Raw genomic sequence first — 57,671 nt, 5'->3', positions numbered from 1 at the left:
CCATTCTCGCCACGACAGGCGACGACGCCACCGTGCGGTTGTGGGACATGACGATTGACCGTCCTATTCGCACTCTCACCGGTCATTCCGGCGTGGTCAGCTCCGTGGCGTTCCGTAAGGACAGCACAATGATGGCCTCTGGCAGCGACGATGACACGGTCCGGGTCTGGGACACGGCGACCTACCGGCAACTCGATGCCATCACCGACCACGCCGCCGACGTCAGGGGCGTGGTGTTCGCCCCACACGACGGGCGAATCATGGCGACGGGAAGCTGGGATCGTACAGTGCGACTGTGGGACGCGGCCACGCGCCGTCCGCTGGGGCCACCTCTGTCAGGCCATACGGGGAAGATCAACTCAGTGGCGCTGAGCTCTGACGGGACGGTCCTGGCCAGCGCCTCAGACGACAAGACCGTCCGCCTGTGGGACGTGCAGACTGGTCGCACGCTCGCCGTGCTCGAAGGCCACACTGCCGAGGTTAAGCAGGTCGCGTTCAGTCCAGACGGCAAAACGCTCGTCTCTGGAAGCTGGGACTGGACGGTCCGACTGTGGGATGTGGCCACGCACCGGCAGGTGGGCGACGCCCTTACCGATCATCATGGCTATGTCAACTCGGTGGCGTTCAGCCCCGATGGCACACTGCTGGCCAGCGCCTCCGACGACCAGACGGTCCGCCTCTGGGACACCGCGACTCGTCGCGCCCTGGGGGCTCCCCTCGCCGGGCACAGTGGTCCCGTTACCCAGGTGGCGTTCAGTGCGGATGGCAGGCTGCTCGCCAGTGCCAGCCAGGACACGACGCTGCGGCTATGGGATGTGGGAACACGCAGAGCGATCGGACAGCCGCTACGCGGGCATACGGACGTGGTTTACACGGTGGCCTTCAGTTCGGACGGCAAGACCTTGGCAAGCGGCTCGAAGGATCAGACGGTGCGGCTGTGGAACGTTGCATTGCCTGAGGATGACCACATCCTCGCCAGCGTGTGCCCCATCGCCGACGGCTCCCTCACTCCAGAGCAATGGGAGTCCTACGCCCCCGAAGAGGACTACCGTCAAGCCTGCCCGCCCAGGCCGATCCGGTCACCATGATCGCGGAATACGTGGCAGCACCTGCACGGTCAGCGAGAAGCATGGTGACGGCAGTGGGTTCCGAAAACGTGACCGGTTCGCGACCCAACATCCTTCGGCGCCTCGGCGGATCGTCGCTGCATTGGTCCCCCGTCTGCACGGTCATGTCGACCGTACACGCAGTCTCTGAGCAGTTCGGCCTCTTCACAGGCTGGTGCGCCCGCCCAACGTGAACACGCCTTTTGGACTCCCACCCTTCACTTGAGCGGCCGCTCGGTACGCACTTTGCTCCCTAAGGTTTGCCTGTCGAGCCTGTGGTGAATCAGAAGAATTGTCGGGGCTCTCCGACAGAATCAGCATAGAGAGGAGAGGCGATGTCTCAGGATGTCCATGGCTCTGACCAGCACATACCTGCGCCCAACGGATGTCGGTGGTGTGGCGTCGAAGAGCGAAACCATTTTCAGCGTTGGAAACCTCCAGTGGGCTGGCATCAATGGGAGGCACCGACGTCAGAGCAGCGCAAGGAACGCATGCGCGCCCGCCGGCAACGCAATCAAGAAACCGGCGGACAAGCCCGTCTGACAGAGTTCAGGCCGCTCGTTGCCTGAGCTCGGCGAACATCTCCCGGAGTTGAGTCGGCACCTCGGAGGGTTGCGTCAGGGCCAATGCCAGCTGAAACATCATCTCGGGCTTGCCGCCTGGCCCCTGCTCACTCTGCTCGTGGAGCATGCTCTGCACCCTCGAACTGAATTTTCCACCACCCCGGAGCGCCTTGAAGTCTTCCGCGCTCCATAGAGAATCGTTTCTGGGCCACACCTTGTTGGCCACCACGGCCCACATATCGTCGCCGAACAGCTCTTCGAACTCATTGAAGCCTTCTGGCTCACCGATCATCTTTACGATCTCGCGGGTCTTTTCACCGAATGTGCGCCGCAACCGCTCTTCCTTGAACATGCCCTTGCCCGCGTTTCGGCTGTCAGCGTCGACCGCGACCACGACGGTACGACCGTGCTCGAACAGGTAGCGAGCGAGATGTAGCGCGCCTTCGTTGTTACAGCAGGCCCAAAGAGCTATGCCAGCCGATTGGAGAGACATCCCCTCGGACAACCGGAACAACAACGGAAACGCGCGCTGCTCCGACGGCCCCTCCACCGCAAGAAAACAGCGCTCATGCAGCAAGACAGAATTGCGAAGCCCCAAGGCGGCGGCAAGCTGTTGCAGGTGCAGGTCGATACTGTCGTGATCCTCCGCGCCGAGCCGCTCCATCACGGTACGGCCCTCGTAGAGTTTCAGGTTGACCACGTCGGAGATATCGACACCATCGATGAGGTTCATCGAGTGTGTGGCGACGATGACGCTTACGTGCGAGATGGCCGACTGCTCGCGGATGAGCTGCATGATCTTGCGCTGGTGACTGTAGTCAAGGTGCGTGTCCGGCTCATCGTAGACAATGATCGTCTGGCACCGAGTCGGCTGCAACGCGTCACCTTCCTCCAGCGGAGCCTCGGGCTCCACGTCCTCCTCGGAAGAGAGAAGTCGGCTCGTCCATTCCCAGATGGCCAGCCCGATGCGCCGCGTGCTGCCTTGACCGGACTGGTCCAGCCCGACGTGCTCCCCCGAAGTCCGAGCGAGCCGCAAGCGAGCTCCACGAAATGCCTGTGTGAAGGAGATCTCAGGCTCAACGAACACGTCGGCGAAGTCCGGGCAACGACTTCGAATGTGATCGCACAGAGACTTGGCGTCCGCGCGAAGCCGCTCCTTGACATCGGCTTCGATTGTCTGCAATCGCTCCTGCAGGACTTCATCGGCCATATGCGCCTGGAAGCGGCCATGCAGGACCGACCTCATAGAGTCTTCGATCGCTGACGCGCGACCGCCGAACGCCAGCACCTGAGGCAGTCGCCCGGCGAGGCTGGCCGGGGCAGCGACCCATCCGGGAGGCCCAGAGCGTTCGGATGCGTATGCCCGAAGAAGGTCCTCGATCTCGGCCCTTCGCTGAGGAACAGGGGAAATCCCCAACTCCTTCGCCAGCTCCTTGAGTTCCGGCACCCGATACATGGACAAGTCGCGCAGTCGATCGTCATCCGGGATCGGCAGCCAGCACTCAAGGGAGTCGACCAGATCTTCTCCAGCACAACGCCTGATTCGGAGCTGAGGTGGGAGGCGGAATGTATCCTGCTCCCATTCGTCAAGCGTAAAGACGCCCTCCACCACGCTCAGTTCGTACCGACGCGAGGCCTCGCCTTGGGTGTCCACGCCACCAGTCGGCATGTACGTACGGTCATCCCCGTCCAGGCTGTAACTACCGACGAGGAATTGCAGAGAGGCGAGCACGGCACTCTTGCCACCGTCGTTATGCCCCGCGAGGATCGTTGGCCTGCTAACGGGAATGTCAGTCACGTTCACGAGCGAGCGGAAACCGCTGACCGAGAAGCTGCTGAGATACACGGTGCTCGGACGCTCCGTTCATTCAAGCGAGGGCCCGGGCACAGACCCTCAAGAAGTTCCGGCCCCTTAGCAACACTAGCCGCCAAGAGGCTCATGAGTCTCATAGAGCATCGTAGAACCCCTCCGCTGCCCCCTAGGCCAAGTTCCCCTCCAGTCAGACCCCAAGAGCCTCACTGTCAAGGATCCGACGCTTCTGATCAGGCGAAACTCCTATGGCATGCTGGCCGACACTTCACTTGCTTCGCCTCCCAGTCAGGTTCTCGATAGGCATCATCACGCCTGGCAGGTCAATCTCAACGAGGCGATACCGGGCGACACTGCGCAAACCCTACAGGCGTCGCCCAAGATGGCGCATAACCTGCTAAGGCTGGTTTGGCACCGCCCGGCCTGCTCTCACCCAATCGAGTTTTGGCTTTGACTGTAAAATTACGGAGAATAGATATCGGGAACGCCCTCCTCAGGAGAGTGTCCAGTAAATGGCTCTGGCCCGTAATCGGTGGGGGCGCTGAGTGATCTTCATTGCAGCAGGATGCGGTGGCGCAGGAGGTCGAACCCGGCGCGGCCGTGCATCTGCCGCATGATCCTCTTACAAGTTACGTGGAATCAGCCGTTGGGGGTGATCATGTCCCCTTCGGTCTTGTCACGTACTTGAGGGGCAGTGGTGAGCGCGGTGGTGCTGAAGGGTGAGGGCGGCGTTCACGGCGTCGCGGTCGAGTTCGAGGCCGTTGGCGAAGCCGTGCAGGTGGGGCAGGTCAGCGGCTCGGACGGTGGTGATCGAGGTGGTGAGCTTGGTGTCGTTGCCTGCAGTTGGGGTGAGGAGTTCGGCGAAGTCGCGGACATGGCGGGCGAGTTCGGCCAGTTCGGGGCAGGCGGCCGTGAGGTCCTGCACCAGTTGGGTGTCGCTTTCGCGCAGCCGGTCGGGATGGGCGAGCAGGAGACGGGCCAGGCGGCGTGGGGTGATGACGGGCCGCTGGGGCCGGAAGCGCGGAGCGCGGCGTAAGGCCTCGGGTTCGCGGGTGCGGGCGTAGCGCTTGACGGTGTTGAGGGACAAGTTCAGGCGGCGGGCGCACTCCATGAGGCCGACACCCTTATTGAGCAGGTCGTGGATCTGCTGCCAACGCTCGCGGGTGCTCTGTTCGCGCACGCCGGCGGGCCGGGGCGGGTTGACCGTGGCCCAGCAGGCGCTGTGGGAACGAACCTCAGCGAGGACCTTGTCACAGAGGATCCGCCCCCAGGTGCCATCGGTCGCCGACCTGCACAGCATCCGGCAGGGCACGTCGAACCGCCTCGCCGTAGGCGCCCGACCCGTCGCGGCAGACGATCTCGACCCCAGGGTGGGATCGCAGCCAGGCCTCCAGGACGTCGATCCGCTCGCCAGTCTCGGCGTCGGTGAGGATGGTGGCATACCGGTGGCGGCGCTTGAGAGCGAAGTCATCGACACCCAGCACTCGCGGGACTCATAACGCTGGCAGCGGTAGCCGCATGAGCAAGCGCAGTGCCGTGGACCTTGAGACCGCGACGGCCAGGACCACCGAGAGCCGAGCCCCCGCCCGGTCGGCCAGCTCTTTGACCACTGCCCCCTGTTGGCCGGTGAGCCTGCTGGTTCGACGCTGGTAGCGCTCGAGCAGCCCGGGCACCTGCTCACGAAACGTCTGCCGAGAGCATCCCCACGCCGGGCAGAGCAGACGCCGTACCTGTACCGACACCACCACCCGCCGCCCATCGACCAGGACATCGGCCACCGTCCGGCTGTAGTAGCCGTGCACCCGACCGGTCAGCGTCCCGCACACCGGGCACGGTATCGGTGCACCGCGAGTACGGGCCATGACAGGAATGAGGTCGTCCTCGTCCTTCACTCCTTCGATGACCAGGGCAGACAGACCCGCAAACGCCACACCCATAAGATCGTCGATCTTCAGCACGGGCTAGCCTGGCAGGTGATCACTCAGCGCCACCACCGATTACGGGCCAGAGCCGAAAACCGTACAGTCCCCCCAGACCGCCGCTGCGGAAGCCGACAGACCGCCTCGGTCTTCGCCTGCCGACTCGGAACTGACCTCTGACCTGCAAAAAAAGGCCCTGCTCAGAGGGCACATCAACGCGTCCCCTAGTGGGTCCCGCGCAGGGAGCACTTGAAAGTTCAGGGTCTTCTGTGTGCCGCCCCAGGGATTCGAACCCTGAACCTCCGCCTCCTGAGGGCGGCGCCTCTGCCAGTTGGGCCAGAGCGGCTTGTTAGCCCCGGGCTCGGCTGGCGTGGGCCGAGCCCGGGGCTGGGGCTGTATCCGGCTGGGGGGCGCCATTCCCGTCGGCCAGACCGAGGCCCGCGGCCCCTTGTTCCATGGGCCGTCGTCCGTGAGATGAAAAAAGCCGCCTCGGCAGGTTTCCGGGCGGCGTCGTCTCTTTACGAGGGATCACCCGGAATCCGGTCCGAGGAACTCAGGAAGCAGTTCGAGGGACTTCGCGTAGGTCACTGCACTGCCTTCCTGTCGTGGTGGACGTGCTCCACGGTAGCCGGATGATCGCGGCGAATGCCACGTATTTACCGCAGGGGGATGTCGAGGGCACGAGGGCGGCTTCGACATATTGGTTACCGGCATCGTCGAGACCGTATGGAGGCCACCGGTGAAGTACCTCATTCTGATCTACAGCAACCCGACGAGCCGGGCGGTCTGGGAGACGCTGAACGACGAGCAGCGCATGGAGTTCGGGCGCGGCCATCTGTCCTTCACCGAAGAGCTGGCCGCCTCTGGCGAGCTGATCGTGTCGGAGGGGCTGGCCGACCAGTCGACGGCCAAGCGGGTCGCGGTACGCGAGGGCATGACGATGACAAGCGATGGGCCGTTCGCCGAGGTCAAGGAGCATCTGGCCGGGTTCTACCTGATCGAGTGCGACAGCATGGAGCGGGCGGTGGAGCTGGCCGCCAAGGTGCCCGACGCGGCCTTCAACGAGGTGGAGGTACGGCCGATCTTCGACATGAAGGGGCTGGAGCTATAGGGGAACGACCGGCGTGGGCGGCGGCGGGCTGGGATGATGCCGAAGGTGACCAAGGAATCTCCGGTGGCGCGGCGCCGGGTGCTGCTCGGCTCGCTGGCCGGGGCCGCGGTGGTGGCCGTGCTGGCGGTCGCCGCGCTGAACCAGGGCGAAACCCCCGAACAAGCCGCCGCGACCGCTGCGGAGACTGCCGCGCCGGGCACGACGGCCTCCGCGAACCCGCGTGCGTCCGCGAACGTGACCGACCCCCCTCCGGCGACCCCAACCGGCTCCACCCCCGCGAACGCGACCAGCCCGGCCGACCCCACTCCGGCGACTCCGGCCGGCTCCCCAACGCCGACGAGTTCGGTGAAGGTCTGGGAGGGGCCGCCCCCGCCGCCCGTCGACGCGAACCTGTCGAAGGGCTCGGCGCAGGCGCCGGTCACGATCGTCGAGTTCGGTGACTTCAAGTGTCCCAACTGCCGCCGCTTCGCCCAGCGGATAGAGCCCGAGCTGAAGAGCCGCTACCTCGACACCGGCATCGTGCGGATGTTCTGGCGCGACTACCCGATCAGGGGCCGCGACTCCGTACGGGCCGCCGTGGCCGCCCGCGCCGCCTCCCGGCAGGGCCGGTTCTGGGAGTTCCACGACGCCCTCTACGCGGGCGAGCAGCCGCGTCTCACCGACGCGAACCTGCGCTCCGTGGCCGCCCGGATCGGGCTCGACCTGGGCAGGTTCGACGCCGACCGGCGCGACGAGTCCGTACGGCAGGTCGTGGACGGCGACCTCGAGTTCGCGCTCGAACTCGGCCTGTCCGGCACCCCCGCGTTCCTGATCAACGGTGAGCTGCTGTTCGGCGCCCAGCCGTTGGCCGCGTTCGAGAAGGCGATCGAGAAGGCCCGCCGCGCCGGATGAGCGGCATCGGCTATGCCGCCGCGTTCCTGGGCGGCCTGTTCTCGCTGGTCAGCCCGTGCGGGGCACTGCTGATCCCGGCGTTCTTCGCCTACGCGTTCCCGGGTCGGCGACGGCTGGTGGGCCGGACGCTGCTGTTCTACGTGGGGCTGTGCGCGGTGCTGGTGCCGTTGGGGATGGGGTCGGCGCAGGTCAGCCGCCTGTTCTACGGCCGGCAGGAGCTGCTGGTCACGGTCGCGGGCTGGGCGCTGATCGGGCTGGGTGTGCTGCAGGTGGCCGGTCAGGGCTGGACGATCGGGCCGCTGGAGCGGCTGAAGGGGCACGTTCGAGGGGATTCGGCGGGGGCCGTCCTGGTTCTGGGGGCGGTGTCCGGGCTGGCGGGGTTCTGCGCGGGGCCGGTGCTCGGCGCGGTGCTCACGGTCGCGGCGGCCTCCGGTGACGGCCTGCGCGGGGCGGTGCTGCTGGCCGTCTACGCGGCGGGCATGGCGGCCCCGCTGCTGCTGCTCGCGGGCCTGTGGCAGCGCTACGACCTGGGCGGGCGGCGCTGGCTGCGCGGTCGCGGGTTACGGCTGGGGCGGCTGCGGCTGCACACCACCTCGCTGCTGTCCGGACTGGTCTTCGGCGGGCTCGGGGTGCTGTTCCTGCTCTCCGACGGCACCCGCGGGCTGGCCCTGCCGATCCCCGACTCCTGGGAAGCCCGGCTGGAGGAGCTCGCGGCGTCCGTCCAGGACGTACTGCCCGACCTGCTCGTCGTCGGGATCGCCGCGCTGACGGTGACCGCCGTCACCGCGTGGCGCCTCAGACGCCGCTGACGGACCGGCCCCTTAAAGCGGTGCGCGCCGGCGGGCGCGGAAGCCTGCCGCCTTGGCGCGGTTGCCGCACTCGTGCATGTCGCACCAGCGCCGCGACGACCCGCGCGAGGCGTCGACGTACAGGCGGGTGCACACCTCTCCCCCGCATTCCTTGATCTGTACGGCCCGCGGCCCGCCGAGCAACTGGACCGCCTCCCTGGCCACCGTCGAGAGGGCGGCGTCGAGATCCCCGTCACGCTCGACCCGCCCGGCGCCGTTCAACCGCACGGACGCGGGCGGCCCGGCGGCGATCCGGTTGACCAGCCGGCGATCCTCCTCCGACGGCAGAGCCCCGCCCGGCACCACCCCGGTGGCCAGCCGGTAGATGGCCTCCCGCACCGTCTTCCCCGCCGCGAGCTCGGCGTCGCCGACCGCGGGCGGTACGTCGAGGATGCCTGCCTCGACCGTCCACCGCGCCAGCTCCGCCGGATCGCGCAGCAGGTCGGTCCGGTCCGAGCGGCGGTGCTGCACGGTGCCCGCCAGGTCGAGGCCCAGATTGCCGCTGATGAAGGTGAAACCCGTCACACTCTCATAGTAACCACGTTGACAGGTTATGCGAAGCACGGAACAGTGAAATAACCATTTTAAGGGGTTATGGAGGCTTCGCCGTGGCGATCAGCGTGATGGAGACCAGGGACAAGACGTCGTCGGCGGTGATGCCGCCCCTGTTCGTGGTGATGTGGAGCAGCGCCTTCATCGCGGGGGTGATCGGCGTCGGGTCGGCGCCGCCGCTGCTGCTGACGTTCGCCAGGTTCGCGCTGGCGGGACTGTTGCTGGGCGGGTTCGCGCTGGCCGTACGGGCGCCGTGGCCGCGTGGGCGGCGGCTGGCGCACGTGGTGGGGTCCGGGATCTTGGTCCAGGCGGTGCAGTTCAGCGCGTTCTACTCGGCGATCGGCCTGCACGTGCCCGCCGCGGTGGTGGCGCTGGTGCAGGGCCTGAACCCGGTGCTGATCGCGCTGGTGGCGGGGCGGCTGCTGGGCGAGCGGGTGAGCCCGCGCCAGTGGCTGGGCTTCGGGCTCGGCGCGGCCGGGGTGGGGCTGGCGGTGGCGGATCGGTTGAGCTTCTCCTTGGCCGGGGTGGCGTTCTGTGTGGTCGGGCTGCTGGCGTTGAGCCTGGGCACGGTTTACCAGAAGCGGTTCGCCGGGGACATGGACGTGCGGACGGGCACCGCGACGCAGTTCCTCGTCAGCGCGCCGCTGGTGGGGCTGGCCTCGCTGGTGTTCGAGACGCCGCGGGTGACGGACTGGGGCGCGTTCTCCGGCGCCGTGGGCTGGCTGGTGCTGGTCAACTCGATCGGCGCGTTCCTGCTGCTCAACACCATGCTGAAGAACGCGCCCGCGAGCCGGGTGAGCACGATGTTCTTCCTCACCCCGTCGGTCACCGCGGTGATGGCGTGGCTGTTCGTCGGGCAGTCGCTGCACCCGCTGGCGGTCGCGGGCCTGGTGGTCGGCGGCGCCGGAGTGCTGCTGGCGAACCGGCGCTGAGCCTCAGGCCCACACGGCGCCGGTCCTCAGAACGGCTTGGCGCCGGTCCACGGCACCCCGGCGCGGGTCTCCGGCGTCTCGATGCGGAAGCGGGGCAGAGCCTCGGGGAAGTTCTCTCTCACGTACGTCACGAGATGTTCGCGTACGTCGCACTTGAGGTCCCAGGCGGAGGGCGAGTCGGCGGCGCTCATCAGCGCCCGCAGCTCGACCAGCCCGTTCGGCAGCACGTCGGTGACCTGGAGCGTCCAGTCCTTCTGGTCCCACAGCGGGTTTTCCTGGATGTAGCGGTAGAGCTCCTCGCGCAGCTTGTCGACCGGCACCGACCAGTCGACGCGCAGGAACACCACGGCGAGGACCCGGCTGCCGTGCCTGGTCCAGTTCTCGAACGGGTTCTGGGTGAAGTAGGAGACGGGCAGGACCATGCGGCGCTCGTCCCACAGGCGCACCACGACGTAGGTGAGCGTGAGCTCCTCGATCCTGCCCCACTCGTCGTTGACCACGACCACGTCGTCGAGACGGAGTGCGTCGCTGAAGGCGAGCTGGAGCCCGGCCAGCATGTTGCCGATGGTCGGCTGGGCGGCGATGCCGACGATGGCGCCCGCGATGCCCGCCGAGGCGAGCAGCCCGGCGCCCAGCGCCCGGACCTGCGGGAAGGAGAAGAGCATGGCGCCGACCGCCAGCACGACGATGGTCACGGCGGCGACGCGGCGGACCAGCCCGATCTGGGTCATGATCCGCCGTGCCCGGCGGTTGCGCTCTCCTTGGACGAGGACCAGCCGGTCCAGGACGACGTCGGTGAGGGCGTAGTTGGCCTGGACGATCAGCCAGGTGACGCAGGCGATGGTGACCAGGCCGAGCACCCGGTCGACCGTGCCGCCGAGCTCGCGTTGGCGGACGGCCTCGCCGAGCATCCCCGGCGAGAACACCAGGTTGGCCGCCACCACGACCCCCACCGCGTACGCCGGCCAGGTGCAGTGCTCCACCAGGTGCCGGGCGAGCCGCCATTTTCGGCCCACCCTGACCAGCAGCCGCCTGACCACCTCCACCACGAGAATGGCGCCCGCCACTGAAATGGCGAGGATGAGCCAGTCGGTCGGCGACTGCACGTTCATGCCCCCAATGTCTTAGAAAGCCTCATCAAAGGTCACATTGCCCTCAACAGCCACTTGGTATGCGGACACCCGCCGTTCGAAGAAGTTGGCCAGCTCCTGCACGTCCTGCAGTTCCATGAAACCGAACGGGTTGGCCGTGCCGTACCTCTGGGGCAGCCCGAGCCGGGCCAGCCGCTGATCGGCGACGTATTGGAGGTATTCGCGCATCTGCTCGACGCTCATGCCGGGCATGCCATCGCCGCACAGGTCGCGGGCGAAGGCCAGCTCGGCGGCGACGGCCTCCTCTATCATGCGGATGACCTGCTCCCCCAGCTTGTCATCGAACAACTCGGGCTCCTCGGCCCGCACGGTGTCGACCACGCTGAAAGCGAACTCCATGTGCATGGACTCGTCGCGGAAAACCCAGTTGGTGCCGGTGGCCAGCCCGCTGAGCAGGCCCCTCGACCGGAACCAGTATACGTAGGCGAACGCGCCGTAAAAGAAGAGCCCCTCGATGCAGGCGGCGAAGCAGATCAGGTTGAGCAGGAACTGCCGCCGCTCGTCCGCGGTCTCCAGCCGCCGGAGCCCGTTGATCGAGTCGATCCACTGGAAGCAGAACTCCGCCTTGTCCCTGATGGACGGAATGTGCTCGACGGCGCCGAACGCCTTGACCCGCTCCTCCAGGTCGGGCAGGTACGTGTCGAGCAGCGTCAGGTAGAACTGCACGTGCACGGCCTCCTCGAACAGCTGCCTGCTGAGATACAGGCGGGCTTCGGGAGCGTTGACGTGCTGATAGAGGTTGAGCACGAGGTTGTTGGCCACGATGGAGTCGCCGGTGGCGAAGAAGGCGACCAGCCGGTGGATCAGGTGGCGCTCCTGCGGCGTCATCTTGGCCAGGTCGGCGAGGTCGGAGTGCAGGTCCACCTCCTCGACGGTCCAGGTGTTGCGGATGGCGGCGCGGTAGCGCTCATAGAAGTCCGGATAGCGCATGGGACGCAGGGTCAGGTCCATGCCGGGATCGAGCAGCATTGCGGAGGTCTCCGTTCGAGGGGGCTACTGGCAGGCTTCGCAGGTTTCCGGGTTCTCCAAGGAGCAGGCGACGGCGTTGACCGCGACCGTCGTCTGGGCGATCCGGGTGGCCGGGCGCGAGCGCAGGTAGTAGGTCGTCTTCAGGCCTTGCTTCCAGGCATAGGCGTACATCGAGGACAGCTTCCCGATCGTCGGGCTGGCCATGAACAGGTTGAGCGACTGCGACTGGTCGATGTACGGCTGCCGGGCCGCGGCCAGGTCGATGAGCGCCTTCTGCGGCAGCTCCCAGGCCGTGCGGTAGAGAACCTTGAGGTCACTGGGGATGCCGGGGATGTCCTGGATCGAGCCGTCCGCCCGCTTGAGGTCGTCGCGCATCCGCTGCGTCCACAGCCCGCGAGCCTGCAGATCGGCCACCAGATAGCGGTTGACCTGGAGAAACTCACCCGACAGCGTCTCGCGCTTGAACACGTTGGACACCTGCGGCTCGATGCACTCGTAGCAACCGGCGATGGAGGCGATCGTCGCGGTCGGCGCGATGGCGACCATCAGCGAGTTACGCAGCCCGGTCGTGGCGATCTTCGCGCGCAGCGCGTCCCAGCGCGGCGACCCGGCGGCGTCGTAGTGGTCGGGGTGCAGGACGCCGGCCGCCGCCCTGGTGTCGGCGTACGACGGGTGCCGGCCGCGCTCGACGGCCAGGTCGGCGGAGGTGTCGTAGGCGGCCAGGGCGATCTCCTCGGCGACGCGCGTGGACAGGCCCAGTGCCTCGGGCGAGTCGAACGGCAGCCTGAGCGTGAAGAACACGTCGGCCAGGCCCATCACGCCGAGCCCGATCGGCCGCCAGCGCTTGTTGGCCGCCTCGGCCTCGGGCGTCGGGTAGAAGCCCAGGTCGATGGTCCGGTCCAGGAAGCGCACGGCCGTACGGACGGTCTGGCGGAGCCGGGCCCAGTCGACGCCGTCGGCGGTCAGGTGGGCGGCGAGGTTGATCGAGCCGAGGTTGCACACCGCCGTCTCGCCGTCGCTGGTGACCTCGAGGATCTCGGTGCACAGGTTGGACAGGTGGATGACGTTCTCGGGCCTGGCCGTCTGGTTGGAGGTGCGGTTGGCGGCGTCCTTGAACGTCATCCAGCCGTTGCCGGTCTGGGCGAGGGTACGCATCATCCGGCCGTAGAGGGTCCGGGCGGGCAGTTGCCGGGTGTAGCGGCCCTCGGCCTCGTAGGCGCGGTAGGCGCGGGTGAACGCCTCGCCGTACAGGTCGGTGAGGTCGGGGACCTCCTTGGGGTCGAACAGCGACCAGACCTCGTCGGCCTCCACCCGGCGCATGAACTCGTCCGGCACCCAGTTGGCCAGGTTCAGGTTGTGCGTACGGCGGGCGTCCTCGCCCGTGTTGTCGCGCAGCTCCAGGAACTCCTCGACGTCGGCGTGCCAGGTCTCCAGGTAGACGCAGGCCGCGCCCTTGCGCCGGCCGCCCTGGTTGACCGCGGCGACGGAGGAGTCGAGCGTGCGCAGCCAGGGCACGATGCCGTTGGAATGCCCGTTGGTGCCCCTGATAAGGGATCCGCGCGAGCGCACCCGGGTCCACGCGATGCCGATGCCTCCGGCGTACTTCGACAGCCTGGCCACCTGCCCGTAGCGGTCGTAGATCGACTCCAGCTCGTCGCGCGGCGAGTCGAGCAGGAAGCACGACGACAGCTGCGGCCGGCGCGAACCCGAGTTGAACAGCGTCGGCGAGCTCGGCAGGTACGACAGCGTGGACATGAGGGCATAGAGCTCGGCGGCCTCGGCGACCGTCTCCGACAGCCCGCAGGCCACACGCAGCAGGAAGTGCTGGGGCCGTTCGAGCACTGCCCGCGACTCCGGGTGACGCAGCAGGTAGCGGTCGTAGACCGTACGCAGGCCGAAGTACTCGAAGCGCTCGTCCGCCTCGCCGGAGACGAGCGCGTCGAGCTCGGCGGCGTGGGCGCCGACGAAGGCGGCGAGCGAGTCCTGGATCAGCCCGGCGGCGTGGCTGGCGGCGATGGACTCGGAGAAGGTCCGTACGCCGTGCCCGGCCGCCTCGTCGGCGATCTCCTCGGCCAGGAGCCGGGCGGCGACCCGGGAGTTCGCCGGGTCGGTGATCACCCGGGCGGCGGCCTCCTCGATGGCCAGCCGCCGGTCGGCAGCGGCCGGCCGCTGGTCCACGGTGGCCGGGTGCCGGTCGGCCTCAATGATCTGCGTCACGTGCTCTCTCCTCGCGAGCTCATCCTCGTGAGTGCGCGCGAGAGCACGGCGGCGCTGGGTTCCCCGGCCGCGACGCCCCCGGCCCTCCCTCGAGGCCCTGGACACTTCGATGGGCGGAGCCGGGTGGCTCCCCCAACGTCACCGGCAGGTCTTCGGGCTCGCGGGCGTGGTCCCTATGGGGCCTCCTACTGGCCGTCGCTTCCCGGATCTCTCCAGTGCTCGTGACGGCGGTTGTTCCCGCTCACCGCTGCGGGGCAGCCCCGGAATCGCACCGGGTTCCCTTTTGCTCCGCCCCGAGGGGCGAACCAGCGACGACCAGGATCCTACATCTAGTGGCCCTTCTCGCAACTACCCCAGCATGTTGTGTCAGCCGTATCGAGCATGCCGAGATCGCGGAGCACGGCCCTGGTCCTGCCGATCTCCGAGGCGAGCCACTGTTCGAAGTCGTCGCCGCTGAGCGGGATCGAGGTCCATCCCTCCGTACGGCAGGCCGCCCGCCAGGCGGCGGACTCCGTGACCTCGTCGCAGAGCCGGATGGCGAAGTCCTTTCTGTCGTCGGACATCCCCTCGGGCCCGACCGCCGCGCACCAGTCGGCGAAGTCGAGCCGCACCCCGCACTCCAGCAGGCTCGGCGCCTCGACACCGTCCACCCGGCGCGCGCTGGAGACGGCGAGCACCCGCACCCAGCCCTTGTCGATGGCCTTGCGCCAGTCCGCGAGCGTGCCGGTCGCCGCCGCGGCCTTGCCGCCGAGGAGCGCCGACGTGGCCTCCGCGCTGCCGGGGAAGCCGGTGTAGTCGACCTGCCGCGTGTCGGCGCCGAGTCCCTTGGCGATCAGCCCGAACAGCAGGTGGTCGGGCTCGCCCTGCGGCCCGCCCGTCAGCGGCGTCTGGTCGGGGTGGGCGAGCAGGTGCGCGCCGAACTGGTCGAAGGTGGCGAACTTGGAATTGGCGGGCACCACCACGACCTCGATCTGCCCGGTGAGCCTGGCCAGCGGGGTGGCGGTGTCGAGCAGCGACAGCCCGTTGTTGAGCTCGGTCGCGGCCAGCGCGGGCAGCCCGGTGACGGTGATCCTGGTGGCGGGCGGGGTGCCGGAGACGGGGAAACCCTCCCCGCGGGCGGCCTCGACGAGCGCCCGGGCGACGCGGGCCCAGCGTCCGCCGCCGGGCACGATCGCGAACCGGCCCAAGACGCGGGCCGCGTTGACGGCGCTGCTTCCGAGGTTGCTCTCCGTGCCACATCCTGCCGCGCAGGCCATCATCCCGAGGCCGAGCGCGAAGAACCCCCGTCGGCGCATGGCGTCCCTCCCCTCGCACCCCAATAACTACCCCACGTCACCGACACTTAACTCATCGTCACACATCGGGCACTCACTACCGGAGATCACGAAAAGTCACGAAAAGCTAGGAGTGCTTCTTGCCGACGCCGACGAGCAGGTACGAGGGCAGTGAGGGCTCGCTGACCAGCCTGGGCCGGTCGGGACGCCAGTCGGGGGCGTGCACCAGGCCCGGCTCGACCAGGTCGAAGTCCCCGAAGAACGCCCGGATCTCCCCCGGGGTCCGGTCGGTGCCGGCCCCGGCCGACGCGGTCCGGTGGAGCGCCGCCGCGCCCTCCCCGAAGCGCCCCCGTGAGGTCGCGTGGGTGAGCACCAGATGGCTGCCGGGCGCCACCGCCTCGCGCAGCCTGGTCACCATCTTGCCCGGGTCGCGAACGTCGGGGAGGAAGTGCAGGATTGACACCAGCAGCACGCCCACCGGCTCGTTCATGTCGAGGAAGCGGGCGGCCTGAGCCAGCACCTCGTCGGGGTCGAGCAGGTCGGCCTGGACGAAGACGGCCCGGCCCGCCTCCTCCAGCAGCGCTCTGGCGTGCGTGGCGACGACCGGGTCACGATCGACGTAGACGACTTTCGCCTCCGGCGCCACCTCATGCACGTTGCCCTGGGTCGGCAGCCCGCTGCCCAGGTCGAGGAACTGGCGGATGCCCGCGTCCACCAGGTAACGGACCGCACGCTGGAGGAAGGCCCGATTGGCCCGCGCGAGGGGGACGGCTTGCGGGATCAGCGCCGCAAGCCGGTCGATCGCCTCACGATCGATGGCGTAGTTGTCCGTGCCACCGAGCATGTAATCGTACATTCGTGCGAGATTTGGCGTGTGAGCATGGAACTCGGGCACAGTTTCGATCTTAAGTCCTGCCGGTCCACTTATCACGGGCTATGTGCCTATTGTTGCCGCCGTGTCGTAGCAGTTACTCGACTGTGACGCTCTTAGCCAAATTGCGTGGCTTATCTACATCGCGGCCGAGTGCCACGGCGGCGTGATACGCCAGCAGTTGCAGCGGGATCGTGAGCAGGATCGGGTCGAGCTCGATCTCGTTCTTCGGCACCACGATGACGTCGTCGGCCAGCTTGGCGTCGGGTTCGCGGTGGCCCACCATGAGCACCTTTCCGCCGCGGGCGCGAATCTCGCCGAGCGTGGTGAGGTTCTTGTCGAGCAGTTCGTCGTCGGGGACGATCGCCACCGTCGGCATTTCCGGCCCGATAAGGGCGAGCGGTCCGTGCTTGAGCTCGCTGGCCGGATAAGCCTCGGCGTGCACGTACGAGATCTCCTTGAGTTTCTGCGCGCCTTCGCGGGCCACGGGATAACCGCGGACCCGGCCGACGAACATCATGCTCGGATAATTCGCGTACTTCCGCGCGAGCTCGGCGATCTTGTCGCCCTGGGCCAGGATCTCCTCGATCTGGCCGGGCAGCCTGCGCAGGCCCTCGCAGACGCGGCGGCCGTCGGCGGGCGAGAGGTCGTGCACCCGGCCGAAGTGCAGCGCGAGCAGCGCGAACGCCAGTGACGTGGAGGTGAACGCCTTGGTCGAGGCGACCGAGACCTCGGGCCCGGCGTGCAGGTAGACGCCGCCGTCGACCTCGCGGGCGATGGCGCTGCCGACGGCGTTGACGATGCCGATGACCCGGCCGCCCTTGCGCTTGAGCTCCTGCACGGCCGCGAGCGTGTCGTACGTCTCGCCCGACTGGCTGATCGCCACGTAGAGCGTGTCGGGGTCGACGACCGGGTTGCGGTAGCGGAACTCGCTGGCGGGCTCGGCGTCGGCCGGGATGCGGGCCAGCTCCTCGATGAGCTGCGCACCGATCTGGCCGGAGTAGTAGGCGGAACCGCAGCCGATGATCTTCACTCGGCGGAAGGAGCGGGTCTCGCGGGCGTCCATGTTCAGGCCGCCCAGGTGGGCGATGTGGAAGCGCTCGTCGAGGCGGCCGCTCATGGTGCGCGAGACTGTGTCGGGCTGCTCGGAGATCTCCTTGAGCAGGTAGTGCTCGTAGCCGCCCGTGTCGTAGTGCCCGGCGTCCCAGTCGACGGTCAGCGGCTCCTTGGCGGTCTCGCGCGCGTCGCTTGCGAAGGTGTGGAACCCGTCGGCCTTGAGCACGGCCAGCTCGCCGTCCTCCAGGTGCACGACCTGGCGGGTGTAGCGGACGAGCGCGGCCACGTCGGAGGCGGCGAACATCTCCTTCTCGCCGATGCCGAGCACGATCGGGCTGCCGTTGCGGGCCACCACCACCTCGCCGGGCCGCTCGCTGTCGACCACCGCGATGCCGTACGTGCCGACGATGCTCTTGAGCGCCTTCCTGACGGCCTCCTCCAGCGTGTCGGTCTCCTCGGCGGTACGGGCGATCAGGTGCGCGAGCACCTCGGTGTCGGTCTCGGAGACGAACACCGCCCCGTCGGCGGTCAGCTTGGCGCGCAGCTCGTTGGCGTTCTCGATGATGCCGTTGTGCACGACCGCGATCCGCTCGTCGGTCGACAGGTGCGGGTGCGCGTTGACGTCACTGGGCACGCCGTGGGTGGCCCACCGCGTATGGCCGATGCCGAGACCGCCCTTGAACCTCGGGGGTACGACCTTCGCCAGGTCGGCGACCCTGCCCTTGACCTTGCGTACCTTGAGCCCCTTGTTGGACACGACGACGCCGGCCGAGTCGTAGCCTCGGTACTCCAACCGTTGCAGGCCCTCCAGCAGGATAGGCGCCGCGTCCTTCGAACCGACATAAGCCACGATTCCGCACATCCGACGCTCTCCTCTGTCCGCTGATACTAGCTTTTCTGCTGTTTTGTACGTTTTATCCGTACACGATCCGGCGCAGTTGCCGGAGCGACAGCTCCGGCGGTGCCACCCGGCGCCCGCGCAGCTCCGCGGCGACCCGGGGGAAGATCTCGTCGTTGGTGAGGCCGCGGGACTTCAGCTCGCCGTGCCGCCGCCGGACGAACTCCTCGACCGGCTCGGAGAAGTACGACAGCACGTCGGCGACCACGCGCGCCGCCTCACCGGGACCGAGACCGCTGGTCCTGACGAGATGGGCGACGAGGTCTTCGAAGGGATGCCGTGCCGGGGACACAGACGAGGACACTACGCAGCCGGGATACGACATGCCAATATCCTGCCCGAAATCGGGCAGGATATGCTCTTACCGCATGACCGAACGGCCCCATCCTCGGCCCAGGCGCCGGCAGGCGAAGGCTCCGGCCGCCGCGCCGAGGGCGACGAGCACGGCCGCGGGGCCCGCCGTGCCGGACACGTCGCCGCGTACCGCGGCCTGCAGCATGGTCGTCGCCCAGTAGCCCGGTGAGAACGGCGCGATGGCCTGCGCCCACGGCGGCATCAGCGCGAACGGCACCAGCGCCCCGCCCAGCGCGCTGACCGACAGCGCGCCGATGTTGCAGAGTGTGCTGAGCTCGCCGTGGCTGCGTACCACCGCGGCCAGTGCCGTACCCACGCCGAGCAGGGCGAAGCACCACGCGGCGACGGCCAGCCCGAGCGGCCATAGCGGCCCCGAGGGCCGCATGCCCACCACGAGGATCCCGTAGCCGAGCAGGACGACCTGCTGGATGGCCAGGATGGCGAAGACGGGCAGGGTCTTGCCGATGATCAGCTCGGGCACGCGCGCCCTGGTCGCCCTGATCCGGTCCCAGGTGTGCCAGACGCGCTCGGTCAGCACGGCTATCGCCACGTCGGCCATCGACAGCACCGAGAACATCACCAGCATCCCGGTGACCACCTGCGCGGGCCGGCCGAGCATCGACTTGAAGACCAGCATGAGCACCATCGGCATCACCAGGTAGCTGACCAGGTGGGCCGGGTCACGCCTGCGGAGCAGCACGTTGTGTCTGACCAGCACCGCGATGCGGTGGAGCGAGTCACGCGACATGGGACAGCTCCTTGTAGAGGTCGTCGAGCGACGGCTGGCGGATGTCGATGGCGCGCACCGGCCGGTCGAGGCCGCGCAGCAGTTCGGCGAGCGCGGCCGTGGGGTCGGCCGTGGTGACGGCGAGTTCCTCGTCGCCGTCGAGAGTCACCCGCACCTCGCCCGGCAGGCCCTTGAGCAGCTCTTCGCCGGTGCCTCTGGCGATCACCCGGCCACTCTTGGCGACCGCGATCGTGGCGTCCAGCTCGGACAGTTCGGGCAGGTAGTGGGTGGCGTAGACGACCGTGGCGCCGTTCTTCGCCCGGCGGCGGACGGCCGCCAGAAGGGCGGCTCGTGTCTCGGGGTCGGCGCCGACCGTCGGCTCGTCCAGCAGCAGGACGGCGGGGGCGGCGACCAGCGCGGTGGCGGCCTGGGTGCGGCGCTGCTGGCCGCCGGACAGGATGCCCACCCGCCGGTCGAGCTCGCCCGTCAGCAGCATCTCCTCGGCGATCCGGTCGATGGCCCGCTTGAGCGCCGTACGGCGCAGCCCGGCCAGGCCGCCGAAGAAGCGCAGCGTCTCGCGGACGGTGACGCTCGGGTAGAGCGCGAGCTGCTGCGGCGCCACCCCCATCTGACCCTTTATCACGATATTTCCGGACTCGGGGCTGATGAGACCCGAGGCGATCTCGAAGAAGGTCGTCTTGCCCGCGCCGTTGTGGCCGACCAGGCCCGCGATCTCCCCCGGCACGACTTCCAGGCAGAAGCCGTCCAGCGCGGTCACCTCCTGGAAGCGCTTGACGAGTCCCGTCGCCTTGAGCATGTCCCCTACCTCTCCCCGGTCTACGTTGTAGACTGCTCTACAGCGTAGACTGACACGGTGCGGAAACTCAAGACCGAACGGCAACCGGAAATTCTCGACGCCGCCCTCGCGATCGCCGACGAGCACGGGCTCGACGCCCTGACCATGCGAGCGGTCGCCGAACGCATCGGCGTGACACCCATGGCCATTTACGGATATTTCCGGAATAAGAATGAGTTGCTGGACGGGCTCGTCGGGCGGTTGCTGACGAGCCTCCCGCAGGCTCTGCCGGGTGAGTCGTGGGATCAGCGGCTCGGCGCGTTCGCCTGGGCCACCAGGCGGCTGGCCCGCGATCATCCCGGCGTCTTCCCGCTGCTGTTCGCCCGGCCCTCGGTCACGCCGGACGCGGTCGCGGTGGTGGACTTGATCTACCAGGCGCTGATCGACGCGGGCGTGCCCGACGCCGACGTGCCGAGGATCGAGCGCCTGATCACCACGTTCGTGCTCGGTTTCGCGACGTCCGAGGCCAATGGGCGGTTCTCGGCGTCCGGTGACGGCATCCGGTCACGCCGGGCCCGGGGCGACTTTCCCGCGCATCAGCGGCTGTTGGCCCATCTCGACTCGCCCGCCGACCTGGACGCCGAATTCGCCGCCGACCTCGCCGACCTCGTCCGTATCATCCGCCCCGTCTGACACACCCCTATCAGGGAATGGTTACGGTGTGTAGCGTCGCTGTGCCTTTCCGTGGGGGTCGCCATGTTGCTGTGGGTCGTCGTCGGTCTCACCGCGTCCGCCGTCGCCGTTCCCGGACTGCCGAGCCAAGGCGGTCGGGGGCCTCGGGCTGACGTGGGGCCTCAGGCTGACGTGGGGCAACGGGCTGACGTGAGACGTCAGGCCGACGTAGGGCATCAGGCCGATGGGGAGCGTCAGGCCGACTTGAGGCGTCAGGATGACTTCGCGGCGGCGGCGCGGGAGTTCAGGGTGCCGGAGAGCGTGCTGCTGGGCGTGTCGTACCTGGAGTCCCAGTGGGACGCGAACGCCGGGGCGCCCAGCGTGGCCGGAGGTTACGGGCCGATGCATCTCGTGGAGGCGCCGCTGCGGCTCGCGCAGCGGCTCACCGGGCTGCCGCCCGCACGACTGCGTACCGATCCCGCCGCGAACATCCGGGGCGGCGCCGCCGTCCTCGCCTCCTACCGGCGACGGCCCAGCGCGAACCCCGCCGACTGGTACGACGCGGTCGCCCGCTACTCGGGCGCACCCGGCCCGCAGGCGGCTCGCGCCTTCGCCGACGAGGTGTTCGCGGTGATCCGCACCGGAGCCGCCCGCCGCACGGACGACGGGCAGCCGGTACGACTGGCGGCCATCCCCGCCCTCTTCCCACCCGCACGCCCCAACCCTCTCCACCCCCACCCTCTCGGTCCCAGCCTTCTCGACCCCCACCCTCTCGGTCCCAGCCTTCTCGACCCCAGCCCGCTCGACCCAGACGCGAGCCACTCGGCAGCCGACGTAGCGGCCAGCGCTCCAACGTCACCCGACACCGATAGAGATCCCTCAGCTTCCCCCGAAACCGACGCGCACCACCCAGCGCTGCCCGCTTCCGACCAGACGCAGCCCGCAAGCAACCCGGCGCGGCCCCCGGCGGACGAGACGCAACCCGCAGTCGGCCCAGGGCGGCCCATGACCGACCAGACGCAACCCGCAGCCGACTCGGCGCGACCCACGACCGACCAGACACGGCCCACAGCCAGCACAGGGCGAACTACGACCGACCAGACACGGCCCACGACCAGCCTGGGGCGATCCACGGCCGACGAGACGCGGCCCACGGCCAGCTCAGGGCGACCCGCCAGTCTGACGCAGTTCTCCTCCCAGGGAGACCCGCTGCCGCCCCCCGAACCCGACGCGGACCGGCCGGCGGCACGTGACGGCCACGCGAGTTCCCCCACCCCGCCCAGAAACCCGAACATCGAATGCCCCGCCGAGCTGGCCTGCGAGTGGATGCCCGCCGCCTACAAACGCACCGACAAGGGCGGCTACGGCAACCACGACACCCTGAACCACCCCAGACGCATCGACTACATCGTGATCCACGACACCGAGGGCACCTACGCGGGCGTCCCGTCGATGGTGCACGATCCGGAGTACGTGAGCTGGCACTACACGATCCGCTCCAGCGACGGACATGTCGCCCAGCACGTACGCACAAAGGACATCGCCTGGCACTCCGGCAACTGGGACGTCAACGCCCGCTCCATCGGCATCGAACACGAGGGCTACCTGGCCAAAGGCGGCACCTGGTACACCGAGGCCATGTACATCGCGTCGGCCAAACTCGTGAAATATCTGGCCGCCAAACACCACATTCCACTCGACCGCGCACACATCCTCGGCCACGACAACGTACCGGGCTCGAACCCGACAACCGTCTCGTCCATGCACGAGGACCCGGGCCCGTACTGGGACTGGGCACACTACTTCGACCTGCTGGGCCACCCCCTCAAAGCAGCCAAGAAGGGCACGTCAGTCATCATCCACCCCAACTACGACGCCAATCAGCCGCAATTCACCGGCTGCACCGCCAAATCCGGCAAGTCCGGCAAGTCCTGTCCCCCGCACGGCGCCTCCACGGTGTGGCTGCGCACGGAGCCCCGTGAAGACGCCCCGCTCGTCGACGACATCGGCAAACGCGTCGGCAAGCCCAGCACGTACAGCGTCTACGACCACAGCGCCCGCGCCTCGACCGGCCAGCGATACGCCGTGGCGGGCAGGGCGGGCGACTGGACGGCCATCTGGTACCTGGGCAGCAAGGCCTGGTTCTACAACCCCGCCTCCGCCCCCACCGCCCTCCCGGCGAGAGGCCCGCTGGTCACTCCGCTCAGGAAGCACGTCAAGGTGTACGGCCTCGCCTACCCCGGACAACCCGCGTATCGCCGCAGGGGCGTCACCTACCAGGCCCCGATCCCGCTCAATTACGTCATCCAGCCCGGCCAGTACTACTCGCTCGGCCTCACGCTGCACGGCACGTACCAAGCGGCGGGCTCCTTCAACCCGGCCGGACACGTCATGGTCAAGGGCAAGGCCCGCTACCACCAGATCCAGTTCGGCCACCGGGTCATGTACGTCATGGCCAAGGACGTCCGTGTGACCCACTGAATCTCACCCGCACGCCCGCTCACCGCACACGTGCACTCTCCGAAGGCGATATGGTTTTCCCGTGGCCGGTCATCGCCGGAAACACGCGGAAGTGGCTCAGTGGTAGAGCATCACCTTGCCAAGGTGAGGGTCGCGGGTTCGAATCCCGTCTTCCGCTCGGAGTGCAATCTCCTGGTGGAGTGGCCGAGAGGCGAGGCAGCGGCCTGCAAAGCCGTCTACACGGGTTCAAATCCCGTCTCCACCTCGGTCGCCGGACAGCGGACCCTCGCGGGTCCGCTAAAGTTGACGTGTAGCACCACGCGGAAGTGGCTCAGTGGTAGAGCATCACCTTGCCAAGGTGAGGGTCGCGGGTTCGAATCCCGTCTTCCGCTCGGAGTTTCTCTAACTCGACAAGGACGATTAGCTCAGCGGGAGAGCGCTTCCCTGACACGGAAGAGGTCACTGGTTCAATCCCAGTATCGTCCACCACTACAGCCCCAGCTCATCTGAGCCTGGGGCTGTTGTCATACCGGACAGCTATTGCGACTCCAGCACAGAGTGCCGGCGGCCGTAAGCGAAGTACACGATCAGCCCGAGCACGAACCAGACGACGAACCGCAGCCACGTGACCGGGTCCAGAAAAGTGATCAGCCAGAGGCTGAAGAGCACCCCGACAGCCGGCACCACCGGCATTCCCGGTGTCCTGAACGAGCGGGGCAGGTCGGGCTGCCGATAGCGGAGCACGATCACCGCCACGCAGACGACCACGAACGCCAGCAGGATCCCGATGTTCGTCAGCTCGGCCGCCTCCCGGATAGGCAGGAACCCGGCGATCGCCGCCGAGGCGGCGCCCACGATCCAGGTGACCCGCGACGGCACCCGCCGCACCGGGTGCAGCTTGGCGAACCACTGCGGCAGCAGCCCGTCCCGGCTCATCGAGAACCAGACCCGGGTGACGCCGAGCATGAAGGTGAACATGACCGTGAGGATGCCCACGATCGCCCCCACCGCGATCACGGACGCCAGCCCGGACAGCCCGACCGAGGCGAACGCCGAGGAGAAACCGCTCTCCGGGTCGATCTGACGGTAGTTCTGCATGCCGGTGAGCACCAGCGTGGCCAGCACGTACAGCACCATGGAGATGGCCAGCGAGTAGATGATCGCCTTCGGCATGTGCCGCCGCGCGTCCCGCGACTCCTCGGCCGCGGTGCTCATCGCGTCGTAGCCGAACACCGCGAAGAACACGGTGGCGGCCCCGGTGATCGCCCCGCCGATCCCGAACGGGAAGAAGGGGTGGTAGTTGGCGGTGTTGATGTGGAAGAAGCCGACCACGATCACCAGCAGCACGACGGCGACCTTGATGCTCACCACGATCGTCTCGAACCTGGCCGCGGCGCGGATGCCGAGGTTCAGCAGGAAGGCGATGAGCAGGCACAAGAGCACCGCGAACAGGTCCACCACGTGTCCCGCGCCGGTGCCGGGCGCGCCGAGCATCCACGCGGGCAGCCGGAACCCGAGCTCCTGAACGAGGAAGCCGAAGTAGCCGGAGATGCCGATGGCCACCACCGCGACGATCGCGGTGTACTCCAGCAGCAGGTCCCAGCCGATGAACCAGCCGACGATCTCCCCCAGGACCGCGTACCCGTAGGTGTAGGCGGACCCCGCCTTCGGGATCATTCCGGCGAACTCGGCGTACGAGAGCGCCGCGGCGGCGCTGGCGACCCCGGCGATGAGGAACGACACGAGCACGGCCGGTCCGGCGGTCTGGTTGGCGACCGCGCCGGCCAGGGCGAAGATCCCCGCCCCGATGATGCCGCCCACGCCGATGGCGGTGAGCTGCCACAGACCGAGTGACCTGGACAGTTCGCCCTCGTGTTCGGTGGCGATCTGTTCCACCGGTTTGCGTCTGAAGACGCCTCGCGAAGTGACCATGACGACTCCAGTGACTGATTGTCAACCCCGTGCGTCCGGTCTTCCCGCCCAGAGCGTCCCTAAGCCCATGTGAATGCCGCCGGGCCGTACATGGTTGTCGATTCACGTACTGTCCGCGGGCGCTTGGTCAAATGGGCGCTACGCGGTCTAATGACGGGTGTGAGCTCTCGCGGAGTGGTGCCGCGGAGCTTGGTCGTTGGCGCCTTGTGGAGGAAAGATGACCGCATCGGCGGTGGACATCCTGGCGAACATCGATTTATTCGCCGACGACCAGCGCGAACATCTCCTCGCGGCGCTGGCCGTCGCGCGCAAGGAATGCCCGGTCGTGCACACGCACAGCGACGGTGGCTACTACCTGGTCACCCGCTACGAGGACGTCCGCGCGGTCTGCCTGCGACCGGCGATCTTCAGTTCGGCGCAGCCGGGGCTGCGCGGCGTACCGGTCCGCCTGATCCCGCTGGATGTCGACCCGCCGGAGCACCGTCAGTACCGCAGGCTCCTCGACCACTACTTCTCGCGCTCATCCCTGCTCCGCTACGAGGATCAGTTGCGCGAGATCGCCCGGGACGCCATAGCGGGCTTCATCGGCGACGGCCGCCTGGAGATGGCGCGTGACTACTCGGTGCCCTTCATCGCCGGGTCACTGGCCCGGGTCGTCTTCGCCACCGACAATGTGGAGCTGATGAGCCGGGGGGTGGCGGCGGTCAAGCGGTGCGCGATCGAGAGCACGCCCGAGACGTTCGAAGCGGTCGCCCTGCTGGCGATGGAGGCGATCGCCGAGGCCGGCGACCGGTCGGCGGCCGACCGGAATGTCCTCGGCGCCCTGGCCGGGGCGAGCATCGACGGGCGGCCCCTGACCGCCGGGGAACAGGTGGCGATCGTCACCACGCTGCTGCTCGGTGGCCTGGACACGACGCGCGGCGCGATCGTCAACATCGCCTATCATCTGGCCACCCGCGAGGATGTCGAGCCGATCCTGCGGACCCCGGTCTGGTGGCGCGGGCCGCTGGATGAGTTCCTGCGCTTCGAGACGACCGTGGCGTTCATGGCCCGTACGGTGACTCAGGACACCGAACTCGCCGGAACCCCGTTGAAACCCGGAGATCGGGTCGTCGTGCAGTTCTACTCGGGCAATCGCGATGCCGCGCGCTTCGACCGCCCCGACGAACTGGTCTTCGACCGGCATCTCAACCCGCACCTGGCGTTCGGGGCGGGTGTGCATCGCTGCCTCGGCCAGCACTTCGCCCGGATTCAACTGATGATCGCCTTCGAGGAACTGCTCAAGCAGGCGACGAACTTCCGGCTTGAGGAGGGCGCCGACATCCCGCGTCAGGCCGGCGTGCCCTTCGGCAGCCCTGCCGAGCTGCACCTGACCTTCGACCGGCGCTGAGCTAGGGGCGAGGCGCCGGCCCGGTCTTGCGGCCGACGCCGACGATCACCCACGCCTTGTCCGGCCGCTCGGACAGGAATGGGCTGTCGGGCTGCCACTCACGGACGTACACCAGACCGGGATCGACCAGTTCGAGTCCGTCGAAGAAGGGCAGCACCGTCTCGCGCGTACGGGCGCCGCCATCGGCCTGGCCCAGCATTTTCCGGTAGATGCTGACGATCGGCTCCGCGGCCTCCGGGCGGGAGTCGAAGACGACATGCGTGATGACGATGTGGCTGCCGACCGGCAGCGCGTCACGCAGCTCGGCCACGCGCCGGAAGGGGTCGCTGCCGTCGGGGATGTACTGCAGGACGCCGAACAGCAGCACCGCCACCGGCTGGTCGAGGTCGATCACCTCGCGCAGGTCGGGGTCGGCGAGCAGTGCGGCGGGGTGCATGATGCCGCCCTTGACGACGGCGGTCCTGGGCCCCTTGGCGAGGATCGCCCTGCCGTGCGCGAGCACCACCGGGTCGTTGTCGACGTAGACCACACGGGCGTCGGGGGTGCGGGATCGGACCAGTTCGTGCGTGTTGAGGTCGCTGGGGAGCCCCGAGCCCAGGTTGATGAACTGGGTGAGGCCCTGCTCCACGAGAAACCGGATCACGCGTACGTGGAACGCCTGGTGCTCTTGTGCCATGACGCGCACTTCCGGCGCGGTGGCCAGCACCGCCTCCGCCGCCTCTCGGTCGACGGCGAAGTTGTCCTTGCCCCCGATGAAGTAATCGTGCATGCGAGCGAGGTTTGGTGTGCTGGAATCGATACCTGCGGACCACCGGGCCTCGTCACTCATGCGTTGCATCCTCCACAGGTCGAATAGCTCTTCGATTATGCCCAACGACAGCAAGCTACGCCGCAGACAGGTGGCCCGAAAAGCCCCAGGGGACGATGAACCAACCGGATTCGGTCAACCGCGCGCGTCCCCGGACTCCTCATCCGCGGCTCGGGCCTGATCCCCGACCCACACGGCGATCTGGGCGCGTGAGTTGAAACCGAGTTTGTTGAGGATGTGCTCGATGTGCGCTTCGGCGGTGCGCTGGGCGATCACCAGTGCCGCGGCGATCTGCTTGTTGGTCATCCCTTGGGCGACCAGCGCGGCGATCTCCCTCTCGCGGCGGGTGAGCCGCGCCGGGTCCGCCTGCGCCTTCTCGTCGGGGGGAGTGTCCTCCTGGAGCGCGTAGCCGAGCGCCTCATCGTAGGAGAGCCGGGCACCTCGCTTGACCGCGGCGTCGAAGGCCGAGTCTCCGAGAGCATGGCGCGTACGGCTCTCGCATTCGTCGTGATAGCGCACCAGGTGCCCGAACCCGGACAGTGGCGCGCCGATCGACCGCCAGACGGTCTCCAGGATCCCCAGCAGCCGGGCGGCCCGCGGGTAATGCCTCTCCGTCGCGGCGATCCAGGCCAGCACCTCGAGATTGACCCCGACACCCAGCGGATCGTCGAGCGAGCGATTGAAGATCAGGCTCTGCTTCTCGAGTTCGGTCGCGCGGTGGAGGTCTCCCTGCCGCCACACCTCCACGCCGAGCGCCATCATCGTGTACGCCTTGTGCCAGCCCTCCCCGTAGGCGTCGCACACGGCCAGGCAGTCTTCGCCCAGGGCGATGGCCTGCGACGAGTCGCCCAGGTACGAGTGCGCGAGGGACAGCCGGATGAGGGCCAGGGCCAGACCGACCGGGTCCTCGGTGGTGCGGTGCCGCGCCACCGCCTCTTCGTAGAGGCTGATCGCCGATTCGGTGTCGCCGCGGTACATGGCGGTCATGCCCGAATAGAGCGCGACATAGCCGCGGACCAGCTCGTCCCCCAACTGCTCCCCCAGAGCCCGGCACTCGTCCAGCATGGCCGTGGCGGAGGTGATGTCGGCCTGGATGATGGCCAGCCAGCTGTTGGCCCACAGCGCCCTGGCGCGTACCTCGCCCGGTTCGGTGTCCAGGACCAGCCCCCGGCCCAGCCAACGCCGGCCTTCGGCGAGGTAGTAGCTGGTGATCCAGTGATAGAGCAGGTCGGCGGCCATGCCCAGGCCGGCCCTGACCTCCTCCGAGTCGCCGTAGTAGCTTTCGAGAGCGGTACGCAGGTTGGCGTGTTCGAGCTGCAGCCGGGTGAACCAGGTCACCTGCGACGGGCCGAACAATTCGGCCCGCGCCCGGGCCGCCACTGCCCGGTAGTAGTCGCGGTGTCGCCGTTGCAGCGCCATCTCCTGGCCCGAGGCGATGAGCCGTTCGCGGCCGTACTCACGGATCGTGTCCAGAAGCCGGTACCGCACGCCGGGACGGTGCTCCTCCCGCAGGAAGACGGACTTGTCGACCAGGCCGATCACCAGGTCGATGACGTCCTCGCGGCTGAGGCCGTCGCCGGAGCAGACCGCCTCCGCCGCCTCCAGATCCAGGCTGCCGGCGAACACCGACGCGCGCTCCCACAGCAGCCGCTCCCGCTCCGAACACAGGCTGAAGCTCCAGTCGATCATCGCGCGGAGCGTCTGGTGGCGGGGCAGCGTCGCCCGCGACCCCGCGGTGAGCAGCCGGAACCGGTCGTCCAGCCGGTCGAGTAGCTGCCCGACCGAAAGCGCCCGCAGCCGGACCGCCGCCAGCTCGATGGCCAGCGGCAGGCCGTCCAACCGGCGGCAGATCCGCAGCACGGCGTCCTGATTGTCCTCGGTGATGGCGAACGTCGGCAGGATGGCCCGGGCCCGCTCCGTGAACAGCTGCAGCGCGTCGCACTGCATGAGCGCCTCGATGGGCATCCCCGGATGGTCGGAGACCGGCAGCGGAAGCGTCGGCACGGGCAGCGTCTGCTCGCCGGTGATCCCCAACGCCTGTCGGCTGGTCGCCAGGATCCGCAGCTCAGGGGCGGCACGCAGGAGCGTCTCGGCCACCACGGCGCACTCGTTGACCAGGTGCTCGCAGTTGTCGAGGATCAGCAGCGTCTGCTTGTCGCGCAGATGCCCGATGAGCACCTGCATGGGCGAACAGACGGTATGGTCGCGAATCTCCAGGGCCTCGGCCACGACCTGGGCGAGCAGGTCCGGATCCGTCAGCGCGGCGAGTTCGACCAGCCAGACGCCGTCGCGGAACGCCCGCCGCACCTCGTTCCCCACGCGCAGGGCCAGCCGGGTCTTGCCCACCCCGCCCACGCCGAGCAGGGTCACCGCACGGGATGTGGACAGGAGCTGTTTGACCTCGGCCACCTCGTGCCGACGTCCGACGAAACTCGTCACCTCGGCCGGCAGCCAGCCGATCTGCTGCCGCCGGGAGTTGCCCGCTACCACCGTTGCCATCGACGCCTTCTTGTCGGCCCGGTCAGCAGGTCACCGCTGCACGGTATCCGGGCCTCTCACTATCCAGATTATGCCCAGGCCGATTCATACGCACAGGGCCGATGGCGCGGTGGTGAATCTGGACGTGTGGACATAACCTGGTGGTGATGGCGCGGTTACCGAAGCATCAGGTGACCCGCCTACGACGCAGGGTGAATGTGGTGGTGACAGGCACCAAGAGCCGACCATGTCGAGTCCATTGGTAGACATACCCGGCCTCATCGGGCGCAGGCACGAGATGTCGGCGGTGCGGCGCATGCTGGGCGGCACCCGGTTGCTGACCCTGACGGGCACCGGCGGAGTCGGCAAGACCCGGCTGGCCATGCAGGTGGCCAAGGCCCTGCGGCGGACGTTCGCGCACGGGGTGGAGCTGGTCGAGCTGGCCTCTCTCGAGGACAGCGACCTTCTGGAGCCGACCGTCGCCGCCGCGCTCGGCTTGCGGGAGATGGCCCCCTCCTCCATGACCACGCTGGTGAACTACCTGGCCGACCGACGGATGCTCCTGGTGCTGGACAACTGCGAGCACCTGCTGGAGGCGTGTGCCCACCTGACGGGCTCGCTGCTGCGCGGCGCCCCGCGGCTGCGGATCCTGGCGACCAGCCGGCAGGCGCTCGGCGTGTACGGCGAGCAGGTGCTGAACGTGCCGCCACTGTCGGTACCGGACCCCGGCGCCGCGATACGCGACATCCTCCGCCACGACGCGGTCCGCCTGTTCGCGGAGCGAGCGGCTCAGGTACAACCCGAGTTCGCCGTCGACACGGCCAACGCCGAGACGGTGGCCCGGCTGTCCCAGCGCCTTGAGGGCATCCCGCTGGCGATCGAGCTGGCCGCGGTACGGCTGCGTACGACGCCGGTGGAGCAGCTGATGCGGGAACTGGACCAACACTTCGAGGTGCCGGCCGCGAACGCCCCCTCCCCGCTGCCACGGCACCAGTCGCTGCGCGGGACCCTGGACTGGAGTTTCGGGCTGTGTTCCGCGGCCGAGCAGCGGTTGTGGAGCCGGCTGTCGATGTTCGCCGGTGGCATCGAGCTGGAGGCGGCGGAGGCGATCTGCTCGGGAGCGGAGATCGACCAGCCGGACGTCATCGACCTGATCACCGGTCTGGTGGACAAATCCGTGCTCATCGCGCAGCAGCGAGAGCTCGGGGTGCGCTACCACATGCTCGAGAGCATCCGCGCGTACGGCCGTGAGCGGCTGACCTCCGCCGAGACGAAGGTGCTGGGCAGCCGCTACATCGAGCACTACCGGCGCGTGGTCGAGCGGCACCGGTTGGATCGGCTCTCCCCCCGTCAGCTCGAGGGCCTCAGGACGTTGCAACTGGAGAGTCCCAACGTGCGCGTCGCGCTCGACCTGTGCTTCGGCCGGGCCGGCCGGCCCGCTGTGGGGCTGGAGATCGCCTCGGCGCTGTGGATCTTCTGGATCATCGCCGGCTCCATCACCGAGGGCCGGCACTGGCTGGAGCGTGGCCTGCGACTCGTGCCGGAGGCGAGCACCGAGCGGGCCAACGCCCTGTGGGTCGACGGCCTGCTCGCCCTCCATCAGGGCGACCTGAAGACGGCCATGCCGCGGCTCGCGGAATGTCATGATGTGGCCCGGCGGCTGGGTGACACGTCGGCTCTCGCGTTCGCCACCCAGGTATCGGGCATCGCCGCGTTCTCGGCAGGTGATCCCAAGCAAGGTCTCGCGCTCCTGGAGGAGGCGCGCGCCGGACACCTGGCCGGCGGCGATATCGACGCCGCCAGCATCAATCTCTTCTATGCCGCCGCCTATGGCTCGGCCGAGGTGCCGGAGCTCGGCATCAGCCTGAGCGAGCGGTTCCTCGCGCTGTCCGAGGCGCGGCAGGCCCAGGTGTCACGCGGGTACGCGCTGTTCGCCTTGGGCATCGCCGCGTGGAACCAGGGTGACTGGCGCAGGACCGAGTCCCTGATGAGGGAGGCGACCGAGTCGCGGAGCTTGATCAACGACCGGTGGGGCCTCACGCAATGCCTGGAGGTCCTGGCCTGGACCGCCTGCGCGCAGGGCCGGTATGAGCGCGCGGCCCGGATACTCGGCGCCGCCCACCCGCTGTGGCGGGCGATGGGCGCCTCGCCGACCCGGCTGTTCCCGCACGTGCGCGGGCACGAGCAGTGCATGGCGCGGGCACGTGAAGAACTGGGTGGGCGGGTGTTCTCGGCGGTCTTCCGCCAAGGGTCGCGGCTCGGGGTGGAGCGCGCGATCACCTATGCGATCAAGCAGTCCGACACCGAATGACCGCTGCCCGAGATCAGAAGGGAACGCCGGGCCGATCTCGGCGGTGACCCGATCGACTCCGGCGTTCCTTCTGAGGGGGTTCAATATGGTTCATAGATCAGTACGGCAGCCGCCGTCCTGACGGCGTCCGCAGATCTGGCCGGTCGTCTGTGGTGCGGATGGGGCGCTTGCGGACCCGGATCTGACGCATGGACTCTCTCTCGTTGCCTTTCAGGAGTGCGGGCTTGCGGGCTCAGCCTTCGGCGATGGCACAGGCCGGCAATTCGAACCAGACGACCTTTCCCCGGCCGGTGCGGACGGTGCCCCAGCAGCACGACAGCAACTCGACCAGGCGGAGCCCGTGTCCTCTCTCGTCGTCCGGGCGGGGTGTGCGCACGCGCGGCAGTTCGGGATTGGTGTCCTCGACCTCGACACGCAGCAGCCCGTCCTCAGCGGAAAAGCTGAGGTCGACGGTCCCCTGCACGTATTTCAGCGCGTTGGTGACCAACTCGCTGACGAGCAGTTCGGCGACCTCGCCCTGGCCGGTGTATCCCCAGTCGCTCAGCAGTTCACGGGTCAGGTGGCGCGCCTTGGGCACGGAGCAAGGCTTGTGCGGGAGCCTCCATGAGGCCGCCCGTCGCGCTCCGGCGAGGCGGTCATCCTCCAACCTGTGCCGGCCATGCACACCATCCCCAGACAGCGCAGACCCCATCCCTGCTCCAAGCAGTAGCTGGCGAAGCATCGCGCCTCGCGGTCGGGAACGTAGGGGGGCGGGCTTGGGGGGCTGGTGCTTGTACATGGCGCGGAGCCTCGATCCTCACTTCCGGGCGGAACTGGTATTGGTCACCAGCCTTTCTCACGCCCCGCAATGACGAGATGTGATAAATCCCCATATCACTACCTATTTCCGAGTACGTAGGTACCTACTCGACGGTGAACTCGCGCAGGAGACCTGCGTACTCCTTGGGCCGCGGCGGGGCGTACTCACCTCGCGTGCTGGTTCGCAGGCCGAGCGAGACCAGCGCCTCCACCAGCTTCGTGGCGACGGCGACGCCGTCGATCACCGGGAAGCCCACCTCACGTGAGACCTCCGCGCAGAACGCCGCCATGCCCGCGCAGCCCAGCACGATCGAGTCGCTCCCGTCCGCCTCGGCGGCCGCGGCGCACAGCTCGGTGACGACGCGCCGCGCGTCGGAGGCCGGATCGTCCAGTTCCAGTACCGGGATGTCGCAGGCGTGCACGCCACGGCAGGCGTTGGCGAAGCCGTACTGATGGGCGAGGTCCCAGGCGCGGCCGACCGTTCTGGACAGGGTCGTCACGACGCTGAAGCCGCGGCCGACGAGGGTGGCGGCGTGCATGGCCGCCTCGGCGATCCCCACTACGGGCCCGGACGCCAGCTCCCGCGCGGCGGGCAGGCCCGGGTCGCCGAAGCAGGCGATGACGTATCCATCGACCCCGGCGTGCTCGCCCGCCGCGATCTCGGCGAGCAGGCCCGGCACGGCCAGCGCCTCGTCGTAGTGGCTCTCGATGGAGGCGGGGCCCATGCTCGGGCTGACCGCCGTGATGGTGGTCGAGGGTGCCGCGACCGCCCGGGCGCAGAGGCCGATGGCCTCGGTCATGGCTCGGGCGGTGTTGGGATTGATCACCTTGATGTGCGTCATCAACGCGCCTGGGCCGCTCCGTCCAGCGCCTGATCACCGGCGGCGATCCGGGGCGAGCGCCGCTCCAGCACGACCAGCGCGACGAACCCGAGCCCGCAGCCGATGAACCAGCTGTAGTCGGCGATCCACGTCAGATCGACCGTCATGACTCCGAGGTCGAGCAGCATCTTCGGGACGAGGACGGAGGCGATGGCGGGCAGCCCGCTGGCGATGATCGCCCAGATCGCGTTGGGGTTGTAGCCGTTGCGGAACCAGTAGCGCCCGGCCGTGTCGAGGGTGAACAGCTCGTCCACCCATACCCGCTGCCGGGCGCAGACGTAGTAGCCGGCGATCAGGATCCCGAACAGCGGGCCGATGAGCGCGCCGAGCAGTCCCAGCGTGTAGTGGATGGCGTCCGGGTTGCTGTACCAGTTCCAGGGCGTGAGCAGCACCGAGCCCACCGCCGCGATCATGCCCCCGGTGCGCCAGCTGATGCGTTGCGGGCTGACGTTGGAGAAGTCGAAGGCCGGGGAGATGAAGTTGGCCACGATGTTGATGCCCACCGTCGCGAGGACGAAGGTGAGGCCCCCGAGCAGGATCGCGAACGGCGTGTCGATCCGCTGGACCGTGTGGATCGGATCGGTGATCAGCTCACCGAACACGGGCACGGTGGCCGACGCGGTGATCACGGTCAGCAGCGAGAAGAACAGGAAGTTGATCGGCAGGCCGAGGAAGTTGCCCTTCTTGACCGCCGCGAACGAGCGCCCGTACCGCGAGAAGTCGCCGAAGTTGAGCATCGGCCCGGAGAAGTACGACACCACCAGCGCGATCGCGCCGAGCATGACCGAGATGGACTCGCCCAGGCCGAGACTCTCGCCCTTGGACAGGTCCAGGCTGATGTTCTCCCATCCGGCCTTGCTGACCAAGTAGATGGCGAGCACGACCATGACGACGTAGACGGCGGGCCCCGCCCAGTCGATGAACCGGCGGATCGCCTCCATCCCCTTCCAGAACACCGCCGCCTGCGCGACCCAGAGGATGGCGTAACAGATGTAGCCGAGCGGCGGCAGGCCGAGGAAGCCGCCCTCGTTCAGCGCCGCCGTGGCGGGCCAGAACTTGAGGAAGATGATGATGAGCGACTGCGAGGCGAGGTAGGTCTGCACGCCGTACCAGGCGATGGCGATGGCGCCGCGGACGATCGCGGGGATGTTCGCGCCGAGCACGCCGAAGACGGCTCGGTTGATCACCGGGTACGGCACGCCGGTGGCCTGGCTGGGCTTGGCGACCAGGTTGCAGAACACGTTGACGATGACGATGCCGGCGATGAGCGAGAACAGCACCTGCCAGCTCGCCAGGCCGAGGGCGAACAGGCTGCCCGCGGTGACGTAGCCGCCGATGCTGTGCACGTCCGACATCCAGAAGGCGAAGATGTTGTACGACGTCCAGCTCTGGTTCTTCAGCGGGGCCAGGTCCTCGTTCGTCAGGCGAGGGTCGTAGCCGGACTCGGCGGGTGTGCCCGCCGGTTCGATCAGGGCTTCGGGACTGGGCCGAGGTGGGGCGCCGGATTCGGTCATTGCGGCATCCTGGAGGGTAGTGTGCGGTCTGGATCAAGGTCCGTTTGGGGAGTGCGCACGAAGTGTTAAGTCAGCGCTTAACGCTTGCTGTTAACGTATGCCTTAATCCATTGCGTTCGCGTTAACCCCCTGTGACAACTGGTGTGGAGGTCATGGCCAGCGATACGGGCATGGAAGCGGTCAGCAACGAGCTGCTCGGCCAGCGGCTTCGCGACCTCCGCGTCCAGTCGGGGAAGTCCCTGCGAGCGGTGGCGCGCGAGCTGGGCATCTCGGCGAGCGCCGTCTCCCAGATCGAGCGGGGCATGATGCGCCCGTCGGTGAGCAGGCTGATCGGCTACGTCTCGGCCATCGACGTGCCGCTCGCGGCCGTCTTCGACGTGCCGGACACCGCCTCCGCCGAGCCGGAGGAGCCGGCGGACGCCCGCGCGTTCGCCATCCGCCGCTCGTGGGAGGTGTCGGCCATCCAGCTCAGCGGAGGTGTGACCTTCCGCCGGCTCTCCCCCGTACCGACGCCCGACGTGGAGTTCTTCGAGTCGACCTATCCGCCGCAGGCCGTCTCCACCGCCCACGGCCAGTTCCTGAAGCACGACGGCTACGAGGTCGGCACCGTCACCGCCGGCGAGCTCACGATCGAGTTCGAGTCGGAGGTCGTCACCCTCGCCAAGGGCGACTCGATCACGTTCCCGTGCAGCCGGCCGCACATCATCGGCAACCGCTCGGAGACCGTCACCGCCGTCGCCACCTGGCTGATCGTGCATCACTGACCCTTCGCTCGACTCGATAGCTTTATGTAGTCGAACAGTTACGTTAAGTAGTTTTGCCGCCGGGAATCGGTGCAGAGGACCTCTCCCGACTGGAAGGCAGCCGATGCGCATCCCCACCCGCGCGGCATCATCACTCGTCATCGCCGCGTTGCTCGTCTCAGTCACGACCGCACTTACGGCCGCGCCGGTTCAGGCCGCCACGGCACGTTCGTGTCTGCCCGCGTCCCTCCAGAGCGCGCAGGCCACATCAGCGTCGCGGGCCGCCGCGGTCGCGCCGGTCTACTTCGAGATGCGCACCATCGAGAACGCGCCGTTCGTCTTCCAGCTCACCGACCCCACCAAGATCGAGCACGCCCGGCGGATCCTCAGGGGCGAGGAGAAGGACGAGGTGCACGTGGTAGGCCGGATCGTCAAGAGACCGGCCCCGTACAACCCGCACTGGAGCTTCCACTACGACCCGAACTCGATCGACTTCTTCGCGATGGCCATCGAGGTCTGTGACGCGACGGTGTCGTACGTCGAGGAGCATCTCGACGAGGCATGCGGCGCCTTCCTGCCCGGCTGCATCTTCTGCCCCTGGACCTCGAGGCTGGTCCGCGAGGCCACCCCCGCCTGACCACCACCCCGCACGGTGCCGGGAAGCCGGCCCCGGCCACGAACCACCCTCCGCACAGCCGAAAACCTCCGCGGTCACGCCCGCGGAGGTTTTCGGTCTGAAAGGCAAGGCCGACGGCCGACAGCTCTCAGGAACGCTCCAGAATATTCAGCATCCACCAAACCCACTAAAAGACGTCCATATCCCGAAAACGGAAAGCTAGCTCACTTTCAAGCCGTTTATCTAATTTGACCATAATCGGTTTCGGAAGATCTTCTTCCCCTTAATGTCATGCACCATAACCGCTACCTGCGCCTATCGCGCACGGGCCGCGCCAGCAAGATCCCCGCCGGATAATCAACGAATAGTCAGGAAATGTAGAAAATATTTGCGAATCCGGCCCGAAATATGATCGATTACCACCGTGAGAGATTTTCTCGTCGTAGGCGGCGGGATGGCCGGTGCCAGCGCGGGATACTTCCTCGCTGAGTCCGGCAGTGTGACGCTGCTCGAGATGGAGCACGCCCCCGGCTACCACGCGACCGGACGGTCGGCCGCGCTCTTCTCCGAGTATTTCGGCAATCAGGCCGTACGAGCGCTTACCACCGCGAGCCGCCCGTTTCTCACCACACCACCGCCCGGCTTCGCGGACGGTCCGCTGCTGACCCCGCGTGGCGTGCTGACGTTGTGCCCGGCGGGCGCGGTGGACGCGGCGGAGCGGTTCGCCGAGATGCTGGCCGACGGGCTGTCGGCCCCCACCCCGGTCCGTGAGCTCGATCCGGACGAGGTGCGTCGGCACTGCCCGATCGTGCGGTCCGGATGGTACAGCCGCGCCCTGCTGAAACCCGCGGCGATGGACATCGACGTGGACGCGCTCCACCAGGGCTTTCTCCGCGGCATCCGGGCGCGCGGCGGCCAGGTGATCACCTCGGCGCGGGTGCGGAGTCTGTCCCGGCGCGGCGGGCTCTGGCGGGCGGCCACCGACGCGGCCGAGTTCGCCGCGCCGATCCTGGTCAACGCGGCCGGGGCGTGGGCCGACGAGGTGGCCGTGCTCGCGGGGGTGCGGCCCGTCGGACTGCGGCCGCTGCGCCGCACCGCCTTCCTCGTCGATCTGCCCGGCGGACTCGACGCGACCCGCTGGCCGATGGTCACCGACGTGGCGGACACCTTCTACTTCAAGCCCGAGTCGGGACGGCTGCTCATCTCGCCGGCCGACGCGACGCCGATGCCGCCCGGTGACGTCCGTCCCGAGGACCTTGACGTCGCGATCGCGGTAGAGCGATTACACAAGGCCACCACGTTGGAGATCCGCAGTGTCCGGCACGCGTGGGCCGGCCTGCGTAGCGCGGTGGCGGACGAGACGCCGGTGGTCGGCGAGGCACCGGACGCGCCGGGCTTCGTCTGGCTGGCCGCGCTCAGTGGTTACGGGGTGCAGACCGCACCCGCCGTCGGCCGGATCGCTGCCGCGGCGGCGCGGCGCACGCCGCCGGATGTCGCGTACGCCCACCTCTCACCGGAACGCCCCCTGCTTGACCAGCGCACATGGAACGGCATGGAACGCCTATGAGTAAGGCGCCAGGGGCGTGGCACCGGCTCAGGTCCAGAAGGGGCCCGGCCGGCATGGGGGCATTCCTTGGGGAGAGGTGGAGATGACCGGACTCCGGAGCTTTGCTGGCCAAGCAGTTGACTTCGGTGCGTTCCAACCGATCTGGGCGCTGATCGAGGAGCAGGTGGACCGCCATCCCGAGCGCCCGGCGGTGTCGTTCGACGGCCGGATGCTCACCTATCGGCGGCTGGACGAGCTGGTGAACGGCCTGGCGGTCACGCTGGCCGAGCACGATGTGGGCAAGGGCGATGTGGTCGCGGTCCTGCTGGTCAACTCTCTGGAACTGCCCGTCACCTACCTGGCGCTGATGAAGCTGGGGGCGGCGTTCGTACCGCTCGACCCGTCGTGGCCGGAGGACCGGATCCGCAGCACCTTCGGGGTGCTGCCGCCCGGGCCGATCCTGTGCGCCGATGCCGATGCGCTGCCGCGGGAGTTACGGCATCGCGCGGTCACCGTCGAGGTCGGCCGGATCGACCCGACGCCCCGGCGCGCGGGGGTGGCGGTGGGCCCCGATGACCTGATCTACGGCTACTTCACCTCGGGCACCACGGGCACGCCGAAGTGCGCGATGAACCGGCACGCGGGGTTGACCAACCGGTTTCGCTTCATGACGCGGTACTTCGCCGCGACCGGTGACGACGTGGTCCTGCAGAACAGCAGGCACACCTCCGACTCCTCGCTCTGGCAGTTGTTCTGGCCGCTGACCACGGGCGGCCACACCGTCCTGCCCGTGCAGGGAGAGTTCCTCAACCTGCAGCACACCATCGACCTGATCGCCGAGTACGGCATCACGACCGCGGACTTCGTCTCGAGCGTCTTCAACGCGCTGGTGGCCATCGTGGACAGCGACGAGCAGGCGCTGCGGAAGCTCGCGTCGCTCCGGCGGCTCATCGTCGGCAGCGAGGCGGTCAACTCGCGGGCGGTGCACCGGCTGATGACGCTGCTGCCGGGCCTTCAGGTGACCAATGGCTACGGGCCGACGGAGGCGTCCATCGGGATGGTCTTCCACCGCGTGTCCGCGGCCGATGGGGACACGATTCCGCTGGGCCGCCCGATCGACAACTGCTATGCCGTGGTGGTCGACGACGACCTGCGTCCGGCGCCGCCCGGCGCCACCGGCGAGATCGCCATCGGTGGCGCCTGCCTCGGTGAAGGGTACTTGGGTGACCCCACTTCCACCGCCAAGGCGTTCGTCCGTAATCCGTTTCCGGCGAACATCCCTGGAGACCGGCTCTACCTCACCGGCGACCTCGGTCACCTGGATGACGAGGGCCGGTTGTTCTTCTCCGGGCGCAAGGACTTCCAGGTCAAGATCCACGGTGTCCGGATCGAGCTGGGCGAGATCGAGGTGGCGGCCGAGAAGTGCCCCGGTGTACGGCAGGCCGAGGTCCTGGTGGCCGAGCAGGCAGGGACGAAGGCGCTGGCGTTGTTCGCCTCCGGCAGCGGGCTGACCGAGGCCGGGCTCAGCGAGCACCTGCGCCGCACCCTGCCCAGGACCAGCATGCCCCGCTACTTCTTCCTGCTGCCGGAGATGCCGCTGAACGACAACGGCAAGGTCGACCGCGGGCGGCTCCAGGCGGTCCTCGACGGCCGGCTCGCCGAGGACACCGCCCGGCTGGCCGAGAGCGCGCCGACGGCGACCCTGGCCGACCAGGTCCTGCGGACGCTGCGGTCGGCGCTCGGCCGGCCTGGCCTCACGGCCGACGCGCACTTCGCGGAGGCGGGCGGCGACTCCATCCAGGCCTTGTCCGTGGTGCACATGATCACCGCGGAGTGCGGCGTACGGGTCGACGTCAAGGACCTGTACGACCACCCCACAGCGGACGAGCTGACCCCCCTGATCGAACGGCGGCGGCGCGACGGCGTGGCCATCGAGGACGAGTCCGTGCTCATGGCCCGCGACCCGACGGTGCCCGAGGGCGAGCCCATCCGGCCCGCCGACCGGTCGGGGAGGCTGCGGACCGTCCTGGTCACCGGGGCGACCGGCTTCGTCGGCAGCCGCCTGGTCCATGAGCTGTTGGCCCACACTGACCTGCGGGTACGCTGCCTCGCCCGGGCCGCCGACGACACCGGCGCGACCGCGCGGGTCGTCGAGGCGCTCATCGAGCGGGGGCTGTGGGAGCCGCGGTTCGCCGACCGGCTCGAGGGGTACGCGGGCGACCTGGCGTTACCGGGCCTCGGGCTGGCCCCCCGTACCTGGGAACACCTGGCACGCACCTGCGACCTGGTGCTCCACAACGGCGCCCTGGTCAACTTCCTGTTCGACTACCGCGCCCATCGTCAGATCAACGTCCGGGGCACCATCGAGCTGGTCCGGCTCGGGATGGCCTACCGGCCCGTACCGGTGCACTATGTGTCGACGCTCGCGGCGCTCCAGGACGAGGCGCTCCGGCAGGACGACCGCCTCCCCGAGGACTACGAACCGTCCCTCGCCAGGACGCCCGCCGGCGGGTACAGCCGGTCCAAGTGGATCGCCGAACGTTACCTCGCCGAGGCCCGGCGCCGGGGCGCGCTGGTCACCGTGCTCAGGCTCGGCGAGGTGATGCCGAGCGCGGACAACGGATATCCGAATCCGGTGGCGTTCACCCATCTGCTGCTGTCGGCCTTCCTGCGGCTGGGCGTCCGGCCGGACGTCGCCACGCGGTCCGACTACACCCCGGTCGATTATGTGGCGGCACGCGTGGCCGCGGCGGTGTGCGATCGTGCCGCCTGGGGCCGTACCCTGCACGTCTTCCGCGCGGAGAGCGTCTGCTTCGACGACGTCCTGCTGCGCGCGGGCGCGGCCATCGCACCGATCCCGTGCGGGGACTTCGTGACGCTGGTGCGCGAGGCGGGCCGGGCGAGCTCTGACCGCGAGCTGACCACGCTCGCGTCACTCCTGCCCAGCCCGCAGGGCACGGACGAGGACGGACTGAAGCGGGCGTTCGCCGGTCTGCTGACCGACAATCCCGCGCTGTTCCGCAAAGACGAGTGCCGCCGGCTCGAGCAGCGGTGGCAGCTCGACGACGGCAGCCTGGACGGCTCGATCACCGCGTACCACGCCCGGCTGGCGAGCGGCCGCGCGGTGAAAGGACATCGACAGGTGCCTACCGGCTGACAAGACAGAGGGTTCAAGGGATGCGACACCGCAAGATGGGAAACCTCGGCTGGGAAGTCAGCGAGGTCGGATACGGCATGTGGGGCATCGGCGGCGGCCCCGGCAACTTCACCGGCTGGGACTACGACGTCGCCCCGCGCTGCCTCGACGAGGCCGTCGCGCTGGGCTGCACCTTCTTCGACACGGCCTGGGTGTACGGGCGAGGGATCAGCGAACAGTTGCTCGGCGCGCTGCTCCGCCGACATCCCGGCCGGAAGCTGTACGTAGCCACGAAGATCCCCCCGAAGAACCGCGAATGGCCGCCGGGACCGGACGACACCCTCGACGACGCCTACCCCGCGGACCACATCAAGGAGTACACCCACAAGAGCCTGGAGAACCTTGGCGTGCCGCGCATCGACCTGATGCAGTTCCACACCTGGGAGGACCGGTGGGCGGGCGACGAGCGCTGGCAGGAGGCCGTCACCGACCTCAAGCGTGAGGGGGTCATCGACGCGGTCGGCATCAGCGTCAACCGGTGGGAACCGGCCAACTGCTTCGCCGCCCTCGACACCGGCCTCATCGACGTCATCCAGGTGATCTACAACATCTTCGACCAGGCGCCCGAGGACGAGCTGTTCGACCGCGCGCTGCGCGACGGCATCGGGATCATCGCCCGCGTCCCGTTCGACGAGGGCACGCTCACCGGCACGCTGAGCGCCGGCAGCACCTGGCCGGAGGAGGACTGGCGCAGCACCTACTTCTGCGCGGAGAATCTCCGGCCGAGCGTCGAGCGGGCCGAGCGCCTCAAGGCGGCCGTCCCCGAGGGCATGTCGCTCCCCGAGCTCGCCCTCCGGTTCATCCTCAATCATCCGGCGGTCAGCACGGTCATCCCGGGCATGCGCCGACCCGCACATGTACGGGCGAACCTCGCCGTCAGCGATGGCCGGCCGCTCGATGACCCGCTGCTCCAGGAGCTCCGCCGGCACCGCTGGGACCGCGTCCCGGCCTGGTGGTCGGGGTGAACCCGGTGATCATCATGTGGGCGCACTCCCGCTCCGCCTCGACGGCGTTCGAGCGCATGATGATCGAGCGCGGCGACGTGGCCGTCCTGCACGAGCCGTTCCTCGCCCTGACCGAGGAGGGAGCGGTCCCGCTTCCGTCGCCGGACGGCGGCCAGGCAACGGCACGCTCCGAGAAGGAGCTCCTCACCGGCCTCAAGGAGCTGGCCCGGGTCCGTCCGGCGTTCGTCAAGGAGGTCCTCGACTACGAGTACCCCTACCTCTTCGACCACCCCGACGAGCTCGCCGGGATCGTCCACACGTTCATCGTCCGCGACCCCAAGCCGACCATCAGCTCGCACTACGCGATCAAACCGGCGGTGACCTGCGCGGAGATCGGCTACGAGCGCCTGTACCGGCTGTTCGAGCTGGTCTGGTCGGCCACCGGGCGCGAGCCGCTCGTCATCCGCACGGAGCGGTTGGTGCGGGAGCCGGCGAAGGTGGCCGAGGTCTTCTGCGCGTACGCCGGCCTGCCGTTCCTCCCCCGGGCGCTCACGTGGGACTCCGGGGATCGGCCCGAGTGGCGGCGGACCCGCCGATGGCATCTCGACGCGAGCAGCAGCGCCGGCTTCGAGGACCGCCGGAACACCTACCCGGACACCGTCGACAACCACCCCGCCCTCAAGGCCTTCTACGACCACCATCTGCCCTTCTACCAGCGGCTCATCCAGCACGACTTCTGACCGGGAGCATCAATGTCAACGGACACAGCCCCAGCCGGCGCGCCGACCGTGAAGCAGTCCCCGGGCGAGGCATTCGCGCGGGCGTTCGCGGCCGATCCCCGCCACGCGGAGGTGACCTTCGACTACACCATCACCGAGGCACACGAGCCGACCAAGGACCGGCCCCGGCTGACCGTGCGCAACCTGCTCAAGGTCCGCCCCGCCGACGACGTCGCCCGGTTCTGGACGGAGTCCCCGCCCAGCGAAGAGGAGCGGAAGGCGGTACGCGACGCCGACGTCCGCCGCGAGGCGGCGTTCAGGTTCGGCATGGCCGAGGCCGGGGTGCACCCGATCCAGGCGTGGGTGCAGATCCCCGACGGGCTGGCCGACGACCCGGCCGCGCTGGCCACCTTCCTCGACTACCGATTACTGGTACGGCTCGCCACCGCGGAGAACCTCGCGCTGACCAACCACCTGCTCCACCACCCGGAGATCGCCCGGCTCCCCTACGACACCGACTACGTCGCCGGGATTCTGGCCGCCTGTGACGAGGTCGAGCAGTCGGGGGCCACACCGCACGCGATGATCATCAACCCGAACGACTACTACCACTGGCTCGTCGGCCGCAACGGCTTGCTGGCGGACCTGGCGACGGGCAACGGCATGAAGATCTGCCGTAACCGGTGGATCAGCCCGGGGTCCGCCCTCGTCGGTGACATCTCCGTGGCGGCCAGGCTGCTCGACGGGCGTCGCTCGGTGATCCGCGTGGCCGAGCCGCCGCCCGGCACGTTCGCCCGGCCGGGGGTGGCCGTCTGCGCGGAGGTTTGGGAGGGAGTCGCGGTCCATCTCCCGACGCTGTTCTTCCTCGTCACTCCTGCGGAGAAACCCTGATCAGACGGCCGGCGATGAATCGCCCTATGTGCCGTACTTTGAATTTCATGGCAATGAGGAGACAAAGGCGTCCGCGGGGCGCCTGACGAAAGGCGGACGGCCGTGACAGACACACATGAGGAATATCGGCGCAACGGCTGGTGGCGGAGCGCGACCTTCCTGGATGACCTTCGGCATAACGTGGCGGCATTTCCCGGCAAGCCCGCGCTGATCAGCCGACGGGTCGCCGACGGCCGTACCGACGTCGTCACCTACGCGGAACTGGACCGGCTGACCGACCGAATCGCCCACGGCCTGATCCGTCTTGGCGTACGGCCGGGAGACTATATCGCGATCCAATTACCCAATCGCCGGGAAATGCTTCCCCTGACGCTGGCCTGCGTCAAAATCGGCGCGCGTATCGCGCCGCAGTTCCCCATCTACCGGCATCGCGAGCTCGACTTCATGATCCGGCTGACCGAGGCGCGCGTCTTCATCACCGTGAACCGCCTCGGTGACCTGCCGACCGCCGAAACCGCGATGACGCTCGCGAGCGAGATCCCGACCCTGGAGCACGTCGTCATCCTCGGCGGTGACGGCCCGCCCGGGTCCCTCGGATTCGAGGAGCACCTCCTCGACCCCGAACCCGGTGACCCCGCGGAGCTGGCCGGGCGCGCGCTGGGTCCGGACGATCCGTTCCTCATCCTGTTCACCTCGGGGACGACCGGAGAGCCCAAAGGCGCGCTGCACAGCCAGAACACCCTGCATGCCGCCATCCGCGGCTACGGGGACGCGTACGGCCTCGACGACAGCCTGGTCATCATGACGGCGCAGACCTCCATGCACTATGTAGGCCTGGTGATGACGTACCTGCAGGCGTTGATGCTGGGCGGCACCGCGGTCACGGCCGACCTCTGGAACCCCGGCGTCTACCTCGACCTCATGGCCGAGCACGGCGTCACGATGTATTACGGCACGCCGCCCTTCGCCCGGGAGATCAGCGAGGAGCAGAAGGCCAATCCGCGGAAGATCCCCACTCTGCAGATCTTCGTGTCCGGCTCGGCGCCCGTCCCGCCGCACCTGGTGGAGCAGGTGAGCGAGATCCTCGGAGTACGGGTGTACGCGCTGTGGGGCATGACCGAGAACGGCGGCGTCACCATGACCCGGCCCGAAGACCCGCCGGAGCGGGCCGGAGAGAGCGACGGCACCGTCGTGGCCGGCATGCAGGCGCGCATCGTCGACGAGGAGAACCAGCCGGTCCCGGCCGGCGAGATCGGCGCGTTGCAGGTACGCGGCGCGGCCCAATGCCTCGGCTACTACCGGCGCGACGAGATCTACGCCAAGTCACTCACGCCGGACGGCTGGTTCGACACCGGCGACCTCGCCCGCGACGACGGCTACGGCGGCGTGCGCATCTCCGGCCGGACCAAGGACGTCATCATCGCGAACATGTGTCTCAAGCTGCCGGTCAGCGACATCGAGGCGGTGCTCGGCAGGCACCCCGCCGTCCGGGACATCGCGCTCATCGGCATCCCGGATCCGAAGCTGGTCGAGCTGGTGTGCGCCGTCGTGACGCCGTCGGGTGAGCCGCCCACGCTGGAGGACCTGCGGACCCACCTGAAGGACGCCGGGGTGAACAGCTGGTTCTGGCCCGAGCGCCTCGAACTCGTCGAGGCGATGCCACGGACCCTCACCGGCAAGATCCGGAAGGTCGAGCTCCGCGAGCGGTTCGGCGCGGCGTCCAGCTGAGATGCGCGGATCCCGGGCGCTCCCGCTGGCGGTGCTGTGCGGGAGCGCCTTTCTCGGTGCGATCGACGTACAACTGGCGAACATCGCCTTCCCCGACATGCTCCGGAGCTTTCCGAGCAGCGGGCTGCCGGAACTCTCGTGGGTGTTCAACGGCTACGCGATCACGTTCACGGCGGCGCTGCTGCCGGCGGGCGGCCTGGCCGATCGGTTCGGCTATCGCCGGGTCTTCCTCGCCGGGCTGACGGTGTTCGTGATCGGCGCCGCCCTGTGCGCGATCGCCCCCTCGGCCGGCATCCTGATCGCCGCCAGGGTCGTGCAGGGCGTGGGCGGCGGCGTGATCACTCCGCTGACCCTGGCCCTGATCCTGCCGTACTACCCGCCGGAGCGGCGCGGCACGGCGATCGGGCTGTGGAGCGCGACGCAGTCGGTGGCGACCGCCTCCGGGCCCTCGCTCGGCGGTCTGCTGGTCGGCGTCTGGGACTGGCGCACGGTGTTCTTCCTGCACCTGCCGGTCGGGCTCGTCGTGCTGGCCGGCGCGTGGCGGACCCTGGCCCGCACGCCCCCGTCCACCCCGTCCACCCCGTCCAGGCTGCCGGACATCGTCGGCCTGATCCTGCTGGTGGCGGCGATCGGCCTGCCCTCACTGGCCATCGTGCAGAGTGACGCGTGGGGGCCGGGCAGCCCGGGTACGATCACCGCTCTCGTCGCGGGCATCGTCGTCGGCGTGCTGTTCGTCCGGCGGGCGCGCTCGCACCCCGCTCCGATCGTGGACCTGAGAATCCTCCGGGCCCGGAGCACTCAGCGGGCCAACCTCGCGATGTTCCTGCTCGGCCTGGTGATGTTCGCCCTGCCGCTGGCCAATATCCTGTTCCTGACCAGGATCTGGGGATATTCCGAGACCCAGGCGGGGCTCGCCGTCACTCCCGGGGCGGTCGCGCAGGTCCTCACCGCGCCGATCGCCGGACGGCTGGCGGCGAAAGCCGGGCATCGCAGGCTGGCGCTGTGCGGTGTCGTGCTGCTGTCGCTCGCCACGGCCTACCTGGCGGTCGCGACCGGAGGCGGCCAGGCGTACCTCACGGTGGTCTTCCCCGCGGTCGTCGTCACCGGGGTGGGCGTCGCCGTGCTGGTCACGTCGCTCAGCGGGGCCGCCGTCGCCGAGATCCCGCCCGCGCGGCTCGCCACCGGCACCGCCTTGTCCGTCACCTCGCGGGCCTGCGGCGCGGTCATCGGCGTGTCGGCGCTCGTGCTGGTCCTGTCGGGGCACCGCGTCGGCGTGATCGGCGCCTATCACGGCGTCTGGGCGACCATGCTCGGGATCTGCGCCTTCATCGCCGTCGCCGCCGCGGGCCTGCGCAGCCCGGAGGCACCCGCCACGGCGAACGCCGGTCAGCGCGAGCCCGGCACGGAGCCACCGTGACCGTCGGGTCCCGCGCCCGCCTGGCGTCGCGCCGCGGCCTGCTGGAAGAGTGATCCGGGACGTATGTCGCCGATCTCGAGAAAGGCCCCACTCGACGTGACGGAAGCGATGCCTTCGACCCTGCCACGCCCGGAGTATCCGCGGCCCTCCCTGATGCGTACGGACTGGCTGAATCTGAACGGCGACTGGCAGTTCGAGATCGACGCCGCCGACTCCGGTCTCGAACGCGGACTGGTCGAACGTGAGCTGTCGGGCCGGATCACCGTGCCCTTCGCCCCGGAGACCGAGCTGTCCGGCGTCGCGAACGTCGACTTCATGGAGGCGGTCTGGTATCGGCGGACGGTCCGCGTTCCCGCCGCGTGGTCCGGGCGCACCGTGCTGCTGCATTTCGGCGCCGTCGACCATGACGCGACCGTCTGGGTCAACGGCCGCGAGGTCGTCCGGCACCGGGGCGGCTTCACCCCGTTCACGGCCGATGTCACCGGCGTGGCCGTGCCGGGCGAGCAGGCCGTGATCGTGGTCCGGGCCCGGGACAGCCGCCACAGCCCGCAGGCGCGGGGCAAGCAGTCAAGGCAGTTCGCCAACGCGGGCTGCCTGTACACCAGGACGACGGGGATCTGGCAGACCGTGTGGCTGGAGCCGGTCGGCGGCGTCCATGCCCGCGAGGTGCGGGTCGTGCCCCGGCTGGCGTCGGACAGCTTCGACGTCACCGTCCTGTTGCCGGCCAACCGGCCCGGTCACCGTATCCGGCTCCGGCTCACCGAGACCTACGATCACGACACGAACAGTCCAGCCGGCGCCGTCCTGGCCGAGGCGGAGGTGCGCGCGGATCTCGACCTCTCCCCCCAGCTCACCCTGCGGCTGCCGGAAGGCTCGGCACGGACCTGGTCGCCGGCGGACCCGCACCTGTACGGCCTGACCGTCCAGATCCTCGACGCCGGTGGGGCCGTGGTCGACGAGGTCAGATCGTACGCCGGGCTGCGTTCGGTCTCGATCGACGGCAACCGGCTGCTGCTCAACGGCCGGCCGGTGTTCCAGCGGCTCGTACTCGATCAAGGGTATTGGCCGCAGTCGCTGATGACGGCCCCGAGCGACCGCGCGCTCGCCCACGACATCGAGCTCGGCATCGCGGCGGGCTTCAACGGGGCCCGGCTCCACCAGAAGGTGTTCGAGGAGCGATACCTCTATCACGCCGACCGGCTGGGCTATCTGGTCTGGGGGGAGTTCGGCGACTGGGGGGTCGACACCTTCGGACCGGCCGGGGACAACCAGCAGCCGACGGCCTCGATGGTGACGCAATGGCTCGAAGCCGTGCGCCGCGACCTGAGCCACCCGTCGATCGTCGGCTGGTGCCCGCTGAACGAGACCTCGCAGATCCTGACAGACCGGATCACCCAGCTCGACGACGTGACGCGGGCGATGTGGCTGGCGACGAAGCTCGCCGATCCGACGCGCCCCGTGCTGGACGTGTCGGGCTACGCGCACCGCGTCCCGGAGACCGACGTCGTCGACTCGCACGACTATGAGCAGGAGCCGGCGGTCTTCGCCGCGAACCATGCCGGCCTAGCCTCGGGGCGGCCGTTCATGAACACGAGCCCGGACGGTGGGCAGCCGATGTCCGCTGCCTATCGGGGGCAACCGTACTTCGTCAGCGAGTTCGGTGGGATCTGGTGGGTTCCGGGCGCCGACGATGGCGGTGATTCGCTCGATCGGTCGTGGGGATACGGCAACCGTCCGAACGGCGAAGAGGAGTTCTACGCGCGGTTCGGCGGCCTCGTCGGCGCATTACTCGACAATCCGGACATGTTTGGCTATTGCTATACGCAGCTCACCGACGTGTTCCAAGAGCAGAACGGCATCTACACCTTCGATCGGTCGGTGAAGCTCGATGTCGAAAGGGTCCGTGCGATCCAGCTGAAGCCCACCGCCGCCGAGCGGTCCGGCTGAGTCGGGTGGCGAAGGACAACGCGAGCCAACCTCAGGGGTAGGGACCGCAACTGCCTGCGCTGCGTAGTCATACCCGTTGACAGCAACGCAGGCGCCGCCGCTCGGGGGACTTCCAGCGATCAAGCTTCGGTGGCCCGCCAGCGAAGTCGGAGTCTCGCGCGGCGCCTCTTGACTTCGTTCTCCACCAGCAGGACGGCGCGTCGTTCGACGTCCGTGTAATACTCGTCCACATCGAGCCGCTCGTCCGCGACCTGCTCGGCTCTTTCGATGACTTCGTCACTCACCGTAGGTCCGTTTTCCATTTAGGCTCCCTCCCTGCATTGACTGCCCCTCCTATGCGCTGCCATCAAAGTCTCACAGACCATGAACATGCGCCAGACCTGCGGCCAGCGCCCCGCCGAGCAGTCTGAGCGTCTCTACATCCGAATCTTCGAACGCTTTCGCCTCGGGCGAGACCACAACAAGCAGCCCTTCTTTGAGACCGGCCTCCTTGACGCCGACAGAGCTGGCGATACAGCTCCTATACCGGGGTTTCCCCATCTCCAGGACATCGAGGAAGGAATCCTCCAGGCTAATATCATCTACGCGCTTCACCCTTAGATGGTTCGATGCGAATTGCAGAAGATCTCTATCGTGATCACCATCGACACCTAACCTGGTCCGCGGCGAGCCGACCCCCCAAAGCGCGCTTACCAGTTGAAGATACCCATCTGGCCCGAACTTATAGTAAGCAGCCCGCGTCAAGCTCGGCTGCTTGGCATGACTGCAGGTACGCCTGGCCGCGGCGACGATCTGGTGGATCAGAATATCGGCTGCGGCCTTCGCCTCGATTGTGTCGTTCTTACTGCACAACCGGCCAAGGGCGACGATGACCGGGAGACCTCCGCCGGAGAGCGTCCGGGCCAATCGTGCAGCGACCTCTTTGTAGCCGGCATCGCTGGTGTGCCTCAGCCATATCGAAAGTCCGCCGAGCGCCGCGCACATCAATAAGGCCAAGACAACGGCATCATGAGCCTGCCCGTCGACAAGTGTCACCGCGACGCCAAGGCCCGGAACCGCCATTCCAAGAAGTGCCGTGACGGGAAGGTTGAGGAGCGCCTTGTCGGCGAAATTCCTCATGACCTGCCAGGTGCGCTTGCTTTTCATCAGCCGACGTCCTTTGCCGATCTTGAGCTACCGGTTCACGGAAGTATCCGCCGTGACAAGATAACGTGAGCCAGGCGCTGTAGCCACAAGAACGTTCATAGACAGAGGATCATCACCAATCCGACACTATAGCGATCGGACATCTCTCCTATAAGCCACCTATGTGATTAGTCGGGCTCGACACCGCGTCAATGAAAAAGAAACGCGGGCACTAATCAATTCGGGCCCTATAATCGTGCGAAATCTCATGTCGGACTCGGCCGGCGCGCGCGGAAGCGACGGAACGCGACGAGGAGGATCACCCCGGCGATGAGGGCTATCAGCCCGGCGGCCGCGAGGGCCAGCGTCCAAGGGGAGTCCAACGACCCCGGCAGGCCCCACGTTCCGGGCTTTTCGGGGAAGGTAAGCGCTCCGTTCGCCGTGCGGCTGACCCGGCCGCTGCGAAGGGTGAGGTGGAACTTCCACGGCCCGGCGGGGAGGTCCTTGCCCATCAGTGCGATGACGTTTCCCTGGCCCCCGGGCGCCAGGGTGGTGTCACGATTGACCGGGAAGGGGCCGGCGCGCAGAAAGCTCGGCCCGTCCGACAGCGACAGCTCTCCGTCGAAGTCGAGCGCGCGTTCGCCGGTGTTGGAGACGTCCACCACGATCTGCGGCTGTCCGTCTTCGGTCCGCCTTGGCACCACCTCGCCGATCTCGAAGTCCGAGGGCGGCTCCCCGCCCAAACCCACGTCGAGATAGGAACGGATCCCGACGCGATGGACGAGCTTCACGTGTCCCTTCGATCCAGGCCTGTCCGAGGAGACCTGTGCCCATACGACGGCGTACCGCTCTCCTTTGCTGGCCCATTCCGGCACGGCGACGGTCGCCTTCACCCGCGTCCTGCCGTTCGCCGGCAGGTCGACGGACGAACGGTTGAGCCTGACCCACTCGCTCAGCTCGTTGGAGGTGCGGTCCGGCGCGAAGGTGTAGCGGCCGTCCTTGATACCGGCGGCGGCCGCGTACAACTCCACGTGCTGAGGCTCGCGTGAGGTGCTGAAGACCTCGAAGCTCCGGGTGAAGGTGGTGCCGGGATTGACATGGTCGACGATGAAGGCGTGCGAACGCGGGTCGTCCATCCAGTTGGCGGGAACCTCCAGCAGCTTGATGCCGATGCTGTCCCTACCGCTCGAACTCGCCCCGTCTCGGCTCCCCGAGTCCGCGACCGCGGGAGCGCTGATCACCACATGCAGCAGGAGCGCCGTCAGCGTCACGGAGACGGGCCTGCGCAACAGCGAAATAGGCATACGAACTAGGCGACGGAGTGGTTCACCGTGCCGGTACAGGTGCCTTCCACCGCTTGGGCGGGGACATCGATGACGATCGTCGGATTCCAGACGGCGGAGTTGTCACCAGAGCCGGTGGTCTTGCTGAAGGCGATGCGCGATACGTTCAGCGCTTGCGCGGCCGCCGCGTTGACCTGGCCGGGGACGAAGGTGGTGGCGGTCGCGGTGCCGGACCAGTACAGAACATCCGTGTTGGGAATGGTCTCAGCGGGGGTGCCGGCGCCCGTCGTGAAGCCTCCCGCCGAGGCGTTCACCGACGCCACCCAGGTGGCGACGAGCGCGGCGCGCCGGTTGCGCAGACAGCTCTTGAACATTGCCGATTCCTTCCGTAGAACCCGGCGTCCCGTCTGGATGCGCTCCCGGGTGATCTCATCCTGCTCCGCGATCACCCGGCTGAAACGGCCCGAGCAACCATCCATCAACCCTCTGCGATCATGAGATGACTATATGTAGTCATCATAGAGATGGTATGCGGTGCCCGGGCCCGGGTGGTCGCGAGTCGGTGTTCAGTCGGAGTAGCGCCGCTGTCTCACGCTGGCGGCCAGCGCGGCGGCTCGGGCCGCCTCCGCCGGCGTGAACGGCAATGCGGGGCGGCTGACCAGGAGCGCCCGTTCGGGATGGACGGAGATCACCATGGTGGTGCCGGACTCGCCACCGTCGGCGACGGTGTCTCCGGGCAGTCGCCATTGGACGTCCGTGGCGCGCAGGAGCTCCGCCATCGCGTGGGGCAACTGCTCGGGATCCTCGCTGACGGCGTGGGCCAGGACGAGGGCCTGGACACCGAGATCTACCAGATCTTTGACGTACGCGCGGACGATGACGATGTCGAGCCCGCCGGCCTTGTCGACCGCCGACCGCAGGTTCTTCTCGCTCAGCTCAGCGGGCGCCTCGACCACGAACTCGTCCAGCGCGTCGCAGCCGGACGGAGAGATCGCGCTGCTGCCCGTCGCGGCGATGTGCAGGGCCAGGACGTTGCAGTCCAGCCTGGCGAACGCCGCCGCCAGTTCCGCCAGCCGGCCCGGACGGTCGACCACCCGAGTGCGGATACGCCACAGCTTCATGGGCCGGCCTCCCTCGATATCGATCACTTCGGCGGCGGGGCGCCGGGTTCCGCGCCGCGCGCCGAGCCGTTTGTGGACGAAGGCGCAGACGATCAGCCCCGCACCGAGTGCGATCAGCACCGCGGGGCCCGGGGCGGAGTGCCCCATAAGAGTGGCGAACAGGTGGGCAAGACCGACCGCGACGAACAGCACCGCCAGCTCTACGACCTCACGCTTCCACGAGGCGGTGGCCTGCTCAGGAGTGTGCGCCCGATCTACATCTTTCGCATCGCTCATGGAGGCAGGATGGCAGCCGGCTGTTTCGCGGCCACGTGACGTGCGGTTTCGCCGACATTAATCCTCACGGGGCGCCGCGCCCGCGACTCGGGCCCACAACGCGAACGAGCCGGGGCCCGCACCTCTTCAGGTGCGAGCCCCGGCTCGTTGTGCGTAACGTCAGGCGGGAACGATGTTCTCGGCCTGCGGGCCCTTCTGGCCCTGGGTGATGTCGAAGCTGACCTTCTGGCCTTCCTGCAGCTCGCGGAAGCCCTGGGCGGCGATGTTCGAGTAGTGGGCGAAGACGTCAGCGCCGCCGCCGTCCTGCTCGATGAAGCCGAAACCCTTTTCTGCGTTGAACCACTTCACGGTGCCAGTCGCCATGTCGATCTCCTCTTGGATAGGCGCAGTAGTCAGAACCCGCACGTCACGGGCCCCACGTCGCCGAAATGACCCATCCGGAAATGACCGGCAAACAAAATGCGCCCGAGGGCTACGTCCCGTCAGGCGCACACAAAGTTCATTGGGTACCAGAACTGCAACTGAGTTCAGGATAGCACGTACCCCCCGTCGATGGGCCGACACGCGGCCACCGCGGCGACCGCCTTCATGAGCGGCCGGGCAGACGGACGGCCAGCAGGGCGATGTCGTCCTCGTTGGCGGTGCCGTTCGCGGCCAGCAGCTCGTCGCAGAACGTCTCGACCTCGGCCCCGGCCAGCGCGGCGGCCCGCCTGCGCAGCCTGGTCATGCCGCGTTCCAACGGCTCGGTGCGGCGTTCGATCAACCCGTCGGTGTAGAGCACGACGGTCGAGTGGGGCGGCAGCGCTTCGACGGCGTTCTGCCGGGGAAGGGCCGCGTCGACGCCGAGCAGGGTCGCGCGGCCGTCCTCGAGGAAGCGGGTGCCGCCCTCACGGGTGATCAACAGCGGCGCCGGATGGCCGGCGTTGGTCCAGCGCATTCGCCAGGGCCCGCCCGGCGGGCCTTCCACCCGGGCCAGCACCATGGTCGCGATGAAGCCGCCGCCGAGGCCGGTGAGCGCCCGGTCCAGGCGGGTCACGATGCCGCTCGGCGGCTCGCGCCGGTCGAAGGCCAGCGCGCGGAGCATGTTGCGGACCTCGCTCATCTGCGCGGCCGCGGCGATGTCGTGACCGGCGACGTCGCCGATCACCAGGGTGACCGCTCCGCCGGAAAGGACGAAGGCGTCGTACCAGTCGCCGCCGACCCGGGAGGACTGGCGGGCCGGCAGGTAGCGGGCGGCCAGTCGCAGCGGGTGGACGTCCGGCAACTGGGGCAGGAGCGAATGCTGGAGCCGGTAGGCCATCTCGTGCTGCAGGCCGTACAGGCGCGCGTTGTCCAGGGCGAGCCCCGCGCGGTGGGCCAGGTCCTCGACCACCGGCAGGTCGTCGAGAGTGAAGGCGGCGCCCGGCTGGACGCGTACCAGGGTCAGCGCGCCCAGCACGTTGCCGCGCACGCGGATGGGGGCCACGAACGCGGAGTCGGCGCCCAGCAGCCGGTGGAGCAGCACACGGGCCTCGCGGAGCGTGCCGTCGTCCGGGCTGTCCGCCGACGCGGAGTTGATCAGCAGCGGGCCGGAGCTGCGCAGCGCGCGCAGCAGCGGCGTCTCCACGTCCAGGGGCAGCGGTCCGAGGACGTCCGGCAGGCCCGCGGCCTGCGCGTGCGAGCCGCGATGGGCCACGCTCACCCGCCGGACGGTGTCGTTCTCGACCAGGTCGACCGCGCACCAGTCGGCCAGCCGGGGCACCAGGAGCCGGGCCAGGCGGTGCAGGGCCGTGTCGGCGTCCAGGCTGCTGTTCATCGCCTTGGACACTTCCGAGAGCAGGCCCAGGCGCTCCAGGGCGTCCAGTGCCTTCACCGCCTTCTACGCCTGGCTCGCCCGGCAGGTGATGCCGGACTTTGGAACAGCCTATCGAGAAGATCCGGTGCGCCCGGTCACCTGCTCGACGAGGTGTGGTGGTCCAGGACGCGGCCCAGCAGCTCGACCAGCCGCTCGCGGTCGGCGGGTGACAGCGGGGCCAGCAGGTCGCGCTGGACCTCGCCCAGCACGGCGTCCAGTTGATCGAGCCGCCGGCGACCCTCCGGGGTCATGGTGATGACGTTGCGCCGCCGGTCGTCCGGATCGGGAGCGCGTACGACCAGCTGCTGATCGGCGAGTTCGTTGACCATCGCGACGGTGTCGCTGCGGTCGATCCCGCAGCGCTGGCTGAGGCTCGCCTGGCTCGCGGGACCATACTCCTCCAGCGCGGCGAGTATCGCGAAGTGGTAGCCCCGGGCGTCGATCGGGCTCAGCCCCTCGGTGATCAGCCGGTGCGCGTGCAGCGAGGTCTTGTTGATCAGCCAACTGGCTTTCCCGCGCAGGCGGCTGGGGGCTGTCTCCATGCGGGAAGTCTAGCCAATCCGTTGGCGCTACCCACGATTCCCGTTACCGTCGGCCCGGCAGCGGGTCAGGGCTTCCTGGCGATGCCACCGTACATGAGGCGCTGACCAACGCTGAGCACCTCGGGGACGGTGTCATCGGGACGCCACAGGGGCAGCGGGACGACCCCCGGCTCGAGCAGTTCGAACCCGTCGAAGAACCCGGTGATCTCCTCGGGGGTCCGGAAGCGGCCGGTGCCGAGCAGCGCGAGGAACTTCTTCTCCGCGTCACGCGCGTCCTGGGTGGCGGAGCAGAAATGGGTGATGAACAGGTAGCTGCCCGACGGGATCGCCGCCATGTAGGCATCGACGATGCCCTTGGGGTCCTCGCTGTCGTGCAGGTGGTGCAGGATGCCGACCAGCATCAGGCCCACCGGCCGGTCCAGGTCGATGAGCCGCTTGACCGTCTCGTCGGCCAGGATCGCCGCCGGGTCACGCAGGTCGGACGTGACCACCCCGGTCAGGTCGTTCTCGGCCAGGATCGCCCGGCCGTGGGCCAGCACCATCGGGTCGTTGTCGACGTACACCACGTGCGAGTCCGGGTTCGCCCGCTGCGCGACGTGATGCGTGTTCTCCACCGTCGGCAGGCCGGAGCCGAGGTCGATGAACTGCGTGATGCCACGCTCGGCGAGAAAGCGCACGCCCCGGCCGAGAACCTGCCTGTTGTACGTGGCCACATCGTAGATCTCGGGGACGACCTTCACGATCTCGGCGACGAATGCGCGGTCGACCTCGAAGTTGTCCTTGCCGTTGAGCACGACGTCATAGGCCCGGGCGATGCTGGGCCGCGTTGTGTCGATGCCGTTTGCCCACAAGTCCGACTTGTCGGTCACAGTGGACTCCTCGCGAGGTCGGAAACAGTCTTGATGATCATATGACGGAAAGATGAGGAAGACGCAGTTTTAAGGTGATAAGCAGGCCACTAAACCCGGGTAAGCGACCATTCCCTGACATGCCATTTGATGAATCTTGGGGTGATTAATGGCGTATGTCGGATTTAGGCTGGGAGGGATTTCGCCGTCTACAGCTGGAGGACCCCATGACGAGGTTCATGGACGTTCACCACAACATGGTGGGCATCACTGACGAGCAGTTCCGTGAAGCGCACGAGGCCGACCTCGCGATCCAGGGTGAGGAAGGGGTGTCCTTCGTGCAGGCGTGGGCGGATCCCGACGAAGGTGTCATCTACTGCCTGTCCGACGCGCCGAGCGCGGAGGCCGTACAGCGGATTCACCAGCGGTCGGGCCACCCCGCCGACGAGATCCACCCCGTGCCGCTGGCGCTCTGACCGCCGCGTCCCAGCCCAGCGGCCGTTCCAGCGGGCACGGCCGCCGAAGCCTCCTAGAGTCGCCGTATGTCGAAGACAACGGACGAGGCGGAACAGGTCGTGTTCGAGAGTGACCCGGCCACCGGGCTGCGCTCGATCATCGTCATCCACGACACCACGCTCGGGCCCGCACTGGGCGGGGTGCGGATGTGGCCGTACGCGAGCGAGGCAGCGGCGCTCGCCGACGGCCTGCGCCTGGCACGGGCCATGACGCTGAAGGCCGCGGCCGCGGGGCTCGGCCTCGGCGGCGGCGCCGCCATCGTCATCGGCGATCCGGCACGCGACAAGTCCGAAGCCCTCCTGCTCGCCCACGGCCGGTTCATCGCCACGCTGGGCGGCCGGTTCATCCCGGTCAACGACGTCGGAACCGTACAGGCGGATATCGAGGTCATCGGCCGCGAGACCGCGCCCGTCTGTGACAAAGGCGACCCCTCTCCGTACACGGCTCTGGGGGTTCTCGCGTCGATCCGTGCCGGGCTGCGCGCCGCCCAAGGCTCCGGCGAGCTCGCGGGAGCGACCGTGGCCGTACAGGGAGCCGGCAACGTCGGATCCCACCTGACCCGCCTCCTGCGTGCCGAGTCGGCCGAGGTGGTGATCGCCGACCTCGTCGACGAACGCGCCCGCGACGTGGCCGAACGGTACGGCGCGCGGCGGATGTCACCGCAGGACATCGTCTCGGCCCACTGTGACGTGTTCGCGCCCTGTGCTCTCGGTGAGGTGGTGACGGAGGAGACGCTGCCCCGGCTGCGGTGCCGCGTGATCGCCGGGGGCGCGAACAACGTGCTCGCCAAACCGGGACTCGCCGACGCGCTCGCCAGGCGAGGCATCCTGTACGCGCCGGACTTCCTCGCCAACGCCGGAGGGCTGGTGTATCTGGAGGGCCGGCTCCTCGGCCACGACGACGCCCGCTCGAGCGAGCGCGTCGAACGCGTGGGAGAGATCGTCGCCGACGTCTTCGAGCGGGCGGACCGCGAGCACATCACCACGGTCGAAGCCGCCACCGCGATCGCGCACGCCAGACTGGCGGCACAAAGCCTCGGTAGCTGACGGCGATCGAGGTGCGAACGCCGTGGAACATCCTGTCACGCCTC

47 protein-coding genes, 5 tRNA genes, 1 pseudogene and 1 riboswitch (1 of these 54 cut by a window edge) are annotated in these 57,671 nt (G+C 68.4%); of the genes and pseudogenes, 25 read left to right on the top strand and 28 right to left on the bottom strand.

Annotated elements, in window-relative coordinates; translation table 11 throughout:
* A protein-coding gene (locus KLK06_RS62565; protein ID WP_214638938.1) for a WD40 repeat domain-containing protein crosses the window boundary here: on the top strand, nucleotides 1-1,088 show its 3' portion. It extends 2,650 nt beyond the left edge of the window; 1,088 of the gene's 3,738 nt are visible here — the last part of the coding sequence; its start codon lies beyond the left edge, outside the window; the stop codon is at nucleotides 1,086-1,088.
* 567 nt (nucleotides 1,089-1,655) lie between these two features.
* Here KLK06_RS62565 and KLK06_RS60350 read toward each other — a convergent pair.
* From KLK06_RS60350 to KLK06_RS33035, 3 genes and pseudogenes are all read right to left on the bottom strand, one after another.
* Nucleotides 1,656-3,515 (bottom strand): ATP-dependent endonuclease, encoded by a 1,860-nt coding sequence (locus KLK06_RS60350; RefSeq protein ID WP_214638939.1) that lies wholly within the window; start codon nucleotides 3,513-3,515, stop codon nucleotides 1,656-1,658.
* Between the two features lie 516 nt (nucleotides 3,516-4,031).
* Nucleotides 4,032-5,416: pseudogene (locus tag KLK06_RS33040) on the bottom strand (ISL3 family transposase).
* 254 nt (nucleotides 5,417-5,670) lie between these two features.
* Nucleotides 5,671-5,744: transfer RNA gene (locus KLK06_RS33035), tRNA-Leu, on the bottom strand.
* A gap of 393 nt (nucleotides 5,745-6,137) precedes the next feature.
* On the opposite strand from KLK06_RS33035, the gene KLK06_RS33030 reads away from it, so the two are divergent.
* The 3 genes from KLK06_RS33030 to KLK06_RS33020 are packed head-to-tail and all read left to right on the top strand — an operon-like array spanning nucleotide 6,138 to nucleotide 8,209.
* Complete coding sequence (locus KLK06_RS33030) at nucleotides 6,138-6,509, top strand: YciI family protein (RefSeq protein ID WP_214638940.1); 372 nt, start codon at nucleotides 6,138-6,140, stop codon at nucleotides 6,507-6,509.
* A 45-nt stretch (nucleotides 6,510-6,554) separates the two neighbouring features.
* On the top strand, nucleotides 6,555-7,400 hold the full coding sequence (locus KLK06_RS33025) for a thioredoxin domain-containing protein (RefSeq protein WP_214638941.1): 846 nt from the start codon (nucleotides 6,555-6,557) through the stop codon (nucleotides 7,398-7,400).
* Nucleotides 7,397-8,209, top strand: a complete 813-nt coding sequence (locus KLK06_RS33020; protein WP_214638942.1) for a cytochrome c biogenesis CcdA family protein — start codon at nucleotides 7,397-7,399, stop codon at nucleotides 8,207-8,209. The genes KLK06_RS33025 and KLK06_RS33020 overlap by 4 nt, the downstream gene beginning before the upstream one ends.
* Nucleotides 8,210-8,221: 12 nt before the next feature.
* On the opposite strand, the gene KLK06_RS33015 is transcribed toward KLK06_RS33020, so the two are convergent.
* Nucleotides 8,222-8,773 carry an ABATE domain-containing protein gene (locus KLK06_RS33015; protein ID WP_214638943.1) on the bottom strand — a complete coding sequence of 184 codons (552 nt, stop codon included), beginning with the start codon at nucleotides 8,771-8,773 and terminating at the stop codon, nucleotides 8,222-8,224.
* An 83-nt stretch (nucleotides 8,774-8,856) separates the two neighbouring features.
* Here KLK06_RS33015 and KLK06_RS33010 point away from each other — a divergent pair, with 83 nt between their 5' ends.
* Nucleotides 8,857-9,732 carry an EamA family transporter gene (locus KLK06_RS33010; protein ID WP_308168505.1) on the top strand — a complete coding sequence of 292 codons (876 nt, stop codon included), beginning with the start codon at nucleotides 8,857-8,859 and terminating at the stop codon, nucleotides 9,730-9,732.
* Between the two features lie 26 nt (nucleotides 9,733-9,758).
* On the opposite strand, the gene KLK06_RS33005 is transcribed toward KLK06_RS33010, so the two are convergent.
* From KLK06_RS33005 to KLK06_RS32965, 9 genes are all read right to left on the bottom strand, one after another.
* Entirely contained in the window at nucleotides 9,759-10,844 is a 1,086-nt protein-coding gene (locus tag KLK06_RS33005) for a mechanosensitive ion channel family protein (RefSeq protein ID WP_214638944.1), read from the bottom strand.
* 12 nt (nucleotides 10,845-10,856) lie between these two features.
* A complete protein-coding gene (locus KLK06_RS33000; RefSeq protein WP_214638945.1) occupies nucleotides 10,857-11,852 on the bottom strand; it encodes a ribonucleotide-diphosphate reductase subunit beta in 996 nt (331 codons plus the stop codon).
* A 24-nt stretch (nucleotides 11,853-11,876) separates the two neighbouring features.
* Entirely contained in the window at nucleotides 11,877-14,069 is a 2,193-nt protein-coding gene (locus KLK06_RS32995; protein ID WP_214638946.1) for a ribonucleoside-diphosphate reductase subunit alpha, read from the bottom strand.
* A 125-nt stretch (nucleotides 14,070-14,194) separates the two neighbouring features.
* Nucleotides 14,195-14,394, bottom strand: a riboswitch (cobalamin riboswitch).
* Between the two features lie 4 nt (nucleotides 14,395-14,398).
* A complete protein-coding gene (locus KLK06_RS32990; RefSeq protein WP_214638947.1) occupies nucleotides 14,399-15,364 on the bottom strand; it encodes a tripartite tricarboxylate transporter substrate binding protein in 966 nt (321 codons plus the stop codon).
* A 106-nt stretch (nucleotides 15,365-15,470) separates the two neighbouring features.
* Nucleotides 15,471-16,238, bottom strand: coding sequence for an SAM-dependent methyltransferase (locus KLK06_RS32985; RefSeq protein WP_308168551.1), 768 nt, complete (start codon nucleotides 16,236-16,238; stop codon nucleotides 15,471-15,473).
* 73 nt (nucleotides 16,239-16,311) lie between these two features.
* Nucleotides 16,312-18,132 (bottom strand): glutamine--fructose-6-phosphate transaminase (isomerizing), encoded by a 1,821-nt coding sequence (gene glmS, locus KLK06_RS32980; RefSeq protein WP_214638949.1) that lies wholly within the window; start codon nucleotides 18,130-18,132, stop codon nucleotides 16,312-16,314.
* 52 nt (nucleotides 18,133-18,184) lie between these two features.
* Complete coding sequence (locus KLK06_RS32975; protein WP_214638950.1) at nucleotides 18,185-18,493, bottom strand: hypothetical protein; 309 nt, start codon at nucleotides 18,491-18,493, stop codon at nucleotides 18,185-18,187.
* Nucleotides 18,494-18,529: 36 nt separating this feature from the next.
* Nucleotides 18,530-19,270, bottom strand: coding sequence for an ABC transporter permease (locus KLK06_RS32970; protein WP_214638951.1), 741 nt, complete (start codon nucleotides 19,268-19,270; stop codon nucleotides 18,530-18,532).
* Nucleotides 19,260-20,066 (bottom strand): ABC transporter ATP-binding protein, encoded by an 807-nt coding sequence (locus KLK06_RS32965; protein ID WP_214638952.1) that lies wholly within the window; start codon nucleotides 20,064-20,066, stop codon nucleotides 19,260-19,262. The genes KLK06_RS32970 and KLK06_RS32965 overlap by 11 nt, the downstream gene beginning before the upstream one ends.
* Before the next feature lie 57 nt (nucleotides 20,067-20,123).
* Between KLK06_RS32965 and KLK06_RS32960 the strand changes: the two genes are divergently transcribed.
* From KLK06_RS32960 to KLK06_RS32930, 6 genes are all read left to right on the top strand, one after another.
* A complete protein-coding gene (locus KLK06_RS32960) occupies nucleotides 20,124-20,738 on the top strand; it encodes a TetR/AcrR family transcriptional regulator (protein WP_214638953.1) in 615 nt (204 codons plus the stop codon).
* A gap of 243 nt (nucleotides 20,739-20,981) precedes the next feature.
* Nucleotides 20,982-23,198: an N-acetylmuramoyl-L-alanine amidase gene (locus tag KLK06_RS32950; protein WP_250906184.1), complete on the top strand. Its 2,217-nt coding sequence runs from the start codon at nucleotides 20,982-20,984 to the stop codon at nucleotides 23,196-23,198.
* An 85-nt stretch (nucleotides 23,199-23,283) separates the two neighbouring features.
* Nucleotides 23,284-23,355: transfer RNA gene (locus KLK06_RS32945), tRNA-Gly, on the top strand.
* 16 nt (nucleotides 23,356-23,371) lie between these two features.
* A tRNA-Cys gene (locus tag KLK06_RS32940) sits at nucleotides 23,372-23,442 on the top strand.
* A gap of 55 nt (nucleotides 23,443-23,497) precedes the next feature.
* Nucleotides 23,498-23,569 (top strand) — tRNA-Gly (locus KLK06_RS32935).
* A 22-nt stretch (nucleotides 23,570-23,591) separates the two neighbouring features.
* Nucleotides 23,592-23,666 (top strand) — tRNA-Val (locus KLK06_RS32930).
* 48 nt (nucleotides 23,667-23,714) lie between these two features.
* Here KLK06_RS32930 and KLK06_RS32925 read toward each other — a convergent pair.
* Nucleotides 23,715-25,109: an amino acid permease gene (locus KLK06_RS32925; protein ID WP_214638954.1), complete on the bottom strand. Its 1,395-nt coding sequence runs from the start codon at nucleotides 25,107-25,109 to the stop codon at nucleotides 23,715-23,717.
* A gap of 217 nt (nucleotides 25,110-25,326) precedes the next feature.
* On the opposite strand from KLK06_RS32925, the gene KLK06_RS32920 reads away from it, so the two are divergent.
* A complete protein-coding gene (locus KLK06_RS32920; protein WP_214638955.1) occupies nucleotides 25,327-26,499 on the top strand; it encodes a cytochrome P450 in 1,173 nt (390 codons plus the stop codon).
* Between the two features lies 1 nt (nucleotide 26,500).
* On the opposite strand, the gene KLK06_RS32915 is transcribed toward KLK06_RS32920, so the two are convergent.
* Both KLK06_RS32915 and KLK06_RS32910 read right to left on the bottom strand, forming a co-directional pair.
* The gene (locus KLK06_RS32915; RefSeq protein ID WP_214638956.1) at nucleotides 26,501-27,328 is read right to left on the bottom strand and encodes an SAM-dependent methyltransferase; all 828 of its coding nucleotides are present in this window, start codon (nucleotides 27,326-27,328) and stop codon (nucleotides 26,501-26,503) included.
* 114 nt (nucleotides 27,329-27,442) lie between these two features.
* On the bottom strand, nucleotides 27,443-29,806 hold the full coding sequence (locus tag KLK06_RS32910; RefSeq protein WP_214638957.1) for a LuxR C-terminal-related transcriptional regulator: 2,364 nt from the start codon (nucleotides 29,804-29,806) through the stop codon (nucleotides 27,443-27,445).
* A gap of 226 nt (nucleotides 29,807-30,032) precedes the next feature.
* Between KLK06_RS32910 and KLK06_RS32905 the strand changes: the two genes are divergently transcribed.
* The gene (locus KLK06_RS32905; RefSeq protein ID WP_214638958.1) at nucleotides 30,033-32,096 is read left to right on the top strand and encodes an NB-ARC domain-containing protein; all 2,064 of its coding nucleotides are present in this window, start codon (nucleotides 30,033-30,035) and stop codon (nucleotides 32,094-32,096) included.
* Nucleotides 32,097-32,328: 232 nt separating this feature from the next.
* Here KLK06_RS32905 and KLK06_RS32900 read toward each other — a convergent pair whose 3' ends face one another.
* The 3 genes from KLK06_RS32900 to KLK06_RS32890 all read right to left on the bottom strand — a co-directional run bounded on the left by KLK06_RS32900 (nucleotide 32,329) and on the right by KLK06_RS32890 (nucleotide 35,289).
* Nucleotides 32,329-32,787, bottom strand: coding sequence for an ATP-binding protein (locus tag KLK06_RS32900; RefSeq protein ID WP_374197168.1), 459 nt, complete (start codon nucleotides 32,785-32,787; stop codon nucleotides 32,329-32,331).
* 211 nt (nucleotides 32,788-32,998) lie between these two features.
* Nucleotides 32,999-33,736: an aspartate/glutamate racemase family protein gene (locus KLK06_RS32895; RefSeq protein WP_214638960.1), complete on the bottom strand. Its 738-nt coding sequence runs from the start codon at nucleotides 33,734-33,736 to the stop codon at nucleotides 32,999-33,001.
* The gene (locus tag KLK06_RS32890; protein ID WP_214638961.1) at nucleotides 33,736-35,289 is read right to left on the bottom strand and encodes an NCS1 family nucleobase:cation symporter-1; all 1,554 of its coding nucleotides are present in this window, start codon (nucleotides 35,287-35,289) and stop codon (nucleotides 33,736-33,738) included. The genes KLK06_RS32895 and KLK06_RS32890 overlap by 1 nt, the downstream gene beginning before the upstream one ends.
* Nucleotides 35,290-35,441: 152 nt before the next feature.
* Between KLK06_RS32890 and KLK06_RS32885 the strand changes: the two genes are divergently transcribed.
* From KLK06_RS32885 to KLK06_RS32840, 10 genes are all read left to right on the top strand, one after another.
* Nucleotides 35,442-36,053, top strand: coding sequence for a helix-turn-helix domain-containing protein (locus tag KLK06_RS32885; protein WP_214638962.1), 612 nt, complete (start codon nucleotides 35,442-35,444; stop codon nucleotides 36,051-36,053).
* Between the two features lie 103 nt (nucleotides 36,054-36,156).
* On the top strand, nucleotides 36,157-36,669 hold the full coding sequence (locus tag KLK06_RS60345) for a calmodulin-binding protein (protein ID WP_250906186.1): 513 nt from the start codon (nucleotides 36,157-36,159) through the stop codon (nucleotides 36,667-36,669).
* A 403-nt stretch (nucleotides 36,670-37,072) separates the two neighbouring features.
* Nucleotides 37,073-38,215, top strand: a complete 1,143-nt coding sequence (locus tag KLK06_RS32875; RefSeq protein WP_214638963.1) for an FAD-binding oxidoreductase — start codon at nucleotides 37,073-37,075, stop codon at nucleotides 38,213-38,215.
* 82 nt (nucleotides 38,216-38,297) lie between these two features.
* Nucleotides 38,298-41,351: an amino acid adenylation domain-containing protein gene (locus KLK06_RS32870; RefSeq protein ID WP_214638964.1), complete on the top strand. Its 3,054-nt coding sequence runs from the start codon at nucleotides 38,298-38,300 to the stop codon at nucleotides 41,349-41,351.
* Between the two features lie 20 nt (nucleotides 41,352-41,371).
* Nucleotides 41,372-42,355 (top strand): aldo/keto reductase, encoded by a 984-nt coding sequence (locus KLK06_RS32865; RefSeq protein ID WP_214638965.1) that lies wholly within the window; start codon nucleotides 41,372-41,374, stop codon nucleotides 42,353-42,355.
* Nucleotides 42,352-43,074: a hypothetical protein gene (locus KLK06_RS32860; protein ID WP_214638966.1), complete on the top strand. Its 723-nt coding sequence runs from the start codon at nucleotides 42,352-42,354 to the stop codon at nucleotides 43,072-43,074. The genes KLK06_RS32865 and KLK06_RS32860 overlap by 4 nt, the downstream gene beginning before the upstream one ends.
* A gap of 12 nt (nucleotides 43,075-43,086) precedes the next feature.
* On the top strand, nucleotides 43,087-43,944 hold the full coding sequence (locus KLK06_RS32855) for a family 3 encapsulin nanocompartment shell protein (protein ID WP_214638967.1): 858 nt from the start codon (nucleotides 43,087-43,089) through the stop codon (nucleotides 43,942-43,944).
* Between the two features lie 102 nt (nucleotides 43,945-44,046).
* On the top strand, nucleotides 44,047-45,672 hold the full coding sequence (locus KLK06_RS32850) for an AMP-binding protein (protein WP_214638968.1): 1,626 nt from the start codon (nucleotides 44,047-44,049) through the stop codon (nucleotides 45,670-45,672).
* A gap of 1 nt (nucleotide 45,673) precedes the next feature.
* Nucleotides 45,674-47,089: a DHA2 family efflux MFS transporter permease subunit gene (locus tag KLK06_RS32845; RefSeq protein ID WP_214638969.1), complete on the top strand. Its 1,416-nt coding sequence runs from the start codon at nucleotides 45,674-45,676 to the stop codon at nucleotides 47,087-47,089.
* A gap of 108 nt (nucleotides 47,090-47,197) precedes the next feature.
* Nucleotides 47,198-49,036 carry a glycoside hydrolase family 2 protein gene (locus KLK06_RS32840; RefSeq protein ID WP_250906187.1) on the top strand — a complete coding sequence of 613 codons (1,839 nt, stop codon included), beginning with the start codon at nucleotides 47,198-47,200 and terminating at the stop codon, nucleotides 49,034-49,036.
* A gap of 119 nt (nucleotides 49,037-49,155) precedes the next feature.
* Here the strand turns inward: KLK06_RS32840 and KLK06_RS32835 are convergent, their stop codons facing one another.
* From KLK06_RS32835 to KLK06_RS32795, 9 genes are all read right to left on the bottom strand, one after another.
* Nucleotides 49,156-49,320 carry a hypothetical protein gene (locus KLK06_RS32835; protein WP_214638971.1) on the bottom strand — a complete coding sequence of 55 codons (165 nt, stop codon included), beginning with the start codon at nucleotides 49,318-49,320 and terminating at the stop codon, nucleotides 49,156-49,158.
* Between the two features lie 70 nt (nucleotides 49,321-49,390).
* A complete protein-coding gene (locus tag KLK06_RS32830; protein ID WP_214638972.1) occupies nucleotides 49,391-50,182 on the bottom strand; it encodes a hypothetical protein in 792 nt (263 codons plus the stop codon).
* A gap of 245 nt (nucleotides 50,183-50,427) precedes the next feature.
* Entirely contained in the window at nucleotides 50,428-51,465 is a 1,038-nt protein-coding gene (locus KLK06_RS32825; RefSeq protein ID WP_214638973.1) for a hypothetical protein, read from the bottom strand.
* Nucleotides 51,466-51,470: 5 nt separating this feature from the next.
* A complete protein-coding gene (locus KLK06_RS32820; protein ID WP_214638974.1) occupies nucleotides 51,471-51,893 on the bottom strand; it encodes a hypothetical protein in 423 nt (140 codons plus the stop codon).
* 117 nt (nucleotides 51,894-52,010) lie between these two features.
* Nucleotides 52,011-52,841, bottom strand: a complete 831-nt coding sequence (locus KLK06_RS32815) for an ACT domain-containing protein (protein WP_214638975.1) — start codon at nucleotides 52,839-52,841, stop codon at nucleotides 52,011-52,013.
* Between the two features lie 159 nt (nucleotides 52,842-53,000).
* Complete coding sequence (locus KLK06_RS32810) at nucleotides 53,001-53,204, bottom strand: cold-shock protein (RefSeq protein ID WP_030475722.1); 204 nt, start codon at nucleotides 53,202-53,204, stop codon at nucleotides 53,001-53,003.
* A 223-nt stretch (nucleotides 53,205-53,427) separates the two neighbouring features.
* Nucleotides 53,428-54,693, bottom strand: a complete 1,266-nt coding sequence (locus KLK06_RS32805) for a PP2C family protein-serine/threonine phosphatase (RefSeq protein WP_214638976.1) — start codon at nucleotides 54,691-54,693, stop codon at nucleotides 53,428-53,430.
* Nucleotides 54,694-54,770: 77 nt separating this feature from the next.
* On the bottom strand, nucleotides 54,771-55,217 hold the full coding sequence (locus tag KLK06_RS32800; RefSeq protein WP_214638977.1) for a MarR family winged helix-turn-helix transcriptional regulator: 447 nt from the start codon (nucleotides 55,215-55,217) through the stop codon (nucleotides 54,771-54,773).
* Between the two features lie 65 nt (nucleotides 55,218-55,282).
* Entirely contained in the window at nucleotides 55,283-56,086 is an 804-nt protein-coding gene (locus KLK06_RS32795; RefSeq protein WP_214638978.1) for an SAM-dependent methyltransferase, read from the bottom strand.
* A 206-nt stretch (nucleotides 56,087-56,292) separates the two neighbouring features.
* Between KLK06_RS32795 and KLK06_RS32790 the strand changes: the two genes are divergently transcribed.
* Nucleotides 56,293-56,541, top strand: coding sequence for an SCO4226 family nickel-binding protein (locus KLK06_RS32790; RefSeq protein WP_214638979.1), 249 nt, complete (start codon nucleotides 56,293-56,295; stop codon nucleotides 56,539-56,541).
* Nucleotides 56,542-56,607: 66 nt separating this feature from the next.
* On the top strand, nucleotides 56,608-57,627 hold the full coding sequence (locus tag KLK06_RS32785) for a Glu/Leu/Phe/Val dehydrogenase dimerization domain-containing protein (protein ID WP_214638980.1): 1,020 nt from the start codon (nucleotides 56,608-56,610) through the stop codon (nucleotides 57,625-57,627).
* Nucleotides 57,628-57,671 lie beyond the last annotated feature (44 nt).

The sequence above is a fragment of the Nonomuraea sp. NEAU-A123 genome (assembly GCF_018603905.1).
In the GTDB taxonomy this organism is placed as follows: Bacteria; Actinomycetota; Actinomycetes; order Streptosporangiales; family Streptosporangiaceae; genus Nonomuraea.
The sequence above is the reverse complement of the archived record's forward strand: the minus strand, read 5'-3'. Positions and strand labels throughout refer to the sequence as shown.

What these genes read in the sequence shown, in the direction of transcription:
- KLK06_RS33020 (WP_214638942.1), top strand. Translation starts at nt 7,397, where the DNA reads ATGAGCGGCATCGGCTATGCCGCCGCGTTCCTGGGCGGCCTGTTCTCG.
- KLK06_RS33005 (WP_214638944.1), bottom strand. Translation starts at nt 10,844, where the DNA reads ATGAACGTGCAGTCGCCGACCGACTGGCTCATCCTCGCCATTTCAGTG.
- KLK06_RS33000 (WP_214638945.1), bottom strand. Translation starts at nt 11,852, where the DNA reads ATGCTGCTCGATCCCGGCATGGACCTGACCCTGCGTCCCATGCGCTAT.
- KLK06_RS32990 (WP_214638947.1), bottom strand. Translation starts at nt 15,364, where the DNA reads ATGCGCCGACGGGGGTTCTTCGCGCTCGGCCTCGGGATGATGGCCTGC.
- glmS (WP_214638949.1), bottom strand. Translation starts at nt 18,132, where the DNA reads ATGTGCGGAATCGTGGCTTATGTCGGTTCGAAGGACGCGGCGCCTATC.
- KLK06_RS32975 (WP_214638950.1), bottom strand. Translation starts at nt 18,493, where the DNA reads ATGTCGTATCCCGGCTGCGTAGTGTCCTCGTCTGTGTCCCCGGCACGG.
- KLK06_RS32970 (WP_214638951.1), bottom strand. Translation starts at nt 19,270, where the DNA reads ATGTCGCGTGACTCGCTCCACCGCATCGCGGTGCTGGTCAGACACAAC.
- KLK06_RS32965 (WP_214638952.1), bottom strand. Translation starts at nt 20,066, where the DNA reads ATGCTCAAGGCGACGGGACTCGTCAAGCGCTTCCAGGAGGTGACCGCG.
- KLK06_RS32925 (WP_214638954.1), bottom strand. Translation starts at nt 25,109, where the DNA reads ATGGTCACTTCGCGAGGCGTCTTCAGACGCAAACCGGTGGAACAGATC.
- KLK06_RS32920 (WP_214638955.1), top strand. Translation starts at nt 25,327, where the DNA reads ATGACCGCATCGGCGGTGGACATCCTGGCGAACATCGATTTATTCGCC.
- KLK06_RS32915 (WP_214638956.1), bottom strand. Translation starts at nt 27,328, where the DNA reads ATGAGTGACGAGGCCCGGTGGTCCGCAGGTATCGATTCCAGCACACCA.
- KLK06_RS32910 (WP_214638957.1), bottom strand. Translation starts at nt 29,806, where the DNA reads ATGGCAACGGTGGTAGCGGGCAACTCCCGGCGGCAGCAGATCGGCTGG.
- KLK06_RS32905 (WP_214638958.1), top strand. Translation starts at nt 30,033, where the DNA reads ATGTCGAGTCCATTGGTAGACATACCCGGCCTCATCGGGCGCAGGCAC.
- KLK06_RS32900 (WP_374197168.1), bottom strand. Translation starts at nt 32,787, where the DNA reads ATGGGGTCTGCGCTGTCTGGGGATGGTGTGCATGGCCGGCACAGGTTG.
- KLK06_RS32895 (WP_214638960.1), bottom strand. Translation starts at nt 33,736, where the DNA reads ATGACGCACATCAAGGTGATCAATCCCAACACCGCCCGAGCCATGACC.
- KLK06_RS32890 (WP_214638961.1), bottom strand. Translation starts at nt 35,289, where the DNA reads ATGACCGAATCCGGCGCCCCACCTCGGCCCAGTCCCGAAGCCCTGATC.
- KLK06_RS32885 (WP_214638962.1), top strand. Translation starts at nt 35,442, where the DNA reads ATGGCCAGCGATACGGGCATGGAAGCGGTCAGCAACGAGCTGCTCGGC.
- KLK06_RS60345 (WP_250906186.1), top strand. Translation starts at nt 36,157, where the DNA reads ATGCGCATCCCCACCCGCGCGGCATCATCACTCGTCATCGCCGCGTTG.
- KLK06_RS32870 (WP_214638964.1), top strand. Translation starts at nt 38,298, where the DNA reads ATGACCGGACTCCGGAGCTTTGCTGGCCAAGCAGTTGACTTCGGTGCG.
- KLK06_RS32865 (WP_214638965.1), top strand. Translation starts at nt 41,372, where the DNA reads ATGCGACACCGCAAGATGGGAAACCTCGGCTGGGAAGTCAGCGAGGTC.
- KLK06_RS32855 (WP_214638967.1), top strand. Translation starts at nt 43,087, where the DNA reads ATGTCAACGGACACAGCCCCAGCCGGCGCGCCGACCGTGAAGCAGTCC.
- KLK06_RS32845 (WP_214638969.1), top strand. Translation starts at nt 45,674, where the DNA reads ATGCGCGGATCCCGGGCGCTCCCGCTGGCGGTGCTGTGCGGGAGCGCC.
- KLK06_RS32840 (WP_250906187.1), top strand. Translation starts at nt 47,198, where the DNA reads ATGCCTTCGACCCTGCCACGCCCGGAGTATCCGCGGCCCTCCCTGATG.
- KLK06_RS32830 (WP_214638972.1), bottom strand. Translation starts at nt 50,182, where the DNA reads ATGAAAAGCAAGCGCACCTGGCAGGTCATGAGGAATTTCGCCGACAAG.
- KLK06_RS32825 (WP_214638973.1), bottom strand. Translation starts at nt 51,465, where the DNA reads ATGCCTATTTCGCTGTTGCGCAGGCCCGTCTCCGTGACGCTGACGGCG.
- KLK06_RS32815 (WP_214638975.1), bottom strand. Translation starts at nt 52,841, where the DNA reads ATGAGCGATGCGAAAGATGTAGATCGGGCGCACACTCCTGAGCAGGCC.
- KLK06_RS32810 (WP_030475722.1), bottom strand. Translation starts at nt 53,204, where the DNA reads ATGGCGACTGGCACCGTGAAGTGGTTCAACGCAGAAAAGGGTTTCGGC.
- KLK06_RS32800 (WP_214638977.1), bottom strand. Translation starts at nt 55,217, where the DNA reads ATGGAGACAGCCCCCAGCCGCCTGCGCGGGAAAGCCAGTTGGCTGATC.
- KLK06_RS32790 (WP_214638979.1), top strand. Translation starts at nt 56,293, where the DNA reads ATGACGAGGTTCATGGACGTTCACCACAACATGGTGGGCATCACTGAC.
- KLK06_RS32785 (WP_214638980.1), top strand. Translation starts at nt 56,608, where the DNA reads ATGTCGAAGACAACGGACGAGGCGGAACAGGTCGTGTTCGAGAGTGAC.